Genomic DNA, 57,671 nt, shown 5'->3' with positions numbered 1-57,671 from the left:
GTCATCGGCGGCGCAGCCATTTTCGCCATCCTGTTTTCCTTCATCGGGAAGATCGCTGCGGTGATCCACGGAATCCCCACCCCGGTGATGGGGGGCGTCTGCATCTTATTGTTCGGTTTTATTGCAGCGTCCGGCCTCCGGATGATGGTGGAACGGAAAGTGGACTTTACCCAGCCCAAGAACCTGATCCTCACAGCCGTGACCATGATCAGCGGTCTTTCCGGGGCAGCGGTCCACATCGGGCCCGTCCAGCTGAAAGGCATGGGCCTGGCAACGGTGGTAGCCATCCTGACCAGCCTGGCCTTTCTGATTTTCGAAAAATTGGGCCTGTCCAACGAAAAATAATCGGATTTGGAATTGAAAGAAACGGCGATTTATAGTATACTGTTTTAAATATTACAAACTACCAAAGGGAGGCAGAGTATGGATAATTTACAGCATGAGGTTGTCCTGGTTGTTGACTTCGGCGCACAGTACAGCCAGCTGATTGCCAGACGAGTTCGTGAATGCGGTGTGTACTGCGAAATCATTCCTTACAATTATACCCTGGACAAGATCAAAGCCAAGAATCCCAAGGCCATCATCCTGTCCGGCGGTCCCAACAGTGTCTATGCGGAAAATACCCCCAGCGTGGATGAGGGCATCTTCGAAATGGGCATCCCTGTCCTGGGTATCTGCTACGGGGATCAGTTTATGACCAAGGCTCTGGGCGGCAAAGTGGCCCATGCCGGCAGCGGGGAATACGGCAAGACCGCTGTATCCCTGGACAACGAAACCCGTCTCTTCTCCGGTCTGGAAAAGAACAATGTATGCTGGATGAGCCATCAGGACTATGCGGAAAAAGCACCAGAAGGCTTTACGGTCATTGCTCAGACGGAAGAATGTCCCATCGCTGCCATGCAGAATGAGGAAAAGAAACTGTACGGCGTCCAGTTCCATCCGGAAGTGATGCACACTCCCTTTGGCAAGCAGATGTTCTCCAATTTCCTGTTCAATATCTGCAATCTGTCCGGGGATTGGACCATGTCTTCCTTTGCACAGAACAAGATCCGGGAAATCCGGGAAAAGGTAGGGGACAAGAACGTACTCTGCGCCATGAGCGGCGGGGTGGATTCCTCCGTGGCCGCCGTCCTGGTCCACAAGGCTGTGGGCAAACAGCTCACCTGCGTGTTCGTGGATCACGGTCTCCTGCGGAAGGATGAAGGAGACCAGGTGGAACAGGTCTTTAAACGGGATTTTGATATGAACCTGATCCGGGTCAACGCCCAGGACCGTTTCCTCAGCAAACTGAAAGGTGTCAGCGACCCTGAAAAGAAACGGAAGATCATCGGGGAAGAATTCATCCGGGTCTTCGAAGAAGAATCCAAAAAGATCGGTCACGTGGACTTCCTGGTCCAGGGGACCATTTATCCTGACGTGGTGGAATCCGGAGGTACCGGCACCTCTGCCACCATCAAGAGCCACCACAATGTAGGCGGCCTGCCCAAAGACATGAAACTGGGCCTCATCGAACCCCTCCGGGAACTGTTCAAGGATGAAGTCCGTGCCGTAGGCGAAGAACTGGGCATTCCCTCTGAACTGGTATGGCGCCAGCCCTTCCCGGGTCCTGGCCTGGCCATCCGTGTCCTGGGCGAAGTCACCGAAGAAAAGCTCCACATCGTCCGGGAAGCCGATGCTATTTTCCGGGAAGAAATCGCCAAAGCCGGTCTGGAACGGTCCATCTGGCAGTATTTCGCCTGTCTCCCCAACATTCGCAGTGTCGGTGTCATGGGTGACTTCCGGACCTACAGCAACACCATCGCTCTTCGTGCCGTCAACAGCACCGATGGCATGACCTCTGACTGGTCCCACATTCCCTACCACGTGCTGGACATCGTTTCCAGAAGAATCGTAAACGAAGTCCCCGGGGTAAACCGTGTGGTCTACGATATTACCAGCAAGCCGCCGGCGACCATCGAATGGGAGTAAGCGGCTAACGCATAACATCGGGGCACAATAAGGGCCCATCTGCTTTGTCAGCGGGAGATTTGGATTGCGGCATGTACGCCTATGTACTATGCCACAATCCAAATCTCTCGCTTTCGCGCATCTGGACCCTTCTTGTGTCCCGGCCGAGATTCGCGGGATATGCACCCATCTGCTTTGTCGTATTCGCGCATCTGACCTACTCTGGTGCTCAGGGAAAAAATCGAGGGAGAAAAAAGACGTCAGACACGGCCGGAGGCCTACAGATTTCGGATGTCAGCTTGTTGGCTATGGACAGGCTGGAAACTTGCATCTGCATCGGACAAAGCTGACGTCTGCCTTCTGAGAGGCCCGTGAGGGCCGGTTCTGACGTCTTTTAAGGGATTTAGGACAAAGGGCTGGATTTATGATAGAATCAAGGGGTAAATCATCTTTTCAGGGAGGACTTATCATGATCCGATTCAACAATGACTACAACCACGGGGCCCATCTCAACATCCTGGAAGCCCTGGTCCGTACCAACGATACCCAGTTCAGCGGTTATGGTACCGATGAATGGTGTGACAAGGCAGAAAAAATGATCCTGGACTTGTGCCAGTGTCCCCAGGGCAAAGTGTATTTCTTCCCAGGAGCCACCCAGGTGAACCTGGTGACCATCGCGGCCTTTCTGAGCTCATGTGACAGTGTGGTCTGCGCTTCCACCGGTCACATCAATGGCCATGAATGTGCTTCTATCGAAAATACCGGCCACAAGATCCTGGCTTTGCCCCAGAAAGACGGGAAAATCACCGCCGCCCAGATTGAACAGGAAGTCCGGTCCTATTATGATGCCGGTGAACCGGAATGGCTCACTCGGCCTTCAATGGTCTATATTTCTTTCACCACTGAATACGGCACCCTGTATTCCAAAGCGGAACTTACCGCCATTTCAGAAGTCTGCCGGAAATATGGGATGGCTCTCTTTGTAGACGGAGCCCGGCTGGCCTATGGATTGGCTGCTCCGGACAATGACCTGACCCTGCCGGATTTGGCCCAGCTTACGGACGCTTTTTACTTGGGCGGCACCAAATGCGGCGCCTTCTTTGGGGAAGCGCTGGTCCTTACTCATCCGGAAGCTGTCCGCCGGTTCAAGGCCCATATGAAACAGAGCGGAGCCGTCCTGGCCAAAGGCTGGCTTCTGGGCCTTCAGTTCTATACTCTGCTCCGGGATGGCCTGTATTTCAAACTGGCTGCCCGGGCGGATGCCTTTGCCCTTCGGATCAGGGAAGCCTTCCGGCAGAAGGGGATTCCTGAATACGTGGTCAGTCCCACCAACCAGCAGTTTGTGGTCCTCACTCCGGAACAGGCGGAAAAATTGGCCCAAAAATATGTCTTTGAAAAAGAAGGGGACCTGGAAGACGGCCGGTTGGTAGTCCGCTTCTGCACCTCCTGGAGTACGGAGGAGGGGGAGGTGGAGGCGCTTATCGCCGACATCGCCGACGCATAACCCAGGCACGGGATATGTACCCATCTACTTTGTCAGCAACGGATTTTGACTGTGGCATGTACGTCTTTGTACTATGCCCCAGCCAAAATCCGCTGCTTTCGCGTATCTGGGCACATCTCCTGTACCTTACGGCCTTTCAGAGGGATTAAAAACTAATTCAGTATTTACTAAATTAAAATAATCTGTTATATTTAAGTAAATACTAAATCAAAGAAGGCGGAATTATGGAACTTGACCGTATATTGAAGGCACTGGGAGAACCCATGCGGCTGAAGATCTATCAGGCACTTTTGGAAAGGAAGCACTGCGTCCGGTCTCTTTCCAAAAAGTTCGGGATCTCGGAATCGGCCATTTCACAGCATTTGAAGATCATGAGGGAAGCAGGTTTGGTCTATGGAGAAAAGTACGGCTATCATATGCACTATCTGCCGGACCAAGAAGCCATTGACTTCCTGGCGGAGCAGGTGGAACAGATGCGGAGGGATTCTCTGCAGGTGGACCGTGAGCAAAAAGCCTGCCAATGTGAATATCGGGGGAAAAAAGCATGAACCAGAATCAGCTCAGGGATTTGTTTTTGACTTTTGCCCAAATCGGACTGTTTACCTTTGGGGGCGGGTATGCCATGATTTCCATGATCGAGCACAGCTGTGTGGAAGAAAAGAACTGGATCACCCATGAGGAACTGATGGATATTACCGTAATTGCAGAATCTACGCCCGGTCCCATCGCCATCAACTGTGCCACCTTTATCGGATATAAGCAGGCCGGATTGGCGGGAGCTTTTGCAGCTACTTTTGGCATCGTCGTCCCTCCTTTTCTGGTCATTTTGGCCGCTTCGCTGTTCCTGTATGATTTCTTTACGTGGAAACTGCTGGCTGCCGCATTCCAGGGAATCAAAATCGCTGTGGGGCTTTTGATTTTGGAGGCAGCCATGATGATGCTGAGAAAAGGCGCCAGGACGTGGCTGTCACGGGGCATCCTCCTGGGTTCCTGTTTGGCCATGCTCTGCAGCGATATCTTTAGTCTACCGATTTCTTCCATCCGGCTGATGCTCCTGGCAGCAGGAATCAGTCTGGCAGTTTCCAGGCTGCAGGCGCCATCCCATCAAGAAGGTGGTGGCGGAAAATGATCTATCTGGATTTATTTGCAGGATTTTTGAAAGTCGGATGTTTTGCCTTCGGAGGTGCATATGGTGCGATCCCTCTGATCCGGGACGTCGTCCTGTCCTACGGCTGGCTGAATGACGACATGCTGACCTATATGATTGCCGTCAGTGAAAGTACCCCGGGACCGATTATGGTCAATCTGGCGACTTATGTAGGAAGCAGCCAGGGAGGCTTTCTGGGAGCCATCACCGCGACAGCCGCCGTTGTCCTGCCTTCGTTCCTGATCATCATTCTGGTTACGGCAATACTCCATCACCTGCTGGACAACCGATATATCCAGAGTCTTTTGCGAGGGATGAAACCCTGCGTGACGGGTATCGTGCTGGCGACTGGCCTCTATATGACCTTCCAGCATTGCCTCGGCCAAGGGAAGCAGCCCCAACAGGCGTTCCAGGCACTTTTTGTGATTCTTGGCCTGATTTTGGGAAAAAGGGGTTACCAGCGGGCTATGAAAAAGAAGCTTTCACCCGTTGGGCTGATCTTGGCTTCCGCTGTTCTGGGCGTAATAGTCTATGGAGGGTAGAAAGGAAGCAAGACGCTGTCGGAACCGGACAGATCCCTTCCAGCTATTCATCTGATCGACGGATCCATTTTCTTTCCCTTCCACTTTCCTCGCCGATATTCCCAGCCAGAAAGCAGGAAATTGGCCAGCCAGCCCAGGGAGACGACGTACCAGACGAAGGGGAGGCCGAAGCGGGGGCCAGGGCCATGGCTAGGCTGACCCGGAGTCCTAAGTTGACCAAGTTGGCGATGGTGAACATCTGCATATCGCCGGCCCCTCGGAGGACCCCATCCACAGACATCTTCATGCTGATGAAGCAGAAGAAAAAGCACATGAATAAGTTACTCTATGCAGTTGTCATGGCAACGGAATTATTTCTACTAATCTACTATACTTAGACCATCAAACAAACACCAAACAAATTGGGAGGAATGTTCCATGATTACTGTGAAGAATACTTTGGCTGACGTTGTACGGGATTATCCCCAGACCATTCCCTTTTTCAATGAACTCCACCTGGATTACTGCTGCGGCGGGGGGATCCCTCTGGAAGAAGCTGTGAAGAATACGGATCTGGATGCGGAAAAGGTGGTGGCAGACCTGAATGAATTCATTGCCGCCCACAGCGCTAAAACCGGCAGCCAGCAGGAATCCCTGGAACGGTTCAAGAACCTTTCCATCCCTGACATGCTCCAGGACCTGGAAGCCACTCACCATGTGGATGAACGGAAATACATGGCAGAAATCGAAACGGACCTGAACAAGATCCTTCTGGTCCATTTCGTCCACCACGGGGAACTGCTCACCCGCCTCCATCATCTCTACGGTACTCTGAAAACTGAACTGGAAGAACATTTTGCCCGGGAAGAACGGATGGTGTTCCCGCTGATGCGGTCCTATCCCCAGCCCAACCTGGAAGTCCTCACCCTGATCCAGAACCTGGAAAAAGATCATTCTGCCGCCGGGGACATCATCAAGGAAATCGAATCCCTCACCGATCATTTCACCGCTCCTGCTGATGCCTGTGCCACTTTCAAACGGACCTATCAGTTGCTGGAAGAATTCATCAATGACGTATTCGTCCACATCTTCAAGGAAAACTCCATTGTCTTCCCGGAATATGCGGAAAAAGCGCCCAACCAGGAAGAACTGGACCGTCAGGTGGAAGTGACCCTGGAACAGGAAGCCGGCAGCAACAGCAACACCTGCGGGTACTGTGAAAGCGAAAATGGGGAAGAAAAGAGCCCGGTGCTCTTTGAATGCGGCAACTGCGGTGCTCTGTACTGCAATGACTGCGGAGAAACCGGTTGCCCCAGCTGCGGCGCTTCCTTCAGCCACGCTCATCCTTTGGAATACTCGGGGAGCAGTTGGAATCCGAACCAGGACTAGGCAATAAAAGGGCTAACGCATAACCCCGGGGCACAATGAGAGCCCATCTGTTTTGTCAGCGGGAGATTTGGATCGCGGCATGTACGCCTATGTACTATGCCACAATCCACATCTCCCGCTTTCGTGCATCTGGGCCCTTCTTGTGCCCCGGCCAAAATTCGTAGGATATGCACCCATCTGCTTTCGCGTATCTGGGTACATCTCCCGCGCCTGGAGAGAGCTGCAGGAACGGGCGGCTCCGGCGGCATTTTGCCAGAGGCCCTGTCTCAACGTTTTTTTTAATGATCTGTATTATGATAGATGCAAAGGCTTTCAAGCAAAGGAGATAATGCTGCATGAGCACAAAACATATCCCTTCCATCCCTGACCATATAGAGGTCCGGGGGGCCAGGGTCCATAATCTGAAAAATATCGACGTGGACATCCCTCTCCACAAAATCGTGGGAATTGCCGGGGTGTCCGGGTCCGGGAAATCCTCCCTGGCCCTGGGGGTCCTGTATGCGGAAGGATCTCGGCGGTATCTGGAATCCCTTTCCACCTACACCCGGCGCCGGATGACCCAGGCGGAACGGGCGGACGTAGAGGAGATACGGTATGTACCAGCTGCCCTCGCCCTCCATCAGCGCCCGGGTGTCCCCGGCATCCGCAGTACTTTTGGGACCCTTTCTGAACTGTTGAACAGCCTGCGTCTCATGTTTTCCCGGCTGGGGAGCCACCGCTGTCCCAATGGCCATTACTGCCCGCCCTCTTTCGCTGTGGCGGCCATGCAGGAAATCACCTGTCCGGTATGCGGTGAGAAATTCTATGGTCCCGGAGCGGAGGAACTGGCCTTTAACAGTACAGGCGCCTGTCCTGCCTGCGGCGGAACAGGGATTGTCCAAAATGTAAACGAGGCGGCCCTGGTACCGGATGATTCCAAAACCATCGATGAAGGCGCAGTGGTGGTTTGGGGAACCCTTATGTGGTCACTGATGAAAGACATTGTTCGGACCATGGGGGTCCGGACAAATGTCCCTTTTCGTGATCTGACCCCGGAGGAGAAAGAAATCGTCTATCACGGCGAACTGAAGAAACATCATATCCATTATGTCAATCCCAATACTCTGGAGCCGGCAGAGATGGATTTCACCTACTACAGTGCAGTCAATTCCGTGAAAAATTCCCTGGCCAAGGTCAAAGACGAAAAGGGGATGAAACGGCTGGAAAAATATCTGGAAGAAGATGTCTGTCCGGACTGCCATGGCACCAGACTGTCAGAAGCCGCCCGTGCGCCGCGGCTCAGAGGAATCGGGCTGGATCAGGCAGCTGCCATGACCCTTTCGGAACTGATTCCCTGGGTCCAGGGGGTTCCGGCATCTTTGCCCGAAAAAATGCGCCCCATGGCTGAAAGCATCTGTGAGTCCTTCCTGGATGTTTCCAAGCGGCTGATGGACCTGGGTCTGGGATACCTTTCCCTTGACAGGGCGGGGTCCACGCTGTCCACAGGAGAACGGCAGCGGGTGCAGCTGGCCAGGGCAGTACGGAACCGTACCACAGGTGTACTCTATGTCCTTGATGAACCGTCTATCGGTCTCCATCCTTTTAACCTCAAGGGCCTTACAGGGGTCATGGACGACCTGCTGGCAGACGGAAACTCCATCGTAATTGTTGACCATGACACCCAGGTCCTGAAACACGCTGACTGGCTGATCGAGATGGGAAAAGGTGCGGGAGCAGAGGGCGGTACGGTGATTTCCCAGGGAAAGGTCGCCGATGTGGCAAAAAATCCGGAATCGGTCATAGGTCCTTTTCTTTCCGATCAATATACATCAAGAATCCGTCCAGTGACAGAAAAGGATTCTTTGTTCGCCAAAGGGACCATCCATCTGGAAACAGGAAAAATCCACACAGTACATCCTTTGCAGGTGAAGATCCCTATGGGACGGCTCACTGTTGTAACCGGTGTCTCAGGCTCCGGCAAAACCACTCTGATCCTGGAGAGCCTGATACCGGCGCTCCAGGCAAAAATCAACGGACAGAAACTGCCAGGACATATTGAAAGTATTGAGGCAGAAGGAATCACGCAGGTCAAGCTGATCGATGCGGCACCGATCGGGATCAATGTGCGTTCTACGGTGGCAACTTATGCCAATGTCCACGACGGGCTGAGAAAACTATATGCCAGGACAGCAGAGGCGAAGGAACAGTCCTGCAAAGCCGGTGATTTCTCCTATAATACAGGAAAACTCCGCTGCCCCACCTGTGATGGCACAGGGGAAATCTCGCTGGACGTCCAATTCCTGCCGGATGTAAAGATTCCCTGTCCGGACTGCAGAGGATCCCGCTACAGCCAGCAAGCTATTCACATCCGCCGCAAAGCCCGGGACGGAAACCTCTACAGCCTGCCAGAACTCATGAATATGAGCGTGGATCAGGTGCTGCAGGCACTGGGGGGATTGAAGCTCCTCCAGCAGAGGCTTCAGGTCCTCCACGACCTGGGTCTGGGGTATCTGACACTGGGAGAAGAAACACCGGGACTTTCCGGTGGGGAAGCCCAGCGGCTGAAGCTTGCCAGTGAAATGGGAAAAGGACAGAGTGATTCCGTGTTCATTTTCGATGAACCGACCATCGGCCTTCATCCCCAGGATGTAAGGACGCTTTTACATGTTTTCCAGACCCTGATCGACCATGGGGCCACGGTAGTGGTCATCGAACATGACCTTGATGTGATCAGGAATGCTGATTACATTATCGACATGGGGCCGGGCGGCGGCTGCCAGGGCGGCAGGATCGTGGCTGCCGGGACTCCGGAAGAGGTGGAGCGGTGTAAGGAGAGCCGAACCGGATTCTTTTTGCGGTCTGACGCCTGAATTCTGAAAAGGGGTGTGAAAAAATTCGCACGCCCAACCGCGGGGTGCGAGTCTCGGTGCTGATTTCTTTTCTCTGTTCGATTGTGGACTTTTATGTAAAATTCCCTTATAATATGGATAAAAGTCATCTGTTTTGTCAAATTACGGAAACAGTATGAACAATCAGGAGACAGCGGGTGATTCCATGGATATTCAAATGACAGAATTGCTTCAGAAGATGGTGGATGAAGCTCCTTTTGGCATGTATGTGCTGGATACGGAACGGAAAATCCTTTTCTGGAGTGGGGGTGCCGAGCGCATTACCGGATACAGCCGGGAGGAAATGGTGGGCCGTCACTGTTATGAAGGAGAACTGGACCACATCGACCAGGAGGGGACTCATCTGTGCCATGATTTCTGCCCCATGCTGGCCACCATCTATGATGGGCAGTCACGGCAGCAACCCGTGTTCCTGAAAGACCGGACCGGCCGGCGGATTCCGGTGATGGTCCATACAGAGCCCCTGTTCAAAGGAGACGAAACCCTGGGCGCCATTGAATACTTCTGGGTTCTCCCGGAAGGCGAATATCCTGTGCCGGAAGAACGGTGATATCCATGACAACAGAACAGACTCTGGATCTTCTCCTCCAGCAGATGCCGGACCATCTGCCGGGAGGAGTTCTGATTTACCGGGACAACAAGCGGGAAGAAATCCTCTATGCCAATCCCTGGCTTCTGTCCATGTTTGGCTGTTCTTCTTTTGATGACTTCCTGGAACTGACAGGGGGGTCTTTTGTTACCCTGGTCCATCCGGAAGACAGGGAACAGGTGGAACGGGACATTCGGCAGCAGATTGCCGGCAGCCGGAGCAAGCTGGATTTCGTCAATTACCGGGTGATCCGGAAGGATGGATCCGTCCGTCGGGTGGAGGAGTTTGGCCATCGGGTGTTCATTCCCGGAGTGGGGGCGGTTTTTTACGTCTTTTTCCTGGACAACGATACCAAATACAAAATCTACGATACGGACTCCCTTACCGGGCTTCCCGGAAAGACCCGGTTCATAAGGCATGCCTCCATGGTACTGGCTTTGGCCGCCCATGATCCCAAGGCCCCGAAAATGGCCCTGGTCTACGTGAATATCCACAACTTCAACCAGTACAACCTGCGCAACGGCAGCGAAAAGGGCAATCAGTTCCTGGTCAGGATGACCGAAGTGCTCCGGGAGAACTTTCCCAACAAGTTGATTTCCCGGTTCATGGACGACCATTTCGTGGTGCTTACCACCCTGCCTTCCCTGGAAAAACAGATTTCTGTGATTTCCAGCCAGATCCACGGTTTGTACGATTCCAGCTGGCTGGATGTGAAATTCGGCATCTATCCTGTGGAAAACGATACCATCCCGGTGGAAAGCGCCTGCGGCATGGCCCAGATGGCCTGTGACAGCATCAAGGACATCCCGGACCGCCATGTATGCTTCTATACCAAAACCATGGGAGAAGCCCGGGATCTGCGGAATTATGTAATCGACCATTTCCGGGAAGCTTTGGAAAAACATTGGATCCAGGTGTATTTCCAGCCGGTGGTCCGGACCATTTCCGGGACCCTTGCCAGTGTGGAAGCCCTGTCCCGGTGGATGGATCCGGAAAAAGGGATGATATCTCCCGGGATTTTCATCCCCATCCTGGAAGAAAGCCGGCAGATCCGGAAACTGGACCTGTACGTACTGGAAGAAATCTGCCGTTTGTACCGGTTTCAGCAGGAACAGGGAAAAGTCGTGATCCCGGCTTCCTTCAATCTTTCCCGGATGGATTTCTTCCAGGGATCCATTTTCGAAGATGTGGAAGAGATCCGGAAACGGTATCAGGTGCCCCGGAACATGCTCTACGTGGAAATCACTGAGAGCGTCTTCGTCCATGAAGGAGACGTGCTCCATCAGGAAATCCAGCGGTTCCGGCAGGCTGGATACGAAGTGTGGATGGATGATTTCGGCAGCGGCTATTCTTCTTTGAATACCCTGAAAAACTACAGCTTCGATGAAATCAAGATCGACATGGCCTTTTTGTCCCAGTTTACGGAAAAATCCCAGAACATCATCAAGGCCATTATCCGGATGGCGAAAAAAATCGGCATCCACACCCTGATGGAAGGGGTGGAGACCCGGGAACAGGCGGAATTTGCCCGGTCCATTGGCTGCGAACTGATCCAGGGATATTATTACGGACGGCCCATGTCCTTTGAAGAACTGAAGCAGATGTACCGGGAGAAACGCTGGCAGGTGGAAACTCCTGAACTGCGTCAGTACTACGGGAAACTGGGGTCCATCGACTTTCTTACAGACAGGCCCATGGCGGTGGCGGAGGTGGCCGGGAATCGGTTCCGGTATCTTTTTGCCAATGAAGAATACCGGAATACCATCCAGGCTGCGGGCATGGAAAGCCTCCGGCAAACGGAAGTGTTCGTCAATGCCCTGGCAGGCCCCATCAGCAAAAACATCCACAGTTTCCTGCACGATGTGATCCATACCAGCAGCGAAAAGACGCTGACCTATACGGTGAACGGCCGGTATATGCGGCTGGAGGCCAGTTATCTGGCTTCTCATGACAAGCATCACCTGCTACTTCTGTACCTGACCAATTTCACCATCCAGGAAGATCAGAATGCCAGCGACAGCCTGGACTGGGTCAACCGGAACCTGCTGTACCTGTACCAGAATGTATCCCTGGTGGATATGGAAAACGATACGGCCGTTCCTCTGGTCATGAATTCTCCCTACCGGAAATATTTTTACCAGAAACGGACAGGTATCCAGGATATAGTCCAGCAGTATACACGGACCATGATCCATCCGGAAGATCAGGAGCGGTTCCTGACTTTCAATGAATTGGATTCCATGATGGGACGAATCCGGAAAAGCCCGGAAGGGATGATTTCCGGCGGTTTCCGGACCCTTGGCAACGATGGGGAGTACCACTGGGACATCCATTCCATTTTTCCGGCCATCCGGAAGGGGAAGGTGTATCTGTTGTATACGGCGAGACATTTTCCCAAGGCCAACGCATAACCCGTTATCTTGCCGTCCAACTGAGAGAAATCCATAGGGGGTGTTGCACAGAATGTGCAGCGCCCTTTTTTATCGTTCATCAATGGACAATCATATAAAAAACAATTATAATAAAAAAGTATGACTGTTATTTTTGTCAATTTTACATAATAAATTGAAAAATCCGGAAGACAAAAAGTGAAACTTGGACGGGAAGTTGACAGGACCGGAAGAAGGGTGATGCCTATGATACAGGAAGAGAATTTGGATTTGATCCTCCAGCAGATTCCTGACCATCTGCCTGGAGGTGTTTTGATTTACCGGGACAATAAGCGGGAAGAAATTCTCTATGCCAATCCCGAAATGATTTCCATGCTGGGATGTTCCTCTTTTGACGAATTCCTGGAACTGACAGAAGGATCCTTTGCCACCCTGGTCCATCCTGAGGACAGGGAACGTGTGGAACGGGACATCCGGCAGCAGATTGCCGGCAGCCGGAGCAAGTTGGATTTCGTCAATTATCGGGTGTACCGGAAAGACGGTTCCATCCAAAGAGTGGAGGAATTCGGCCATCGGGTATTCATTCCCGGGGTGGGAGCGGTCTTTTATGTGTTTTTCCTGGACAATGACACCAGATACAAAATCTATGATATGGATTCTCTCACCGGACTGCCGGGAAAGAACCGGTTCATGAAGCGGGCTTCCCGGCTCATGGAGCTGGCCAGGCTGGATCCCCGGGCCCAGAAACTGGCTCTGGTGTATGTGAATGTCCACAATTTCAACCGGTACAATATGCGCAACGGAAGCGAAAAAGGCAACCGGTTCCTGGTCCAGATGGCGGATGTGCTTCGGGAAAGCTTCCCCAACAAACTGATTTCCCGGTTCATGGATGATCATTTTGTGGTGCTCACCAGTCTTCCTTCTCTGAAAAAACAGATTCCTGTGATTTCCAGCCGGGTCCGCCGATTCCATGATTCCCACCGGATGGACGTGAAATTCGGCGTTTATCCGGTGGAAGACCGCAGTGTTTCAGTGGAAAGCGCCTGTGGCATGGCCCAGCTGGCCTGCGACAGCATCAAGGAGATCCCGGACCGGCATGTGTGTTTTTACACCAAAGCCATGGGAGAAGAACGAAATCTGCGGAATTATGTGATTGACCATTTCCAGGAGGCTCTGGAAAAACGCTGGATCCAGGTATATTTCCAGCCGGTGGCCCGGACCATTTCCGGGACCATTGCCAGCGTGGAAGCCCTGTCCCGGTGGATGGATCCGGAAAAAGGGATGATATCTCCCGGGGTGTTCATTCCTCTCCTGGAAGAAAGCCGGCAGATCCGGAAACTGGACCTGTACGTACTGGAAGAAATCTGCCGCCTGTACCGGCTCCAGCTGGAAGCGGGGAGAACCGTGATCCCGGCTTCCTTCAACCTGTCCCGGATGGATTTCTTTCAGGGATCCATTTTTGAAGATGTGGAAGAAATCCGGAAGCGGTATCAGGTACCCCGGAATATGCTCTATGTGGAAATCACTGAGAGCGTCTTCGTCCATGAAGGAGACGTGCTCCATCAGGAAATCCAGCGGTTCCGGCAGGCCGGATACGAAGTATGGATGGATGATTTCGGCAGCGGGTATTCTTCTCTGAATACCTTGAAAAATTATCGCTTTGATGAAATCAAAATCGACATGGCCTTTTTGTCCCAGTTTACGGAAAAATCCCAGAACATCATCAAGGCCATTATCCGGATGGCCAAAGAAATCGGCATCCACACCCTGATGGAAGGGGTGGAGACCCGGGAGCACGCGGAATTTGCCCGGTCCATCGGCTGCGAACTGCTCCAGGGATATTATTATGGAAGACCCATGTCTTTTGGAGAATTGAGCCAGGCCTATCAGGAAAACCACTGGCAGGTGGAAACTCCTGAACTCCGCCGGTATTATGGAGCCCTGGGGCCTGTGGATTTCCAGACGGACAAGCCCATGGCCGTGGCGGAAGTGGGCCGGAACCGTTTCCGCTATCTGTTTGCCAATGAGGAATATGGGACCACCATCCAATCCGCCGGTATGGACAGCCTGCGGCAGAGTGCCGTGCTCGTCAATGCCCAGGCGGGGCCCATCAGCAAGAACATCCAGAACTTCCTGACGGATGTGGTCAGCAGCCGTACCGGAAAAGATCTGACCTATACGGTGAACGGGCAGTACATGCAGCTGAAGGCCAACCACCTGGCTTCCCATGATCAGCATCACCTGGTCCTGCTCCATCTTACCAATTTCACCATCCAAAAAGAAAAAGGCCTTGCCGGCGACCTGGACTGGGTCATCCGGAATATGATGTATTTGTATCGGCATGTTTTCCTGGTGGATACGAAAGATGATATGGTCATCCCTCTGGTGATGAATTCACCGTTCCGGAAGTATTTGTTCCAAAAACGGTCCGGTGTCCGGGAACTGGTCCAGGAGTACGTGGAGACCATGATCCATCCTTCAGACCGGGACCGATTCCTGGCCTTCAACGATTCTTACTCTTTGATGGAACGGATCCGGAAAAGCCCGGAAGGGATGATTTCCGGCGGTTTCCGGACCCTTGGCAACGACGGGGAGTACCACTGGGACATCCATTCCATTTTTCCGGCCATCCGGAAGGGGAAGGTGTATCTGTTGTATACGGCGAGACATTTTCCCAAGGCTGACGCATAGTCCCTGGGCACAGGAGGCTAACGCATAACCCAGGCGGGGGATATGCACCTTTTGCTTTGTCTGCAGCGGATTTTGCCTGTGGCATGTACGTCCCCGGCTTGCTATAATAGGGACAGACCCATAGGAAAGGAACGGACCCATATGCAGGTATCGACCAAATTTACCATTGCCATCCATATCCTGGCAGCGGCGTCCTATTTTGGAAAGGATTACAAAATCACCAGCGAGTTCCTGGCCGGCAGCATCGGCTGCAACCCGGTGATCGTCCGGAACCTTATGAAGCAGCTGAAGGAAGCCGGGCTGATCTCTGTCCGCCGGGGGCCCGGGGGTGTGGAGGTGACCCGTCCTCTGGACCAGATCACCTTCTGGGATGTGTATGACGCAGTGGAAACCAGCAAAGACCAGCTGTTCAATTTCCACGACAGTCCCAACCCCCGGTGCCCGGTGGGCCGGAACATCCACAAAGCCCTGGATGGGAAACTCCAGGACATCCAGAAACAGTTCGAACAGGACCTCCGCCGGCACAATCTGGCGGAAGTGGTAGGGGACCTGGCCAGTGCCATTCAAAAAGAATCATAAAAAAATAAAAAAAGCCTTGCATCTTTCCGGACTCTCTGCTATAATAACATTCGTTCGGTAAACACGCCCGTAGCTCAGTGGATAGAGCAACGGCCTCCGGAGCCGTGTGCGGTGGTTCGATTCCACTCGGGCGTACCATTAAAATCTACCTCATAGTTCGCGTCAGCGGGGTATGAGGTTTTTTGTTGCCCGGTTGTTTTTTCAGAAAGCTGGAAAAGACAAAACGTGGTATAATGAGAAAGCTGTCAATCCATGGCTGGTTTGTGAACAGCCGTGAGGGAGAAAAGAGGTTATGCCGTGGTTAGTATTACAGATCGAGTGCGTTTTTCAGAAACGGATCTGATGGCGGTGGTCCATCACACCAATTATCTCCGCTGGTTCGAAATGGGCCGTGTGGCCTGGTTCCGACAGGCGGGCATCGACCTGAACGGACTCCATGAGGCCGGTTTTATGGTCCCCATTGTGGAAGTCCAGTGTAAATACCGGCAGTCAGCCCGGTTTGACGATGTGTATGAGATCCAGACTACTCTCAAAGCCTGCAGCCGGGTAATGATCCAGTTCAGCTACCGGATCCTCCGGAAAGCGGACGGGGTCCTGCTGGCGGAAGGCACCTCCAAGAATGCCTTTGTGAACCTGGAGGGGAAGGTAACAAGGCTGACACCTGATTACTATGAAAAACTGCAGCAGCTGGCTGCACAAGAAAGGGAGATCCAACCATGATCAATGTGATTTTGCTGATTCTGGGGCTGTGCGTACTGGGCCTTCTGGTAATGATCGTATACGCTGCCCTGAAACCCACGGATGACACCCGTGTGGTAATGGAGGAAAAGACGCCGCTGAAGCTGGAAAGCCTGGACCACGACAAGGCCGTCCTGTCCTTTGAAGTGCCTCTGCGGAACAAGAGCGCTGAAAGCGCCGCCATCACTGACTGCTTCGTACGGCCGTACCTGCCCCAGGAACAGTTCCCTGATGCCTGGTGCGAAGGCAATGTGGAAAAAAGCGACCGGCGCCGCAGCGACCATTATTTTGAAGCCCTGGTGCTGAAGGAATGGTCTGAATGGAAACTGATCGTCACCCTGACTCTCCGGGCCCGGAACGGCAAGGACATGCGGGAAATCATCACCCGGATGGTGGATATGGATGGAGCCATTTTCGTGTGCGGCGTGGGCCGGAAAGCCCATTACGTACGGAAATTCTTCTTCACCGTATTTGCCGATGAACTGAAAAAACTGGCAGGGGGTGCCTACAATGGCTGAGAAATACGAAATCATTCCAATTCCTACCCGGATCCTCACTGTCCATGACAACATTGTGGATGCTGTCCGGGAATTCGGCGGGGACAAGATCGGTCCCCGGGACGTGGTCTGTGTGGCCGAAAGTGTGGTGGCCATTACCCAGAACCGGGCCATCCGTCCGGAAACCCTGAAGATTTCCTTTGCGGCCAAGGTGCTGAGCCAGCTGTTCCCGGGCGTCGGGAGCATCGGCAACTGGTCCGCCATGCAGAGCCTGCTCAATGAATCCGGCACCCTGAAGGTGCTGTTCGCTGTGGTGGTGGGCTTCTTCGCCAAATGCCTGGGCAAGAACGGGGTGTTCTACCAGCTGGGCGGGGAACAGGCCCGGCTCATCGACGACATCACCGGCACCATGCCTCCCTATGACAAGCACATTGTCCTGGGGCCCAAGAACCCGGTGCGGGTGTCTGAAAGCATCAAGGAAGGTCTGGGGTGCTTCGGCGCCGCCGTGGCTGATGTCAACGACCTGAAACGGTCCTGCTGCCTGGGCTGCACCAAAGGGGTGGATCCCCGTCTGGTGGAAAAAATCCTGATCAACAATCCCTTCGGCAATGACAGCCAGAAGACGCCGATTTGTGTGATCAAGAATTACATCGATTAAGCAGCATTGCTGCTTAATCGATGTAGTCAGGAGTCAGGAGTCGGAAGTCTGGAGCCCAATGATAAATTTGCGGGCAAATTTTTAAATGTGTAAACCGGAACCGTAGGGGCTGCACGCCGGGCAGCCCGCTGAATCATCGATAGTCCGTGCATAGAGCGGGCCGCCGGGCCTGCGGCCCCTACGGTTTTATACAATCAAAAGAAACTGGCCTTCAAGCCAGGTTCTGTCCTGAGGCTTCCGACTTCAGACTCCCGACTTAAAAAGCTGTTGCGCAGGCAACAGCTTTTTTTATCAAATAGAACTTTTTTCCTCTGGATTTATCCTCCCGCAACAGGTACAATAACAGTTATAGAAAAGGTAGGTGAAACGATGTTGGAAGTTGTAATCGCAACCCATAATCTGGGCAAAGTAGAGGAATTCAAGTCGTTGATGGACGAACTCGGCATCACCTTTACCTGCCTCAGCGATTATGCCCCTGTGCCCGAACCGGAAGAAACCGGACGGACTTTTGCGGCCAATGCCCGGCTGAAAGCCCGGTACTATGCCAAGGCCCTGGGCAAGGTCTGCCTGGCCGATGATTCCGGCCTGGAAGTCCTAAGCCTGAAGGGGGCTCCCGGTGTCCGTTCCGCCCGTTATGCCGGCGAAGACGCCACCGATGAAGAAAACAATGAACTGCTCCTGGCCAATATGAAAATGCAGGTCCGGCGGAACTGCCGGTTCTTCTGCGCCCTGGCCATGGCCAACCCGGAAGGGAAGATCCTGGTGGAAAGCGCCGGGATCTGTGACGGGATCCTGCTCCACGAACCTCACGGGACCAACGGCTTCGGCTATGATCCCCTGTTCTGGTCCACGGAGCTCCACAAGCCTCTGGGAGAGGCCACCATGGAAGAAAAGAATGGCATCAGCCATCGGGCCAAGGCCATTCGGAAGCTGGTAAACCAATGGAAAAAAATGAACCGATGAGGATCGGCGTAGTCAGCGATACCCACGGAGACTTCCAGGCCCTGGAACAGGTACTGGACCAGGCCGGGGAAGTGGACCTGTGGCTCCATGCCGGTGACTACAGCCAGGATGCTCCCTATATCGAGAAAATCACCGGCATTCCGGTGTATGCGGTGTGCGGCAACTGCGACAGTTATGAAGACCGGGCCCCGGCGGAACTGGTGACCCGGCAGCTGGGGTTCACCCTGGCCATGACCCATGGCCACCGGTATGTCCGGTACAATGACTGGAGCCGTCTGCTGTACTGGGGAGAAGAAAAGAAGGCGGATGTGGTGATCTTCGGCCATATCCATGTACCGGTGAACCGGGAAGAAGACGGGATCCTGCTGATCAACCCCGGCAGCCCCAGCCGTCCCCGGAACGGAGTGCCCAGTTTCGGCATTCTGACCCTGGAAAAGGGGAAAAAACCGGTATTTGAAGTGCAGGAAGTAAAAGAATAGGGAAAGGAGCCAACCAAATGGCAAATACGGAAGAATTGAACAAAGAGGCATTGGAACTCCATGCAAAAAATCATGGGAAACTGGAGGTTCGCTGCAAGGTGCCTCTGGAAAACGGCCACGATCTGTCCCTGGCCTATACCCCCGGGGTGGCTGAACCCTGCCGGAAAATCAAGGAAAACCCGGATCTGTCCTTTGAATACACATGCCGGGGCAATATGGTGGCCGTAATCAGCGACGGTACCCGGGTCCTGGGCCTGGGGGATATCGGTCCCGAAGCGGCCATGCCCGTTATGGAAGGGAAGGCCGTCCTTTACAAGAAATTCGGGGATGTGGATTCCGTGCCCATTTGCATCGACACCAAAGATCCGGAAGAATTCGTGAACATCGTGGAAAAACTCCAGCCGTCTTTTGGGGGCATCAACCTGGAAGACATCTCTTCCCCCAAATGCTATGCCATCGAAGCGGAACTGATCAAACGGTGCAAGATCCCTGTGTTCCACGATGACCAGCACGGTACCGCCATTATCGCCTGCGCCGCCATACTGGGGGCTCTCCGGTTCGTAAAAAAGGACATCGACAAGGTGAAAGTGGTGGTCAACGGCTGCGGTGCTGCCGGTTCCGCCATCGGCAAACTGCTGGTACGCCTGGGTGTGAAGAACCTGACCATGATCGACGTCCATGGAGCCGTGTATGAAGGCCGTCCGGGAGAAATGGACATGGCCACTGCCTACCTGGCCAGTGTGACCAACAAGGATCACTACAAAGGGGATCTGAAAGGGGCCGTAAAGGGCGCCGATGTTCTGCTGGGAGTGTCCGCACCCCGGCTGTTCACCAAAGAAATCATCCAGAGCATGAATGACAATGGGGTAGTCTTTGCCTTGGCCAACCCGGTGCCTGAAACCACCTACGAAGAAGCCAAGGCTGCCGGCGCTGCCGTAGCCGGTACCGGCCGCAGCGATGCTCCCAACCAGGTGAACAACGTATGTGTGTTCCCGGGAATCTTCCGGGGTGCCCTGGCCGTCCGTGCCTCCGCCATTACGGAAGAAATGAAAGTGGCTGCCGTCAAAGCCATCACTGGGCTGATCGCTGACGATGAACTGCGGGAAGACTATGTGGTTCCCGGTGCCTTCGACCGGCGGATCGTCCCGGCCATTGCTGCCGCCGTGGCCAAGACCGCCATGGAACAGGGCATCGCCCGGGTAAAGCGGGATCCCGAAGACATCCGGAAAGAAGCCGCGGAACGGGTGGAATGGAACTGGAATGCATGATTTTTCCCCGGAACGGAAAAATCGGCTGACAGCTGATAAAGCAAAAAAGGAGGAAAAAATGATGAAAAAACTGGCACTGGTATTGGCCGGGCTGCTGGCCCTGGCCGGCATCGCCGGGGGCTGCGGAAGCTCCACCGGCAGCAAACCCGCAGGGGGAGACAAAAAAGTAGTCCTGAAGGTGGGAGCTTCTCCGGTTCCCCATGCAGAGATCCTGGAACAGGTGAAACCCCTGCTGGCCAAAGAAGGGGTGGACCTGCAGGTGGTGGAATTCACCGATTACGTGAAGCCCAACCTGAGCCTTAGCGACAAGGAAATCGACGCCAACTTCTTCCAGCATCTGCCGTACCTGGAAAAATTCTGCAAAGACCGGAACCTGTCCCTGGTTTCCGTGGGCAAAGTCCACATCGAACCCATGGGCGTGTACTCCAAGAAGATCAAAGACATCAAATCCGTGCCTGACGGCGCCAAAATCGCCATCCCCAACGATCCCACCAACGGGGGCCGTGCCCTGGCCATCCTGGAAAAGGCTGGCCTGCTGAAACTGAAGGACGGGGTAGGGGTCATGGCTACCGCCAATGACATTGTGGACAACCCCAAGAACCTCCAGATCACCGAAGCCGAAGCCGCCATGCTGCCCCGGACCCTGGATGATGTGGATCTGGCGGTGATCAACTCCAACTTCGCCATGGAAGCCAAACTGAATCCCACCAAGGATGCCCTGTTCATCGAAGCCAAGGATTCTCCTTATGCCAACATCGTGGCCATACGGAAAGGCGATGAAAACCGGCCGGAAATCCAGAAGCTGATGAAAGCCCTGAACAGCCCGGAAGTGAAGAAATTCATCGAAGAAAAATACAAAGGCGCCATTATCCCGGCGTTCTGATGACAAAAGAGGTGTTGCACCAGCAACACCTCTTTTGCTATACTGGAAGAAAAACTTCGGAGGCCTTATCCATCATGTCCAACACCATTGTTTATGAAGACGGCACAGCATTCCATCCCGGTTCCTATCTGGAAGACCTTCTGGATGACTGGCAGATGACCCCGGCTCAGTTTGCCCACAAACTGGGGAAACCCCTGGAAACCGTGGACCAGCTCCTGGCCGGAGAAATCCCGGTGGACCTGGAACTGGCCAGCAAACTGGAAGAAGCCACAGAAATCAGCGCTGCCGCCTGGCTGAATCTCCAGTTCATGTTCGACGAAAAAGTGGAAGCGCACAAGAAGTAAAGGCGGGGCTGTTGCATAAGCAACAGCCCCTTTGGCCGCGAGTCTCGAGTCATGAGTCGCGGGCCACTGGATAGAACCTGTCCTTCGACCAGGTTCTTCTTATTGTGTATAACCGTAGGGGGCGCAGGCCCGGCGCCCCGCAAAATGCGCAGATCATCGATGATTTGGCGGGCTGCCCGGCGTGCAGCCCCTACGGTACCGATTTACACGTTCAAAAATTTGCCTGCAAATTTTTTTCATTTGGCTCGAGACTTGAGACTTGAGACTGAGCCGCTATGCGGCTCACGAGGCCGGGGTGTTGCACATAACGTGCAACACCCCCTCACAAACTCTCCGATCCCCGGATGGGTCCGGGTATCTTGGAGCCATACCAGATTGATGCTGGCTGCCGGCACCCCTTCCAAGGGGACGGCGGCCAGTTCTTTTTCTGTCCGGGCGAATTCTTCCGGCAGGAAGCCGGCGGCGGCTCCGGACCGGATGTAGGACAGGATGGTGAATACCTGGCTGGTCTGGTGGAGAACCTGGGGGTCGGTCTGGGCCTGGGCGAACAGCCGGCGGATGTACCGGGTCTGGCCGAAGGTGTCCGGGAACAATACCAGGGGCACCCCGGCCAGGTCCTGGAAGGAGAGAAATTTCTTCCGGGCCAGGGGATGGGTCCGGGCCACAAACAGTTCCAGCCGGCTTTTCTTGATGACCTTGCAGTGGTAGGGGGCCAGGGGCAGATGGTTGGTGACACACAGGATCAGGTCCAGTTCCTGTCGGTCCAGGAGCCCGTACAGCACGCTGACGGTGTCCTCTACAGTGCGGATCTGATAATGGGGATGCCGGGCCAGGAACTGCTGGTGGAGCTGGGGGAAAATGGTGTTCCCGCACATGGGCACCACCCCGATCCGCAGGATCTGCCGGCCGGTTTTCAGGGAAGTCCCCAGTTTTTCCAGCTCCTCGCTTTCTTTCAGCCAGCGCTGGCAGCCTTCCCACAGCTTCCGGCCCTCCGGGGTGAGCGAAATGGTGCTGTGCTGCCGTTCAAACAGGGCTACGCCGCAGTCCTGTTCCAGTTCCTTGATGGCCTTGGAAACTGCCGGCTGGGAAATGTGGAGCTTTTCCGCCGCCCGGGAAAAGGTGCCCCACCGGCACACAGCGGCAAAGGTGGGAATATAGGACAAACGCATGGGAACTCTCCTTATCCATAACTGATGGTTGGGTGAACCAACGAATTGGTATTTCACAAAGTTATCTTAAAAGAGTATAACAGAAGCATCAGGAAAAGGAAAGGGAACGTGGTATAATGGAACTGTCACTAACGGAATTTTTTGACTTATTTTGGGAGATCCATTATGAACCATACCATAGATCCTGCTGCTTTGTGGGACACCCTCCAGGGAGCTTTGCTCATGCCGGACTTCTGCCGGGCCCTGGGGCTGACCGCCGACCAGATGGAACGGCAGCTCCGGTCCTGGGGGCTCCAGGAGGCCTGTCCGCTTCTTTCCGGGGCGGCTGAGGAAAACGGCCGCTTTGCCGCCGGCTCCGTGCTGGAAATCCTCCGGGGATTCCTGCCCCCTTTGGCGGACGAGCCGTCCCAGGGCTGGCTTACCGACTGCTACCAGTACCTGCTCCGGCAGATTTTCCCGGAACCCACCCAGCCGGAACCTGCTGCTGATGCCGTCTGCTATGAAGCCGGCCGGCGGCTGTTCCTCCAGGTGCTCCGGGGACTGTACCATTATGAATACATCCACTGCCCCTTCGACCCCTGCCGGAACCTGGTGCTGCTCCCGGCCGGAGAAGTCCGGAAGGAACAGTACACCCGGGAATATCCCCGGTTCCGTACCCTGGTCCGGGACCGGTATCTCTACGAATTCATGCGCCTGGGCACGGAAGTGACCCCTTTCAACACCCTGGGGCACATTGGTGGGGTCACCTATGTGGCCCTGTTCATGGCCCGGCAGCTCCACCGTCGGCAGGTGCCTGTGGACGTGGCTCTTATCGCCGGAGCTGCCGCCCTTCACGACATAGGCAAATACGGCTGCAAAAAAGGGGAGGAGCGGCGGGTTCCCTACCTCCATTACTACTATACGGACCTGTTCTGCGAACGGGAAGGGCTGCCCCAGATGGGCCACATTGCCGCCAACCATTCCGTATGGGACCTGGAACTGGAAAACCTGTCCGTGGAATCCCTGCTGCTGATCTATGCGGATTTCCGGGTGAAAAGCTACCGGGACAAGGAGGGGAAAGAAATCATCCATTTCTACACCCTCCAGGAAGCCTTTGACGTAATCCTCAGCAAACTGGACGATGTGGACGGGGCCAAGCGCCGGCGGTACCAGAAGGTTTACCGGAAACTGGCGGATTTCGAAGCCTACATGGCCGAACTGGGGGTCACCCTGGACCTGCCGGAGGACTTCGCCCAGGAGCCTCTCCGGGAACAGGTCCGGCCCCACCGGGAAATGGTGCTTATGGAAGGGGAGGAAGTGGTCCGGCAGCTGAAATACACCGCCATTGCCCACAACATCCGGCTCATGAGCATTTTCCGCAGTGAACGGGACTTCGGCAACCTCATCGAAGCCGCCCGCAGCGAACCCAACTGGAAGAACCTCCGGGCTTATATCAGCATCTTCGAGGAATATTCCACCTACATGACGGAACGGCAGAAGCTGATGACCCTCCAGTTCCTCTACGAACTCCTGAGCCACCGGGAAGAGGACATCCGGGTCCAGGCGGCGGAACTGATGGGCCGGATCGTGGCCAATTTCAACGAGCGCTACACCAAGGAACTGCCCAAAGGGGTGCTGCTGCCCCGGAAAAAGGTCACCAACCGGACACTGTTCCGCCAGTACGTGGAGCAGATCATCGATCCGGGGCTCCGGTACACCCAGCAGCACAAAAACCGGATCGGGGCCTGTCTGGGGCCCTTCCTCCGGTCGGTGCTGGCCACCCGGTACCAGCGGCTGGGCACGGCCCTGGCCAATATTGCGGAAGAAGAGCATCCTACGGCCCTGTATCTGGAAATCCTCCAGCCCTGGTACGAAAGGCCCGCCGCCACTCCGGAACAGCAGATGATCCTCCTCCAGGCCCTGCTGTTCCTCCGTCCGGAAGATCTGACCGATTCCTTCCGCCAGGCGGTGGAAAAAGCCCTCCGGACCGCAGGACGGGACCCCAGTTCCATTGTGCGGATCGGGGCCCTGTACGGGCACCATCACCTGTTCGGGGGCCAGGACGGGGAAGACATATTCATACCCCGGCTGCTCCGGACCATGGACCTGCCGGAAGAACCGGCGGCCTTTGGGGAAAAGGAAAGCAGCCTGTTCCTGGAAGACCTGAAAAGCGGCATCCACTGGCTGATCAAAATCGCCAACATCCATCTCATGTGCCACGACCTGCTCCGGCAGAAGGAACGGGGGAATGTGATGCACCTGGGGATGCACCTGTGCAACCTGGTGAAGGTCAGCGAGCACCTGGCAGTGCGCCAGGCAGCCGGGGAGGCCCTGCTGAAGATCGCCGACACCATGACCTGGGCCCAGCGGAACGAAATGGCGGTGGAACTGTTCAACGGTCTGGAAATCGGAGACCTCCAGATCACCAAATATGTGCCGGAATACCTGGGAAAGCTGATCCTGAAGCTACTGCCGGAGGAACTGGACGAATTCCTCAGTTCCCTCCGGGCGGAAATCGATTCCACCAACTTCCAGCTGGCCGGGGCGGCGGTGAACACCATGGGGGTGGTGCTGGAAAACTTTCAGGACTTTGCGGACCGGTTCCCCCAGGAAACGAAACGGAACCAGGGGCGGCAGCTCCAGCTGCTTTACGCCATCCTCCGGGCCTATGCCCACTACAACCGGGAACTGAGCCGGGACGCCTTCCGGGCCCTGGCCGCCTATGTGTTCGGCAGCGGGAAGATGCCGGAAAACCGGAAGGACTTCCTGTTCCTCCACAGCGCCAAGAAAATCTGGGTGCTGCTCAACGAAAACTCCGAAGCCATGCTGGATTTCTACACCAACGCGGCGGTACTGAACCACCTGTACCGGTATGTGGGCCGGGCGGAAACGGACCGGGGCGGGTTCGCCTTCCCGCCGGAGCAGAAGGTGTGCTTCTATCCCGGCACCTTCGACCCTTTCAGCAGCGGCCACAAGGCAGTGGCCCGGCGGATCCGGGACATGGGCTTTACGGTGTACCTGGCCCTGGACGAATTTTCCTGGTCCAAGCACACCCAGCCCCGGCTCATGCGCAGGAAGATCATGAACATGTCCGTGGCGGATATGGAAAACATCTATCCTTTTTCCGAAAATCTGTCGGTGAACATTGCCAATCCGGAAGACATCCGGAAACTAAAGGCCATTTTCGCCCACAAGGACCTGTATCTGGCGGTGGGCTCCGATGTGGTGGAAAATGCCTCCGCCTACCGGCTGGAGCCCACGGAAGATTCCATACATGCGGTGAACCACATTGTCTTTGAACGGGAGACCCGGGAAAACGCCAACTGGTACACCGACGCCCCCGGGGGAAAAGTGAAGGAAAAAATCGCCGAACAGAAGATCCGGGGAAAGATCCTCCATCTCCGGCTGGACAAATTCTTCGAGGACGTGAGTTCCACCCGGATCCGGGAGAACATCGACCAGAACCGGGACATTTCCGCCCTCATCGACCCGGTGGCCCAGAACTTCATCTACGCCAACAATCTGTATCTCCGGGAACCGGCCTACAAACACGTGCTGGAAGCCCGGGAAATCGGCATCGGGGATTTCCGGCCCCGGACCTGGAACCAGCTGCCCCATCTCCCGGCTCTGGCCCGGCAGGTGGGGGCCAATCCCGTCCTGCTCCAGAAGTACCTGGCCTGGGAGGCGGAGGACGGCCGGCCCAGAGTCTTCACCCAGTATGTGGATACCGGGGAAGGAGGGGAACGGCTGGCGGCTTTCGGAGCCGTGCACCAGGTGCCCATGCAGAGCCTGCTCCTGGAATTCCAGGATCCCCGGGTGGCGGAACACATCCGGGAGGAAGCCTCCGGGCGCATCGCCTCTCTGGGCTGGTTCTCCGTCAGTGAGGAAAGCCCCATTTCCCATCCGGGACAGATCCTTTTGACGGAAATCATGACGGAACTGCTGAACCGGGACTTCACCTACGTGGTCTACCATCCGGTGGATCCTTCCGGCTACAGCGAAAAGGCCGTGGGAGTCCTGGTCCGCCAGGGGTTCGTGGATATCGCCCCGGAAGGGTCACCCCATCCTCTCTATGCAGCCCACATCAAATCCCCGGTGGTGCTGTTCCGGGACGTGGAAACCACCATCAAGAATCCCTTCAACAAGAACCTCCGGGTCCAGAAGGCCCTGGACAAGGCCCACAACAACCTGCTGTCCGTACTCCGGCGGCTGTATCCCGGCCGGCTGATCCTGTCCTTCAACACCAGCGCCATGCACTACCGGATCATCCAGAAGGTGGCCCGGCTCAACGGGGTATCCACCCTGGAAGACCCCAAGAAGCGCCGGGGACCCTACATGTCCGTGCCTTTCGGCAAGGCCCTCAGCGATGTGCTGGTGCCCAACACGGTGACCAAGGCCCTCCACATCGAAAAGTACTTCAACCGGTCCGTCAAGGGGTTCACTCTGGCGGAAGCCCATCACTACGCCACTGTGGACAACCAGGTGAAGACCATCCGGTCCTTCCGCCGGCCGGTGATCCTTATTGACGACCTGCTGGAAAAAGGCCACCGGATGCGGATGCTCACCCCCTACCTGAAAAAGAACAATGTGGAAGTCCAGGAGGTGCTGGTGGGGGTCATGACCGGCTACGCCATGGATCTTATGGCCCAGCAGGGATACCGGTGCCAGTGCGCCTATTTCCTGCCCTCCCTGGAGCTGTGGCTCAACGAGCGGGACTGCTACCCCTTCATCGGCGGGGACAGCATCGACAATGCCAACAACTACAGCGGCTATGACAGGAATCCTTCGGTGAACCTGATCCTGCCCTATGTGAAGCCGGAATTCATCCGCCAGGGAGATGCGGACGCGGCCTATCTGTATTCCCTTACCTGTCTCCAGAACGCCAAGCTGATCATGGAGACCCTCCAGGACGAATACCAGGCCCTGTACGAAAAACGGCTGACCCTGAAACGGCTGGGAGAAGTGATCTCCGTCCTCCGGATCCCGGATATGGACATCGGGGTGAAGTTCGACCCCAACATGGATCCCACCCGGTTCATCGAAAACGACATCGAACGGCTGGTCCGGCTGCGCTGGGGTGAATCCGGCACCGGACTGTATGACAGGAACCGGGGCGGCGAATGAGCTGCCTTTGGTGAAAGGAGTGCTGCAAATGGAAAACAACTGGCTTCACATCAGCGATCTGCCCAAAGAGGCGGGAATCACCCAGCCCCTGTCCCTGCTGGGGCGTCCGGCTCTCAGGGAAAAGAACCGGGTCCACATCCTGGCCCTGGGGGACGTGGGACGGACCATGCTCATCGGGCTCCGGCTCCTGGGGTCCGACAAGATCGCCTCCATAGGCCTCTGCGACCTGAACGAAAAGAACCTCCAGCGGCTGGAAATCGAAATCAATCAGATCCGGTATCCTTTCCCGGAAGGGGACCAGGTGCTGCCGGCCGTGGATATCGTCACTGAAGACAGGCTCTTTGACTGCGACGTGTTCATTTTCTGCGCCACCAAAGGGACTCCTCCCATCGGGGCCAAAGGGGATATGCGGATGATCCAGCTGGCGGCCAACAGCGAACTGGTCCGGCACTTCGGGGACCTGGCCCGGAAGGCAGGGTACCAGGGCCTGGCCTGCATCGTTTCCGACCCGGTGGACAACCTGTGCCGGGCCTTCCTGGAAAGTTCCGGCCTGGCGCCCTGGCAGGTCCAGGGATACGGGTTGGGAGTCATGAACGCCCGGGCCTGTTACTATGCGGAAAAAGATCCCCGGCTCACCCATTATCTGAAAGAAGGACGGGCCTTTGGTCCTCACGGCCAGGATCTGGTGATCGCCGACAGCCTGGAACACTACAATGATGAGCTTTCCCGGGAACTGACCCGGAAAACCGTCACCTGCAACCTGGCAGTCCGGGAACTGGGGTACAAGCCCTACATTGCTCCGGCCCTGTCCAGTGCGGCCATTTCCATCCTGCTGACCCTCCGGGGTGCCTGGCACTACGGATCCCTGTACCTGGGGGACGGGAAAGAGGGGGCCTTCCTGGGCATGAAGAACCGGCTGACGGAACAGGGATTTGAATATGAAGACGCGGCTCTGTGCCCGGAACTGTACGCCCGGATCCGCCACGCCTATCTGAATCTGTGCCGGATGAAATAACCGGCGGGGAAACAGGAAGGGATTTCTATGTTCTATGTGATCAAAATGGGATGGCACGAAGAGGAAACCACCTGCCGGGTGGACGGGGCCCTGAAAAGGGCTCTGGCAGGCCATCCCCATGTGGTTGTGGACCGGCTGTCGGATTTTGCCAGGATGTTTCCGGAAACCGGCCCACGGGAACCCGGTCCGCACAAGCTGCTCTTTGCGGTGAACCTGGGAGTGGGAGGCATGAGCCTGGGATTTGCCCGGATCATCGCCTACATTTCCCTCCATCCCCGCTGCCTGGAAAACTGCACCGGCAGCGTGGTGGTGGACGGGGAGGACGAACTGTTCACCAAAAAGGCCGGAAGGGAAATGATCTTCATGGCCAACCGGTCCGGCTGCGCCTTTCCCGGGGCGCCCCTGGTGGAAGCCACCGGGTCCCTGTACAACTTCAATATCCGGGCCAGGATCCAGGGCATCGGCAACCAGGAGGCCTACGAAAACGCCGTGGCCCAGCTGGTGGACAAGCTCCTGGTCTTTGACGGGGTTCCGGCGCCGGAAGGGGGACGGCACAAAATCGCTCTGTTCCACGCCAGCAGCCGGAAGACCTCCAATACCCTGCTGCTCTGGAGCCTTGTCCGGAAGCAGCTGGAACCAGCGGCCCAGATCCGGGAAGTGAGCCTCCGGAACGGCACCGTGGTGGACTGCCGGGGCTGCAGCTACGAAGCCTGTCTCCATTTCGGGGAGCAGGGGGACTGTTTCTACGGAGGGGTCATGGTGGAAGAAGGGTACCCGGCCATCCGGGAAAGCGACACCCTGGTCTTTGCCTGTCCCAATTACAACGATGCAGTAAGCGCCAACATCATGGCCTTCTTCAACCGGATGACCGCCCTGTTCCGGACGGACTACCGGGAATTTGCCAAAAAGCGGATCTTCGCCCTGGTGGTCAGCGGCTACAGCGGGGGAGACATTGTGGCGGAACAGGTGATCGACGCCCTGAACTGCAACAAGCACTTCATCCTGCCTCCGCATTTTGCCCTGATGGAAACCGCCAATGACCCGGGGAGCATCCTGCAGAACCAGGGGCTGGAGCAAAGAGTGAAGGAGATGGCCCGGCGGATTGCAGGGTAGAGAGTTTCCCTCTTTTTAAAACAATTTAAATGATGTACAATAAGAAGCTGTAACCGGCTGTTGCGGAACGGCTTCTTTTTGTCTATCTGGCAACGGCCCCTATCCAAGAAAGAAGGCTGACAATGTGACCCTGTTCAAAAAATGGCAACAACTGATTTTCTGCGGGTTCCTGGGCGCCCTGTCCTTCCTGGTGCCTCCTCCGGGAGACCTGGCCCCGGCCGGCTGGCATGTGTTCGGCGTCTTTGCCGCCACCATTGTGGGGCTGATCCTGAAACCTCTGCCCATGGGCGTCATGGCTCTTTTGGGCATGGTGAGCCTTTGTCTCACCCGGGCCCTTACCCTGAAAGAAGCTCTCAGTGGATTCAGCATCCCTACCATCTGGCTGGTGGTAGTGGCCTTCTTTATTTCCCGGGGCATCGTAAAGACCGGGCTGGGGGAACGGATTGCCTATCTGTTTGTGGAACGGTTCGGCAAAAAGCCCCTGTTCCTGGCCTATTCCCTGGTGGCCAGCGACCTGGTGATTGCCCCGGCCATGCCCAGCAACACCGCCCGGGCCGGAGGCATCCTGGCTCCCATTGTCCAGTCCCTGAACGTGACCTTTGGTTCCGACCCCAAAGAAGGGACCCAGAACAAACTGGGGAATTTCCTGGTGCCGGTGGTGTTCCAGTGCGACGTGGTGATTTCCGCCGTGTTCCTTACCTCCATGGCCGCCAACCCCATGGCCGTCAGTTTCGCCAGCGATCTGTTGGGGGTGAACATGACCTGGGGCGGCTGGCTGGCGGCTTCCTGTGTGCCGGCAGTGATTTCCCTGGTGCTGTTCCCGCTGGTGATCTATAAAATGAACCCGCCGGAACTGAAGGAGACTCCGGAGGCTCCGGCTCTGGCCCGGCAGAAGCTGGATGCCATGGGTCCCCTGAAACGGGAAGAAAAAGCCATGGCCGTGATCTTTCTTCTGCTCATCGGTCTCTGGGCCGGGGGCCGGTACATCGGTCTCAGTGAAACTCTCACCGCCCTTTTTGGCCTGTGCCTGCTGCTGTTAGCCAACGTGCTTACCTGGGATGACATCAAAAGTGAAAAAGCCGCCTGGGATACTCTGGTCTGGTTCGCCATCCTGGTGATGATGGCCGGATTTTTGAACACCAAAGGGATGATCCCCTGGTTCAGCAAAGAAATGAGCGCCCTGGTGGCCGGGGACAACGGACTGGTGGCCATGGCCATCCTGGCAGTGGTGTACTTTTATTCCCATTACCTGTTCGCCAGCAGCACCGCCCATGTAAGCGCCATGTACGCCGCCTTCCTCAGCGTCATGGCCAGCGCCGGGGCACCGTCCACCATGGCCGCCTATGTGCTGGCCTGGTTCAGCAGCCTGTTCGGATGTCTCACCCATTACGGCTCCGGCCCGGCTCCCATCTTTTTTGGCGCCGGATATGTGACCCAGAACCGGTGGTGGCAGATCGGCTTCGTCCTGAGCCTGCTGTCCATCCTGATCTGGGGCGGCATCGGCTGTCTGTGGGGGAAGGTCCTGGGAATGTGGTAAAAATTTAATTTTCCGAAAACGGCCAAACTGTGGTACAATGGGTAACAAATACTGTACCTGGAAAGGCGGAGACCCATGAAACAATTTGATGCAAGAAATCTGTCCATGATGTTTGACCTCTATGAAATGACCATGGCCAACGGGTATTTTGAAGACAAGAAACGGGACAGGGACGACTACGTGTCCTTTGATGTATTTTATCGGAACAATCCGGACGGAGGCGGTTTCGCCATTTTTGCCGGTCTGGAACAGGTGCTGGATTACCTGGAAAACATGCACTTTTCCACCGAAGACATTTCCTATCTCCGAAGCCTCCATGTATTCAGCGAACCCTTCCTCCAGTGGCTGGAAACCTACCAGTTCCGGGGAAATGTATATGCCATGCCCGAAGGCAGTGTGATTTATCCTGATGAACCCCTGCTGACGGTGTACGCTCCTCTGGTGGATGCCCAGCTGGTGGAAACCGCTATCCTGTGCGAGATTAACCACCAGTCCCTGATCGCCACCAAGGCCCAGCGGATCGTGAAAGCCGCCCAGGGCCGGGGGGTGTCCGACTTTGGCGCCCGCCGGGCCCACAACATGGACGCCGCCGTATACGGGGCCCGGGCCGCCTATATCGGCGGAGCTGACAGCACGGCCACCGTCCTGGCCGGCCAGATGTTCAACATCCCGGTAAGCGGCACCATGGCCCACAGCTGGGTCATGTACTACGACGACGAATACACCGCTTTCAAGCGGTTCGCGGAAATCTACCCGGACAACGCCATCCTGCTGGTGGATACCTACGATGTACTGGATTCCGGGGTGCCCAACGCCATCCGGGTGGCCAAGGAAGTACTGGAACCCATGGGCAAACGGCTGAAAGGGATCCGGATCGACTCCGGGGACCTGGCCTACCTGTCCAAAAAGGCCCGGAAGATGCTGGACGATGCCGGGCTCACCGATGCCATCATCGTCATGAGCAACTCCCTGGATGAATACACCATCAGCTCCATCCTGGAACAGGGCGGCTGTGTGGATTCCTTCGGGGTGGGGGAACGGCTGATTACCGCCAAGAGCGACCCGGTCTTCGGGGCCGTGTACAAGCTGGTGGCTGTACACAAGGACAAAGCCATCATCCCCAAGATCAAGATCTCCGAAACCTTTGAAAAGATCACCAACCCGGGCCGGAAACGGGCCTGGAGAGTGTATGACAAAACCGGTCATGCCATTGCGGATCTCCTGACCCTCCATGACGAAGATCCCCGGGAAAGTGCCGAATTCCCCTTTGTGGATACCCAGCGGCCCTGGAAGAAGATGGCCTTCAAAGACTGTACCTTCCGGGAACTCCAGGAACTGGTGCTGGAAAAAGGCAAGCGCCTCCACCCGTCCCCGTCCCTGGAAGAAATCCGCCGGTACGTGCGGAAGCAGCTGGACCACGAAATCTGGCCCGAAGAACAGCGCTTCAGCAACCCCCACATGCATTTCCTGGACATGAGTCCCCGGTACTACGCCATGAAGATGGCCCTGCTGGAAGATGTGAAGAAGGGGAAATAAGACGGTCAAAGGAGAATACCATGTCCCATCCCTGGGAATCGTACCAGGCGGTTTATGTGCACATCCCTTTTTGTGTCCATAAATGTGCCTACTGTGATTTTGCTTCGTATCAGATTTACAATGACCATATCATGAACGACTGCGCCCGGCGTCTGGTGGAGGAAATCTCCGCCTGTACGCCGGCTTTGCCGGTTTCGCCCAGGGCTACGGTGTATTTCGGCGGGGGCACCCCCAGTGTGCTGCCTTTGGATGATCTGGCTGCCATTGTTTCCGCCCTGAAGGAACGGGGCTTCTGGCAGCAGCCGGCGGAAGCCACCCTGGAGGCCAATCCGGGGACGGTGGACCTGGAACGGCTCCGGTTTTACCGGTTTTTGGGGTTCGACCGGCTGAGCCTGGGAATCCAGTCCTTCCAGCAGTCTGAACTGGTGTCCATGGGCCGGATCCATACGGCGGAGCAGGCGGAAGAAGCCATTGCCCTGGCCCGGCAGGCCGGGTTCCGGCGGATCAGCGGGGATTTGATCTACGGTTACCCTGGCCAGACAGTGGAATCTGTCCGGGATTCCCTGGAACGGCTGCTGCAAACCGGGGTGGACCATGTGTCCGTCTACGGTCTTACGGTGGAAGAGGGGACCCTTCTGGCCAAACAGATCCGGGAAGGGCAGCTGGCCCTGCCTTCGGAAGAGGAAACCGGTACCATGTACGACCTGCTCATGGAAGAACTGCCCAAAGCCGGGTACCAAAGGTACGAAATCTCCAATTTTGCCCGGCCCGGCCAGGAATCCCGGCACAACCAGGTGTACTGGCACTACGATCCCTATCTGGCCTTCGGCCCTGCTGCCTGCGGGTTCGACGGAAAGAAACGGGAGACCAATCCCTGGAATCTGATGGCCTATCTCCGGGGAGAAGCCCCGGAACAGGAAGAACTGACTCCCACGGAACGGCGGGAAGAGCTGGTGTTCATGAACCTGCGCACCGCCAAGGGACTGTCCCTGGAAGAATTCCGACTGCGGACGGGAGAAGATTTCTTCCATATATATAAAGAAGGGTTCGCCCATTGCCAGAACCGGGGCTGGATCACCCGGGAAGGGGACCGTATCCGCCTTACGGAACAGGGGATGCGGTACGGAAATCTGGCCTTTGAAGAATTTTTGCAAAAAGGCAAATATTTTTAGGGAAAGTATTGACAATTTGACTAAAGAGGTGTATCTTTACACTTAGATGTTAGCACTCCAATTATTAGAGTGCTAACAATCCAGAAGAGAGATGATTACAGTGCTGAGTGACCGCAAGAAAAAAATTCTTCAACTGATCATTGAAGACTATATCGAAACGGCGGAGCCTGTAGGATCTCGCAGCATCGCCAGGAAGTACAATCTGGGGATCAGCCCGGCAACCATCCGGAACGAAATGTCCGACCTGGAACTGCTGGGTTATCTGGAGCAGCCCCATACTTCGGCGGGCCGTGTCCCGTCGGCGGCTGCCTATCGGTACTATGTGGATTCCATTGCCAAACCCGATGCCCTGGCGCCCAACGATGTGGCGCTGATCAACAGCTGGTTCCGGGAACGGGTCCACAGCATCGACGATATCTTCCAGTCCACCGCCAAGATCCTGTCACGGATGAGCAAGAACGTGTCCGTGGTGCTGGCCAACAAGGACAGCGAAAGCGTATTTTCCTATCTTCGCTTCCTGCCCCTGAACGAGCACCAGGCCATCCTGTGCATTGTGGCCAACGACGGGCGGATGGACAACAGTGTGATCCAGATCCCGGCGGGCATGAGCCGCCTGGAAATGGACACCCTGGCCCAGAGAGTCACCAACAAGCTCCATGGGATGAAGCTGAACGATATCACAGACCAGATCCTGAAAGACGTCCGGGATGCCCTGGCTGGGGACAAAGCCCTGTATGCTTCTCTGATCCAGGTGGTCAGACAGATGCGGAGCGGCCAGTCGGAGAACAAGATGTACCTGGGCGGCACCAAACAGCTGCTCAGCCAGCCGGAATTCAAGGATCCGGAACGGATCCGGGAGCTGCTGAGCGTGCTGGAGGAAGAGCAGATGCTGAAAGACATGCTGATGGCCGACAAGGACTCCGGTCTCAAGGTAACCATCGGCAGCGAGAACAAATTTTCCGGCATCCAGGACTGCAGCATGATCCAGGCCACCTACCGTCTCAACGGACAGGTGGTGGGGACCCTGGCGGTCCTGGGACCGACCCGTATGGAATACCGGAAGGTGATTTCCGTCATGGATTACCTTCACAACTACCTGCGGGTGGTCATGAATAAAATGGATGAAAAGTAGGGGAGGACCAATGGAAAAGGACCAGCAGAAGAACCCGGAAACCGTGAAGGCAGAGGGTGCGGAAGCGGCCCAGGCCCAGACTGCGGCGGAAGAAACCGCAGAACAGGCCAAGGCAGCGGAAGCAGCCCAGGCTGACACCAAAGATGAAAAAGCAGCAGAACCCGATCCCAGGGACGAAAAGATCGCCCAACAGGAACAGCAGATCGCTGACCTGCAGAACCGGCTCCTGCGGCTCCAGGCAGATTTTGACAACTTCCGGAAACGGAACAACGAAGAACGGGAACGTCTGGGCCGGTATGTAACCGGACAGGTGGCCCGGGAATTTTTGAAGGTGCTGGACAATTTCGAACGGGCGGAAGCCAGTCTGGAAACCAGCAAAGACGGAGCGGCCATCCAAAAAGGCATGGAAATGATCCACAAGCAGTTTGAAAAGGCACTCCAGACCCTGCACATCGAAGAGATCCCGGCGGAAGGCAAGCCTTTCGACCCTCAGATCCATGAAGCCGTGATGCAGGGCAGCAACCCGGATCTGCCGGATGAAAGCATCGACCTGGTCCTGGAAAAGGGCTACAAGATCGGTGACGACGTAATCCGTCATTCCAAGGTGCGGGTTGTCCGCAACGATTGAAAACAACGTTTTGAACGATTGATAATTCCAGAGTGTACAGGAGGAATTCATTATGTCTAAGATTATTGGTATTGACTTAGGGACCACCAACTCCGTAGTCGCTGTGATGGAAGGCGGCGAACCTACGGTTATTACCACCCAGGAAGGCGGCCGGCTGACTCCTTCCGTGGTTGGCTTTACGAAAAACGGGGAAAGACTGGTAGGCCAGCTGGCCAAACGCCAGGCTGTATCCAACCCGGAACGGACTATCAGCTCCATCAAACGGCACATGGGCACCAAATACACGGTGACCATTGACGACAAGGATTATACTCCGGAACAGATTTCCGCCATGATCCTGGAAAAGATGAAGGGCGATGCAGAACGGTATCTGGGTGAAAAAGTCACCGAAGCCGTCATCACCGTACCGGCTTACTTCAACGACAGCCAGCGTCAAGCCACCAAGGATGCAGGCCGGATCGCCGGGCTGGATGTAAAACGGATCATCAACGAACCCACGGCTGCAGCTCTGGCTTACGGCATCGATAAATCCGACGACCACACCATCCTGGTTTACGACCTGGGCGGCGGCACCTTCGATGTGTCCATCCTGGAACTGGGCGACGGGGTGTTCGAAGTGAAATCCACCAACGGGGATACCCATCTGGGCGGCGATGACTTCGATAAACGGATCATGGACTGGATGTGCGATGAATTCAAGAAACAGAACGGCATCGATCTGACCGGGGACAAGATGGCCATGCAGCGGATCCGTGAAGCTGCTGAAAAAGCCAAGATCGAACTGTCCAACATGCTGACCACCAATATCAACCTGCCGTTCATTTCCGCAGGCCCCAACGGCCCTGTGCATATGGACATGGATCTGACCCGGGCCAAATTCGATGAAATGACCAGCGACCTGGTTGACCGGACCCTCGTGTGCGTCAACAAGGCCCTCAGCGATGCCAACATGACCCCGAAAGACATCAACAAGGTCCTGCTGGTAGGCGGCTCTTCCCGTATCCCTGCGGTGCAGGAAGCCATTAAACGGACCATGGGCCAGGAACCGGCTCACGGGGTGAACCCGGATGAATGTGTGGCCATGGGTGCTGCCATCCAGGCCGGCGTGCTGGCAGGGGATGTGAAAGACGTCCTGCTGCTGGATGTAACGCCTCTGTCCCTGGGTATCGAAACCATGGGCGGCGTAATGACCAAGATCATTGACCGGAACACCACCATTCCTACTTCCAAGAAACAGATTTTCTCCACGGCCACCGACAACCAGCCCTCTGTGGATATCCACGTACTCCAGGGCGAACGGGAAATGGCTGCGGACAACAAGACCCTGGGCCGTTTTGAACTGTCCGGCATTCCGGCAGCTCCCCGGGGAGTGCCTCAGATCGAAGTGGCCTTCGATATCGATGCCAACGGTATCGTAAACGTAAGCGCCAAGGATCTGGGTACCGGCAAGGAACAGAAGATCACCATTACCTCTTCCGGCAGCCTGAGCAAGGAAGAAGTGGACAAGATGGTGAAGGAAGCCCAGGCCAACGAAGCCGCCGACAAGAAGCGGAAGGAAGCCGTAGAAGCCAAGAACCAGGCAGATACCCTGATCTACCAGGCTGAAAAGACCGTGAAGGACATGAACGGCAAAGGCCATGACGACCTGATCAAGAAGGTCCAGGACGCCATCGCCGCCCTGAAAGAAACCATGAAAGGCGACGATACCGACAAGATCAAAGCCGATACCGAAGCCCTGCAGAAACCTCTGTATGAACTGAGCGCTGAACTGTACAAGCAGAACCAGGGCGCTGCCCAGGGTGCTGCCGGTGCCAATGCCAACACCAACGCCGGTGCAGGCGCCAACGGAGGGACCGAAAGCAAGAAAGCCGACGACGATGTAGTGGATGCGGAAGTCGTTGACGACGACAAGAAATAAGCTTTCCTAGAGGGAGATACGGATGGCAGAGAAGAGAGACTACTATGAAGTGCTGGGCGTTTCCAAAAACGCCACAGCCGATGAGCTGAAAAAGGCCTACCACAAACTGGCCCGGAAGTATCACCCCGACCTGAACAAAGACAATCCGGAAGCAGCGGACAAATTCAAAGAGGCCAACGAAGCCTACAGTGTCCTCAGCGACCCCCAGAAGAGAGCGGCCTATGACCAGTACGGCCATGCCGCTTTCCAGAACGGAGGAGGACCCGGCGCTGGTGCCGGCAACCCCTTCGGCGGCGGGTTCCAGGGCTTTGGAGGTTTCGGCGGCGGAGAAGGCATGGACGACATCTTCAACATGTTCTTTGGAGGTGCCGGACGGGGCGGTTCCGGCCGGCGGGCCGACAATGGCCCCCGGCAGGGGTCCGACCTGCGGATGGACCTGCAGATCACCTTTGAAGAGGCCGCTTTTGGCACGGAGAAGAAAATCCGCCTGAACCGGGAAGAGGAATGTGAAACCTGTCACGGTTCCGGGGCGGCTCCCGGCAGCACGCCGGAAACCTGTCCGGACTGCCATGGTACAGGGGAGATCCGGGTTACCCAGAATTCTCTCTTTGGCCAGGTGGTCAACGTCCGGACCTGTCCCAAATGTCATGGTACCGGGAAGATTGTCACCAATCCCTGCAAGGACTGCCATGGCACAGGCCGGGTGAAGAAGAAACGGATGCTGACGGTGAAGATCCCTGCCGGCGTGGACAATGGTTCCCGCCTGCGGGTGGCCGGCGAAGGGGAAGCCGGGCTCCGGGGCGGACGTCCCGGGGACCTGTACGTATACCTGTACGTGAAGCCCCACAAGTTCTTTGAACGGGACGGCACCACCGTAACCTGCGAAGTGCCCATCAACATCGTCCAGGCTACCCTGGGGGCGGAGATCGAGGTGCCCACCCTGTACGGCCAGGTGAAGGTGAAGATCCCGGAAGGGACCCAGCCCAACAAGATCCTGCGTCTCAAAGGGAAAGGGATCGTATCCCTGCGGTCGGGTCAGAAGGGCGACCAGATGGTCCGGATCAAAGTGGTGATCCCCACCGGGCTCAGCGAGGCCCAGAAAGAGGCCCTGCGGAAGTTCGGCGATGCCAGCGGAAGCACCATCAATCCGGAAGAAAAAAGTTTCCTGAACAAAATCAAAGATCTGTTCAAGTAAAGAAAAAATGGCTGCTGTACGTGTCAATACACGTACAGCAGCCATTTTTTTTCATGTATGGACTCTTCTCTGGAATGATAAACCAAATAAAAAACTTAATAAAGACTATGGATATACAAAATATCACGCCGGACAGACCCATCCCCATTCCGGAAGGGAAGGGGACGGTGGACGAACCTTCCATCCGGGAATTCAGAGGGGCGGAAGACCATGATAACGGCGGCCGGACCTGGTACCGGGAAAAGAAATCCATCCCCTTCTTTAAAGTGCTGGACGGTAAGGTGACCAACTACGGCACCTTCGACGTGGAAAGCATGCCGGAGAAGGTGGAAATCACTCCCAGCGGCATGCGGTTGCCGGAACCGGATCAAGAAATGACCCAGCACCGGGAATACACCACCACCCTGACCCTGCCGGGTGGGGAAGGGACCTACCGGCTGGTGTATAACGGAGTTTCCTTCAACATCCACGCTGTGGATGCAGCGGCCTGTCAGCGGTCAATGGTCAATGGTCAGCGGCCGAAGGAAAAAATTTGCAGGCAAATTTTTTTGAAGGAGGACGCAGCCGGAGGCTGCTAACCCACCACCATTGCGCAAGCGCAACGGTCCCCAGCTACGGCATAAGCGATCTCGCAATCCGCTGAAGCGGATGCTCCCTGCTTACGCCCTTGCAAAGGGCGGATAAAAACGCGGGGCGCAAGGCCCCTTGTTTTGAAACATAGAACCCGTACAGAAACTTTCTATTCTGATGTAAAAACGCAATGGGCGTCAGCCCGAGCGTATATCCGCCCTTTGCAAGGGCGGGGGTATCCATGCGCAGCATGGGTGGTGGGTTAGCAGCCCCATGGGCTGCGTTTCCCTTCAGAGGAACCCGCTGCAGCGGGTTCCTTCCACAACGATGAACGATGAACAATGCTCCGGAGAGGCGGCCCCGTGATCACCTACCTCCCTAATCACTTACCCACCTACCCACCTACCCACCTAACCACTTACCCACTTTTTCTCCCCCTCACAATATGGTATAATAATACGATATCTGTACAAAGGAGCGTTACATATGGAATCTTGGCTGCAAGTTAGCATAAAAGTTACCCATGAGGCTGTGGAAGCTGTGGCGGATCTGCTCCGGGAGGTGGGGGCCCGGAACGGGGTGGAAATCGAAGACCCTCTGCTGCTGAACCAGCTGCGGGAAAGTGCCACCTGGGAACTGTGTGATATTCCCCATCAGGAAAATACGGAAGTGGTCACTGTTTCCGCCTACTACCCGGAAAACGACCAGCTCCAGCAGAAACTGGACGCCATTGAACAGGGCCTCCAGGCCATCGAAGGCCGGATCGGGAAGTTCCGGTTCGGGCCCACCCTGTTCCGGCAGATCAGCGAAAAGGACTGGGCCAATACCTGGAAGCAGTATTTCCACACCACCAAGGTGGGGAAGAAAATCGTGATCAAACCGTCTTGGGAAACCTACGCCCCCCAGGGGGAGGAGAAGGTCATCGCCCTGGATCCGGGAATGGCCTTCGGCACCGGCACCCACGCCACCACCAGCATGTGCATCCAGCGGCTGGAAGAACTGGTGACTCCGGACTGTGAAGTCTTCGACGTGGGCACTGGCAGCGGCATTCTGGCCATGGCGGCGGCTCTTCTGGGGGCCAAGACCATCCATGCGGTGGACATCGACGAAAAGGCCGTGGAAGTGGCCAAAGAGAACATTGCCCAGAACGGCCTCAGCAGCCGGATCACCGTAAACCAGGGGAACCTGCTGGACGGCACCCCGGGTCAGGCGGATCTGATCATTGCCAACATCATTGCGGACATCATCATCCTGGTACTGCCGGAAGTGGCGGTGAAGCTGCGGCAGAACGGCCGGTTCCTGGCCAGCGGCATCATCGAGGAACGGCTGCCGGATGTGGAGAAAGCGGCCGGAGAAAACGGCTTCACCTTCCTGGATGTGAAACGGAAGGCGGGCTGGTGTGCCGTGACCATGGGAAAGGAAGGCTGACGTGTACCGGTTCTTTGTACCCCGGGATTTCGGGGAAACCATGTCCATCGACGGCCAGGACGCCCATCACATCACCCATGTGCTGCGGATGAAGCTGGGGGAACAGCTCCAGATCGTAAGCCTGGACCAGGTGGCGGCGGTGATGAAGATCACCGGCTTCGGGGAAAACCGGGTGGACCTGGCTCTGGTGGAAACCCTGGAAAAAAGCCACGAACCTTCGGTGAAAGTGACCCTGATCCAGGGGCTGCCCAAACAGGACAAAATGGAATGGGTGATCCAGAAGGCCATCGAACTGGGGGTCACGGAGATCCGCCCGGCCATCATGGACCATTCGGTGGTGAAGGTGGACCCGGCCAAGGCGGCCAAAAAGCAGGAACGGTGGCAGAAAATCGCCGAAGCGGCGGCCAAGCAGAGCAAACGGGACATCATTCCCCAGGTGGCCCTGCCGGCCAGGTTCCGGGACATTGTGACCCAGTGTCCGGCGGAACTGAAGATCGTGGCCTATGAAGTGGAAGACACCCGGGGCATCCGGGAGGTGCTGGCGGCCCATAAGGAAGCAGCCTCTATCGCCTTTTTGATCGGTCCGGAAGGGGGCATCTCCAAGGACGAATTCGCCCTGACCCAGGAACTGGGCTGGCATTCGGTAAGCCTGGGGCCCCGGATCATGCGGACGGAAACGGCGGCTCTGGCCACCCTTACGGCCATTATGTACGAAACAGGGAATTTGGGAGGATAAGAAAAACACAGCATGAAGAAAATCGCTTTTTATACACTGGGATGCAAGGTGAACCAGTCGGATACCGCTTCCATGGAGAAACTGTTCCGGGATGCGGGCTATGAGATCGTGGATTTCGAGGAGCCGGCGGACATCTGTCTCATCAACACCTGCGTGGTGACCAACATGGGCCAGAGCAAGAGCAGGAAAATCATCCACCGGGCGGCCCGGCGGGATCCCAAGCCTCTGATTGTGGTCACCGGCTGCTATCCCCAGACTTCTCCTGACGAAGTGGTTCACATCGACGGGGTGGACCTGATCATCGGGAACCAGGACCGGAGCAAGGTGGTGGAACTGGTCCGGGAACGGCTGGGAGAAAGCCCGGAAGAAGCCCCCATCAACGCGGTCCACGACCTGCCGGTGGGACGGGAATTCGAAGAACTGGATGCGGCAGTGGACGCCAGCCGGAACCGGGCCTTCCTGAAGATCCAGGAAGGGTGCGACCAGTACTGCGCCTACTGCATCATCCCCTACGCCCGGGGCCATCTCCGCTCCCGGTCCCTGGAAAACATCCGGGAAGAAGTGGCCAAGCTGACGGCGGAACAGTACAAGGAAATCGTCCTGATCGGCATCCATCTGGGCTGCTATGGGAAGGAAATCCCCGGGGGACCCCATCTGTCCGACGCGGTGAAGGCGGCTCTTTCTGCACAGCCCCAGGTGCCCCGGCTGCGGCTGGGGAGCCTGGAAAGCGTGGAAGTGGAAGACGCCCTGCTGGAACTGATGGCCCAAGAGCCCCGGCTGTGCGCCCATCTCCATCTGCCCCTCCAGGCAGGCTGCGACAGCACCCTGAAACGGATGCACCGGCCCTATGACACGGCCAAATTCGCCCAGCTGCTGGAGAAGATCCGGAGCCTGGTGCCCAATGTGGCCATTACCACCGACGTGATCGTGGGCTTCCCCGGCGAAACGGAAGAGGATTTCCAGGCCTCCCTGGATTTTATCCGCCAGTGCCGGTTCAGCAAGATCCACATCTTCCCCTATTCCCAGCGGAAGGGGACCCCGGCGGCGGTGATGCCGGACCAGATCTCCAACCAGGAAAAACAGGAACGGGTCCACCGGCTGGAAGAAGTGGACCGGGAAGGGAACCTGGCTTACCGGCAGGAACAGATCGGCCGGGAAAGCACCGTGCTCTGGGAGCGCCGGAACAAAAAGAACGGCCTGTGGGAAGGGCTCACTCCCGGGTATGTACGGGTGTATGCGGACAGCCCGGAAAACATGAAGGGAAAAATTTCTTCCGTTCGCCTGGAAAAGCTCTTTGAGGACGGGCTGAAGGGTGATATAATATAAGATATTCCATGAACAGGGGGTGAGACTGTGACTGACTGCGTATTCTGCAAAATCGTTTCCGGGGAGATCCCCAGCAAACGGGTTTACGAAGATGACCAGGTGATCGTAATCAACGATCTGAATCCCGGGGCGCCGGTCCATGTGCTGGTGATTCCCAAGGAACATACGGAGAATATCCTCACCGCATCCCCTGAGATCCTGGTCCATGTGAAGAAGGTACTGCCTGAGATCGTTAAGAAACTGGGCATTGCCGAAAAAGGCTTCCGGATTGTGGTGAACACCGGCGTGGAAGGGGGACAGACTGTCCCGCACCTCCATTTCCACATTCTGGGCGGCAAGGAACTGGGATGGCCTCCCTGCTGAGAAAAGGCAGATTTTCTGTTGACAGAGACTGCATTTTTACGGTATAATGGCTAGGTGTTAATGTTAAATTACACTTCCCGAAAGAGATCGTGGAGGGAGGGATATAGATGACTGAGATCAGAGTTGGCAAAACCGAATCTTTGGACAGCGCTCTGCGCCGTTTCAAACGGGCTACGCAGAAAGCGGGCGTCCTGTCCGAAGTAAGAAAACGCGAACACTATGAAAAACCCAGCGTAAGACGGAAAAAGAAGTCTGAAGCTGCTAGAAAACGCAAATCCAGATAATCTTCATTGACTTGATTTGATTTGGGGGCGTGGAAGATGTCTTTACGAGAGATTCTGCAAACCGATATGAAACAGGCCATGAAAGACCGGGAAAACGGCAAGCTTCGGCTGGCCGTTTTGCGTATGGTATGGGCTGCCATTCGGAACAAGGAAATTGACGAAAAGACAGAACTGAAGGATGACGCTGTACTGGCTGTCATCATGAAGGAAGTCAAACAGAGAGAAGATACCATCAAAGAGGTCAAGGACGCCAACCGTCCTGATGTGGTGGAGAAAAATCAGCAGGAAATCGAAGTGCTGAAGAAGTATCTGCCCCAGCAGCTGAGCGATGACGAACTGAAGGCCATTGTGGCGGAAGCCATTGAAAAGACCGGAGCCAAATCCATGAAGGATATGGGCAAGGTCATGGGCACCGTCATGGCACGGACCAAAGGCCAGGCAACCGGCCAGCGGGTGAATGCCATGGTAAAGGCTTTGTTGGGCTGAGAAGAGGAAAGGGACTGTTGCTTGCGCAACGGTCCCTTTTTTTATGCTATAATAATACCAACTCTACACAGAAACACAGGTGATCTTATGGTAAACGAGAAAATGTATGAACTGGGTTCGAAAAAATCCACCATTCGGACCATTTTTGAATACGGCCAGAAACGGGCCAAAGAAGTGGGAGCGGAGAACATCTGCGACTTCAGCCTGGGGAACCCCAATGTGCCGGCCCCTGACTACATCAAGGAAGCGGTCATCGACATCATGAACGAACTGCCGCCCCAGGCCATCCACAGCTACACCGTGGCCCCCGGGAAACCGGAAGTCCGGGAAACCCTGGCCCAGGACATCAACCGCCGGTTCGGCACCCATTTCACCGGGGCCAACCTGTTCATGGTAGGGGGCGCTGCTGCGGCCATTACCATCTGCTTCAAGGCCCTGGCGGAAGAGGGGGATGAATTCATCGCTTTTGCCCCGTTCTTCCCGGAATACCGGTGCTTTGTGGAATCCACCGGGGCCAGCCTGAAAGTGGTGCCCGCCCGGACGGAAGATTTCCAGATCGATTTCGCCGCCTTTGAAAAACTGGTGACGCCTCACACCAAAGGGGTCATCGTCAACTCTCCCAACAACCCCAGCGGTGTGGTGTATTCGGAAGAGACCATCAGGAACCTGGCAGCGGTGCTGGAAAAGAAGGAAAAGGAATACGGCCATCCCATTTTCATCATCGCCGACGAACCCTACCGGGAAATCGTCTACGGGGATATCCAGGTGCCTTACATCCCTCTGTACTACAAGAACACCCTGGTGTGCTATTCCTACAGCAAATCCTTCTCCCTGCCCGGGGAACGGATCGGCTATATTGTGGTGCCCGGTGAAGTGGCGGATTTTGCCAAAATGTTCGGAGCCATTGCCGGGGCAGCCCGGGTGGAATGCCATGTGAACGCCCCTTCCCTGTGGCAGCTGGTGGTGGCCCGGTGCGCCGGGAAGCCGTCCAATATCGCTCCCTATGAACGGAACGGACAGCTGCTGTATCAGGGCCTGAAAGAAGCCGGGTTCACAGTGCTGAAGCCCCAGGGGGCCTTCTACCTGTTCCCCAAATGCCTGGAAGAGGACGACTACGCCTTCTGCGAACGGGCCAAAAAGTACGACCTGCTCCTGGTGCCGGGTACGGATTTCGGCTGCCCGGGGTATTTCCGGGCCAGCTACTGCATCAGCTATGACACCATCAAAAAGTCCCTGCCCCTGTTCAAGAAGCTGGCGGAGGAATATAAATAAAATCGTTTACGCATAACGGACCGGTTTAAGGCGGGTTTCCCGGCGTGGAACCCCTACGGAGCCGATGAACGCAGTCAGGAGCCTGACGGCTTCCACGAACCCGTAGGGGCCGCATGCCGGGCGGCCCGCTTCTGTATGTGAAGAGGAGGGAGCACGGTGAGCGCCCTTTTGATGATCGTTTCTTTCTTTGTGAACTACCTGCTCCTGTCTTTGTGGAGCCCGTTTTTCCTGCTTCTGGCGGCTTTCTTCCTGCCGCCGGAGACCCTCCGGACCCTGGATGCCAGCCCCGGCTGGCAGCAGTGGCTGATGACGGTACTGATCCTGGTGCCGGGGCTTTTGATGCAGCTGCCCTTTTTTCAGCGGGTGATGATTTTCACCAGCGGGTGGAAATCCGCCCAGGGCCCTTACCGGCAGGTGCTGGAACAGGCTCTGGAGCCGGTGATCCGCCGGGGCGGACTGGAAGGGGAGACCTTCCATCTGTACGTGAATCCGGAAAAATCCTTCAACGCCTGTGCCCTGGGTGACAACAACATCATCGTCAATGAGCCCATGTTCCAGTATTTCACCGTGGAGGAGCTGTCCGGGATCCTGGCCCACGAAATGGGCCACCTGCAGAAGGGACACACCTGGAAACTGCTGCTGCTCTGGGGCATGTCCACGGCCAACCGGGCCTGTTTCCGGATTTACAGCCTGTTCCTGGCTCTTTTGACGGTGCTCCAGTTCATCCCTGTGCTGGGGTTCATCCTGGTGTTCTTCTGCATCGTGATGAACTTCATCCTCCGGCTGGGGAACTGGCTGCTGGGGTGGCCTCTCACCCTGTTCAACCGGTACTGTTCCCGGCAGGATGAATATGCCGCCGACGCCTACGCCTGTCAGCTGGGCCTGGGGCCGGAACTGTACAGCGGCCTGGCCAAGCTGGATACCATGTACCACAATCCCCAACTGGGATTCTTTGGAAGGATGCTCTCTGACCACCCGGCCACCGATGACCGGCTGGAGCGGATCCGGGAGGAGAGCGGGATGTGAGAGGCAGAAGGGGCGCATCTGGCTTCCTTCGGCCAGGTTCTTCTTATTGTGTATAACCGTAGGGGGCGCAGGCCTGGCGCCCCGCAAAATGCGCAGATAATCGATGATTTGGTGGGCTGCCCGGCGTGCAGCCCCTACGGTACCGATTTACACGTTCAAAAATTTGCCTGCAAATTTTTTTCATTCGGCTCGAGACTCGAGACCGAGCCGCTATGCGGCTCATAAGGCCGGGGTGTTGCACATAACGTGCAACACCCCCTTTTTCTCAAAAAACCGTTGACATCACCATAAGATAAGTGTTATAATCTAAAAATTTGACTTCTTGCAACATCCGTGCTACAATAAATACAGTTGTTGGTATTGTATCTACTCTGTACGTAAGGAGGTAGCAGAATGTTTACAGTGGGCGATAAAGTGCTGTACCCCATGCATGGGGCGGCTGTGATAAAGAATGTGGAGCAGAAACAGATTGACGGTCATCCGGTCAACTATTTTGTGCTGAAGATGCTGCTCAGCGATATGAAGGTGCTGATCCCGGAAGTCAATGTGGATAAAATCGGGCTCCGTCCCATTGTGAACAAGGCCATCCTTCCCAAGGTGGAAGACGTGCTGAAGGCCCGGCCGGAAAACAAGATGAAGCGGATCACCTGGAACCGCCGGTACAACATGTACGTGGATAAAATGAAGACCGGGGACATCTTCGAAGTGGCGGACGTGGTCCGGACCCTGGCAGTACAGGAAACGGAAAAGAAGCTGTCCGCCGGGGAACGCAGGCTCCTGACCACCGCCAAGCAGATCCTCCTCAGTGAGTTCATGCTGGTGGAAAGCGTGGATGAAGAAAAAAGTGAAAAATGGCTGGATCAGTTTGTGTGATTTTCTGGCTTGGAAATTTGCCTGCAAATTTCATCATGAGGCCATTGACCATTAACAATTGACCATTGACGGGAGGTGTGAAATAATTTTTCACACCTCCTTTTTTACACTTTATTCCAATTTCTGTTGCAATCTCTTTTCTTTATTTTCGTATTATTGTACAATAAACTTTGAAATGTTGCGCAAGGAGGTGAAACTATGGTTGAGAAAATCATCAAATTTGTCGTTATCCTGGTCTTTGCTGCCCTGGGGGTTTTCCTGATGGAAATCGCCACGCCTCTTCTCAGTGAATTCGTTTTTTCGGATTACCTGAAACTGGGGTTTCTGGGGGTGACGCCTCTGAACCTGATTCTGGGGGTGGTCGGGGCCCTGATCTTTGGGTACATCGGCAAGGCTGCCGCCACGCCCCTGATCCATTCCACCCTCCATTATTCGGAGATCCTGGCATCCTATCTGGCGGATCTGCCCACCGGGGACATTTTTGTCCTGTCCATCGGGGTGATCACCGGACTGGTGGTAGCCACCCTTTTGGGGACGGCCTTTTCCCGTCTGCCCATTGTGGGGCCGTACATCTCCCTGATCTTCAGCATCATGGGGGCCATCATCGGGGCCAAGGTGGCGTTGAACAAACGTGAGGATATCCTTTTATTCTTTAACCGAGTCTGGTTTGCCCGGAACAAGGACAATGCCCGGAAAGCCAGTGCCCGTAATGCTTCCCGCACTTATAAACTGTTGGATACCAGCGTTCTGATCGACGGCCGCATCCTGGATGTGATCCGGCTGGGGTTCCTGGAAGGGATCATCGTGATCCCCAAATTCGTCCTGGAAGAGCTCCAGAAGATCGCCGATTCCGGGGATACCCTGAAACGGAACCGGGGCCGGAGAGGGCTGGACATTGTCCGGGCCATCCAGGGGGACAAAAACGCGGTGGTGGAAATCGCCGACAAGGATTATGACGACATTACAGAAGTGGATACCAAGCTGGTCCGTCTGGCCAAAGAGCGGGGCGGCATGGTGGCCACCAATGACTTCAACCTGAGCAAGGTGGCGGAGATCCAGGGGGTCCGGGTGCTGAACATCAACGACCTGGCCAATGCCCTGAAGCAGTCCGTACTGCCGGGAGAAGAGCTCCAGATCTATCTGGCCAAGGAAGGCAAGGAACCGGGCCAGGCCATCGGCTACCTGGATGACGGTACCATGGTGGTGGTGGAAGGGGGCAAGCGCTGCGTGAACTTCACCGTGCCGGTGACGGTCACCTCCGTGCTCCAGACTTCTGCCGGACGGATGATCTTTGCCAAACTGAAATAAGATAAGGAATGATGGGATGGAAAAGGAATTGGTTTGCATCATTGCCGCCGCAGGTATGGGAAAACGGCTGGGTTTGGGGTATAATAAAAATTATGCCTCTGTCCGGGGAATCCCCATCCTGGTCCGGAACCTGCATCAGCTGAGCCAGGTGCCCGGCCTGACCCTGGCCCTGGTCACTGTGGCCAAAGGGGAAGAAACGGGAGCCCGGCAGCTGCTCCAGGAGTGGCAGGACCGGCAGTTCCCCGGCCTTGCCTGGCAGGTGGTCACCGGCGGGAAAGAGCGGCAGGATTCTGTGGCCCATGCCCTGGCGGCTCTGCCTGAGGATGCCTCCTGGGTGGCGGTCCACGACGGGGCCCGTCCCTTTGCCGGGCCGGAACTGTTCCAGCGGGTGTGGGACAAAGCCCGGGAAACCGGGGCGGCCATTGCTGCAGTGCCCTGCAAGGATACCATCAAAGTGGATGACTGCGCCGGTTCTGTGGACCACACCCTGGACCGGAGCCGTCTCTGGGCGGTCCAGACTCCTCAGATCTTCCGGCCGGAGCTGCTCCGGGAAGGATTCGCCCTGGCCCGGGAACGCCGGCTGGATGTGACCGACGATGCCAGCCTGGTGGAAGCCCTGGGCGGTCAGGTGGCCCTCATCATGGGGGACTATGACAACCGGAAGATCACTACGCCGGAAGACCTGGCCTGGGCTCAGGATCTGGCAGAACGCAGGGAGGGAAAGCCTATGGAATTCCGGATCGGATCCGGGTATGACGTGCACCGGCTGGTGGAAGGCCGGCCTCTGATCCTCTGCGGGGTCACTGTGCCCTGGGATAAAGGACTGGACGGCCATTCTGACGCGGATGTGGCTCTCCATGCCCTGATGGACGCCCTGCTGGGGGCGGCGGGCCTGGGAGACATCGGCCGGCTGTTCCCGGATACGGACGACGCCTATCTGGGGGCGGACAGCCGGAAACTGCTGGCGGCGGTGCTGGAGAAGCTCCGGGCAGCCGGCTGGCAGGTGAACAACGTGGATGTGACCATCATCGCCCAGCGTCCCAAGCTGGCTCCCTATGAGCCGGCCATGCTGGAGAATCTCATCGCGGACCTGGGGCTGCCCCGGGACGCGGTGAACGTAAAGGCCACCACCACGGAAAAACTGGGCTTTACAGGCCGTGGAGAAGGCATTGCTGCCGAAGCCGTGGCCAGTCTTACAAGATAAAAAACCTTTGGGAGGAAGATACAATGGAAAAGAAACTGAAAGTACGTTTTGCACCCAGCCCTACCGGGCCGTTCCACATCGGAGGCGCCCGGTCTGCGCTGTTCAACTGGCTGCTGGCCCGGAAGGAAAACGGGGTCATGCTGCTGCGGATCGAAGACACCGACCAGGACCGGTCCAAACCGGAATGGGAAGCCAACATCAAAGCGGCCCTGAAATGGCTGGGCATCGACTGGGATGAAGGGGTGGATGTGGGAGGCCCCAACGGCCCCTACCGGCAGATGGAACGGCTGGACATCTACAAGAAATACACCGACAAGCTGCTGGCAGAAGGCAAGGCTTATTACTGCTACTGCACCCCGGAAGAACTGGAAGCGGAACGGGAAGCCCTGACCGCCCAGGGGAAGACGCCCCGGTACATGGGAAAATGCCGGAACCTGACTCCGGAGCAGCGGGCCGCCTACGAAGCGGAAGGCCGGAAACCCACCATCCGGTTCCGGGTGCCGGAAGACCAGGATATTGTGGTCCACGATGAAGTCCGTGGGGATGTGCATTTCGATTCCAACGGCATCGGGGACTTTGTCATCGTGAAAAGCGACGGGATCCCCACCTACAACTACGCCGTGGTCATCGACGACGCCCTGATGGGGGTCAACTGTGTGATCCGGGCGGAAGAACATCTGTCCAACACGCCCCGGCAGCTGCTTCTGTACGATGCCCTGGGATTCGAAAAACCCACTTTCGGCCATATTTCCCTGATCCTGGGACCGGACCACAAGAAGATGAGCAAACGGCATGGGGCCACCTCCGTGGACCAGTACCGGCAGATGGGCTACCTGCCTGACGCCATTGTGAACTTCCTGGCTCTCCTGGGCTGGGCTCCCAATTCCGACCAGGAAATCTTCTCCCGGGAAGAACTGATCCAGCAGTTCTCTCTGGACCATGTGGCCAAGAATCCGGCTGTGTTCGACATCAAGAAACTGAACTGGCTGAACGCCCACTACATGCGCCAGCTGTCCGACGAAGACTATGTGGCTTTTGCCGTACCCTTCATGAAGGAAGCAGGGTACATGACCGGGGAAGAAACCGGGGACAAGCTGGAATGGCTGAAGAAAGTCATCCTGACCGCCCGGGACCAGGCGGAATTCGGGAAGGAAATCCCGGAAAAAGTGGCCTTGTACTTCACTGATGAATTCGATTTTGAAACCCCTGAAGCAGAAGCCGTACTGAAGGAAGAAACGGTGCCCCAGGTAATGGGCCTGTTCCTGGACAAACTGGCGGCTGCAGAAAATCTGGACCATGCCAGCACCAAGGCCCTGTTCAAAGCCGTCCAGAAGGAAACCAAACTGGGGGGCAAGAAAGTGTTCATGCCCGTACGGGTGGCCCTCACCGGGAACCAGCACGGACCGGAACTGGCGGAAATGATTCCCCTCCTGGGCAAAGACCGTGCGGCCGCCCGGATCCGGGGCAGCCTGGCCAAAGCCGGCGTGAACCTGTAAGGAAAGGAGCTTTCTATGAGCATCCGTGTATATAATGACATGACCCGGCAGAAAGAGGAGTTCGTGCCTCTCCATCCCGGGAAGGTGGGAATCTATGTGTGCGGGGTCACTCCCTACAACCATCCCCATATCGGCAACGCCCGGCCCTTTGTGGTGTGGGATACCATCCGCCGGTTTTTGGACCATGAAGGGTACGATGTGACCTATGTCCAGAACTTCACCGACGTGGACGACAAGATCATCCGGGCTGCCAATGAAGAAGGGGTCACCTGGGACGTGATCGCCAACCGGTACATCAAAGCCTATTTCGAAGTGATGGACAAGCTCCATGTGAAGCGGGCCCATATCTATCCCCGGGTTTCCGAACACATCCCTGACATCATCCACACGGTCCAGCAGCTGATCGACCATGGCTACGGCTATGTGGTGGATGGGGACGTGTACTACCGGGTGGAAAAGTTCGCCCATTATGGGGAACTGTCCGGCCGGAAGCTGGAAGACATGATGGCCGGCGCCCGGGTGGACGTGGACGAACGGAAAGAGAACCCCATGGATTTCGCCCTGTGGAAATCCGCCAAACCGGGAGAACCCTCCTGGGACAGCCCCTGGGGCAAAGGCCGGCCGGGCTGGCACATTGAATGCTCCACCATGAGCACCAAGTACCTGGGTAACACCCTGGACTTCCATGGGGGCGGCAGCGACCTGATCTTCCCTCACCACGAAAATGAAATTGCCCAGAGCGAAGGAGCCACCGGGGTCCATCCCTTCGTCCGGTACTGGGTCCACAACGGATTCATCACCATCAACGAAGAAAAGATGTCCAAATCCCTGGGCAACTTCAAGACCGTGTATGATCTGCTGAAAGAATACGAACCGGAAACCATCCGGTATTTCATCCTGAACACCCACTACCGGAGTCCTCTGGACTTCAGCCAGGAACGGCTGGCGGAAGCGGGACGGAGCCTGGAACGGCTGCGCACGGCCCAGAACAACCTGCGGGAGATCCAGCAGGTGATCACCGTGGGACCGGACGCCGAAAGCCTGGCTCTCCGGGACAAAGTGGCGGAACTGCGCCAGGGGTTCTTCGACGCCATGAGCGACGACTTCAACACCTCTCTGGCCATCAGCTATCTGTTCGCCCTGGCCAAGGAGATCAACGTGTACCACAACGCCATCCTCAGCGGCGCCAAGAAGCCTGACGGCAAACTGGTGGAACAGATGGACAAGGCCTGGAAGGAAATGACCGGGGTCATCGGGATCCTGGAAAGTGAACCGGCCGCCAACAGCGAAGGGGGCGCGGTGAGCAACGAGGAAGCGGAAATTGCCGCCAAGATCGAAGAACGGCAGGCTGCCCGGAAAGCCCGGGATTTTGCCAAAGCCGATGCCATCCGTGACGAACTGGCCGCCAAGGGGATCATCCTGGAAGACACGCCCCAGGGCGTACGGTGGAAGAGAAAGTGAGATACGAACAGTATCAGCGGCTCCTGGACCATGTGCTGCATACCTGCGGTACCCCGCAGACCCTGCCGGAACCCCGGCTGATCCACCCGGTGGAACTGGCCTATATCGGGGATGCGGTGTTTTCCCTGTATGTGAGGATGCGGCTGCTGCCTGTAAGCAGCCATGTGCAGGTGCTCCACGACCTGGCCAGCCGGATGGTATCCGCGGTGATGCAGGCCAAAGCCATGGATGACATGGAAGAAGCCGGGATCCTGACGGAAGAGGAAGCCCAGATCGCCCGGCGGGGCCGGAACACCAAAAGCACGGTGCCCAAAAGTGCCAGTGTCCGGGAATACCGCCAGGGCACGGCTTTCGAGGCTCTTATGGGCTACCTGTACCTGACGGACCGGAAGGACCGGCTCCAGGAACTGATGGACCGGTCCTTTGAGTTGATCCGCCAGGCCATGGAGGACGAAAGGAAACAGAAAAAGAAATGATGCATGTAAAACTGCTCCGCTATACTCCCGAACCGGACCGGACCGTGGCCATGAGCGCCCGGCTCTGCTATTCTCCCATCGGGGCGGCGGAACTGGAAACCAAGATGACCGACCAGGAAGTGGCCAGCCTGGTGCGCCGGCTGGGCCAGATGGGGCACACTTCTACCTTTGAGCATGTAAGCTTCACCTTTGCCATCGAAGGGGTGTCCCGGGTGCTGACCCATCAGCTGGTGCGCCACCGGATCGCTTCCTACAGCCAGCAGAGCCAGCGGTATGTGAAGGAACACGATTTCGAGACCATCCTGCCGCCTACCCTGGCAGCCCGGCCGGAATGCAAGAAGGAATTTGAGGACCTGTGCAGCCGGATCCAGGACCTGTACAACAAATGGACGGAGGCAGGGGTGCCGGCGGAAGATGCCCGGTACATCCTGCCCAACGCGGCGGAAACCAAGATCGTGGTCACCATGAACGCCCGGAGCCTGCTCCATTTCTTCCAGCTCCGGTGCTGCGCCAGGGCCCAGTGGGAGATCCGGGCCCTGGCCTGGGAAATGCTCCGGCAGGTGAAGGAAGTGGCTCCCATCCTCTTTGAAAAGGCCGGCCCCACCTGTGAAAGCGACCGGGTCTGCCACGAAGGGAAAATGAGCTGCGGCCGGCTGGAAAAACTCCTGGCCCAGGACGCCGCCAGAGCTGCTGAAAAGAAGGCGTAACCGGCCATGGGGTACAAACCGATTGAAGAGATCCAGCAGGAGACCCGTCAGTGGGATTTCATCAAAGGGCTGCCGGACCAGGTGGGGAAGTTCACCAAGAAACTGGTGGACACCATCGACGGCCAGGTGCTCACCATCTGCCGGTATGAAGCTCCGGAACTCCGGGCCAAGCTGGATATCATCTACACTTCCGAGACCTTCGACTATATCGTGGTCCACACCATGGGGATGAATTCCTACCGGGACATCCGGTTCATCTACAAGGACAAGGATGTGTTCGCCAAAAACGTCCAGGCCTACCTGCCCGGGATCCTCCACAGCATGGAAGCCCCCACCAGCGTGAACCTGGGAGAGCAGGTGGCGGAACACGGAATCCTTGCCTGGGACTACGGGAACCATCTGCCGGAAAAGATCGGCCCCTTTGAACTGTACATCAAACCCGCCAACGCCATCGAGCACATCAACGGGTCCATCATCATGATCGACTATTCCAACTTCGACCGGATGGACCAGCTGATCATCATGTACAACCGGCTGCGGGACCAGTTCTTCGGGGAAGTGAAGATCAACTCCGTATTCCACGCCTCCATGGATTTTGACAGCAAAAATCTCAAGGAGCTGGAAGGCAAACTGAAAGAACACCTGGAAGAAACCCTGAAAAAGGTGGACCAGGCGGATCATACCATTTGACCGGAGAAGGAGAAAAAAGTCCTTGACTTTTTTCTCCTTCTCTCGTATACTATACAAGTCGGCGCTTGAAGAAGACGCCGCAACGGCCCAGTAGTTCAGTTGGTTAGAATGCCGCCCTGTCACGGCGGAGATCGTCGGTTCGAGTCCGTCCTGGGTCGCCAATGCCTCGGTAGCTCAGTTGGTAGAGCAAAGGACTGAAAATCCTTGTGTCCGCAGTTCGATTCTGCGCTGAGGCACCATTTCTTCAAGCGGAAGTAGCTCAGTGGTAGAGCATCACCTTGCCAAGGTGGGGGTCGCGAGTTCGAATCTCGTTTTCCGCTCCAATTTTTTATGGCGACGTAGCCAAGCGGTAAGGCAGAGGTCTGCAAAACCTTTATCCCCAGTTCGATTCTGGGCGTCGCCTCCAAATGAAGTAAAAGGAGCTGTTGCATGCGCAACAGCTCCTTTTTTACAGAAAGGAATCCCCATGCACTTCGAACGCCATTATGACCGTACCTATGCCCGGCTGACCCGGCCTTTCCGGGGCCGGCCCTGGGCTGTCCGGGGGCTTTTTCTTCTGAACGGGGCTCTGGTGGTGCTGATGTACATCGCCTATCCTCTGCTCCTGTGGCAGCTCTATACCCAGGGGGGAATGGCCAGCCCCGGCCTCCGGAAGGCCTTCTGGATCCCGGCCATTTCTTTCCTGCTCCTTACCCTGGTCCGCAGCAGGATCAACCGGCCCCGGCCCTATGAGGCCTGGCCCATTACCCCCCTGATCCCTCGGAACAAACAGGGGGAATCCTTCCCCAGCCGCCATGTGTTTTCCTCCACCATCATCGCCATGACGTATCTGTACTTTCACCCGCCGGTGGGGGCAGCTTTCCTCCTGGTGAGCCTTATCAGTGCCCTGGTGCGGGTGCTGGCCGGGGTGCACTATCCCACTGATGTGGGGGCGGGGATGGTGGTGGGGGTTATAGCTGGATTGGCTTTGTGGGGCTGACGCATAACCCCTGGGCGCCATAGCGGGCCATCTGCTTTGTCAGGCGGAATTTGGAAGCCGGGCATGTACCACTTTGTACTATGCCCAACTTCCAAATTCCGCCTTTCGCGCATCTGACCCACTCTGACGCCCAGGGAAAAGGTCGAAAGGTGGGGTGTTTTCGCGCATCTGGGGCCTTCTTGTGTGCAGGGAAGAAGTCGGGGACAACGCATCTGGACCCATCTCGTGCGCCTGGAGGAAATCTAGAATGCGCATCTGGGGCCTTCTTGTGTGCAGGGAAGGGGGTTGCCCGGAGGGCCGCCGACCGTTGACACATACCCGGTTTCATCGGGCTTGTTGCCATTTTCCCCGTGGGGTGCTATAATAAATAAGAAAACTGAGGCAGACCTTAGAGAGTGGGTATTCGATACCCGCTCTTTCGTTTACTAGGAAGAAAAAAGCAGAGGTGCCTGAATGGACAAAAAGAAAATCACCGAACGGGTGACGGAACTGGTCTCTCCCATTGTGGAGGCGGCCGGTCTGGAACTGGTGGATGTGGAGTACGTGCGGGAACGGGACTGGTTCCTGCGGGTCTTCATCGACAAAGAGGGCGGCATCGACATCGATGACTGCTCGGCGGTCAGCAATGCTCTGGCCAAGAAGCTGGACGAGGAGGACTTCATCAAGGAGAAGTATTACCTGGAAGTCTCTTCTCCGGGGATCGACCGGCCCCTGAAAAAGGACAAGGACCTGGAAGCCCACTATGGCAAGAAAGTGGACCTGGCCTTCTTTGCTCCTTATGAAGGGAAGAAGCAGCTGACGGCGGTGCTGAAAAGCCACGACGCCGAAAAGCTGGTGCTGGAAGACGCCAAAAAGAAAGAACTGGCCATCGACCGGAAGCTGATCGCTTCGGTCCGGCCCCATATCGATTTTTAAAGGATACAACTGTTAAGGAGGAATTTTGAAGTGAATGCGGATTTCGTGAAAGCCATTGCGCTCCTGGCCAAGGAGAAAAGCATTTCTCCCGACGTACTGTACAGTGCAGTGGAGGAAGCCCTGATTACCGCTTACAAGAAAAACTACGGTTCTGCCCAGAATGTACGGGTTTCCATGCATAAAGAAACCGGGGAGATCCATGTCTATGCCCGGAAGAACATTGTGGAGGAAGTCACGGATCCCACTACGGAAATCAGCCTGGAAGACGCCCAGAAGCTGAATCCCCACTACCAGGCCGGGGATATCCTGGAAACGGAAGTGACCCCCAAGAACTTCGGCCGGATCGCCGCCCAGAACGCCAAGCAGGTGATCGTCCAGCGGATCCGGGAAGCGGAACGGGGGATGGTGTACGAACGGTATTCTGACCGGGAAAACGACATTGTCACCGGTACCGTCCAGCGGATCGAAGGCCACAATGTGTTCATCGACCTGGGCACGGCGGAAGGCCTGCTGCTGCCCAACGAACAGATCCCTCATGAAACCTACGACTACCATCAGCGGCTGAAATGCTATGTGGTGGAAGTGAAGAAGACCACCAAGGGTCCCCAGATCATCCTGTCCCGGACCCATCCCGGCCTCCTGAAGCGGCTGTTCGAACTGGAAGTGTCCGAAATCCAGGATGGCACCGTGGTCATCGACAGTGTGGCCCGGGAACCGGGGATGCGCAGCAAGATCGCCGTCCACAGCACCAATCCCAGCGTGGATCCGGTAGGGGCCTGTGTGGGACCCAAGGGCATGCGGGTACGGGCCATTGTGGACGAACTCCGGGGAGAAAAGATCGACATTGTGAAATACAGTGAAGATCCGGAAGAATATGTGGCCAACGCCCTGTCCCCCTCCAAGGTGGTTTCCGCCCGGGCGGACAAGGACGAAAAGATCTGCCGGGTGGTGGTCCCTGACTACCAGCTGTCCCTGGCCATCGGCAAGGAAGGGCAGAACGCCCGTCTGGCCGCCAAACTCACCGGCTGGAAGATCGACATCAAGAGCGAATCCCAGGCGGCTGCTGCAGAAGCTGCCC

Annotated in this window: 51 protein-coding genes and 5 tRNA genes (2 of these 56 cut by a window edge); 55 read left to right on the top strand and 1 reads right to left on the bottom strand. The window is 56.2% G+C overall.

The genetic code is table 11. The features are described 5' to 3' along the window. The 21 genes from uraA to ACZOF8_RS00425 all read left to right on the top strand — a co-directional run. A protein-coding gene (uraA, locus tag ACZOF8_RS00525; protein ID WP_154487920.1) for a uracil permease crosses the window boundary here: on the top strand, positions 1-345 show its end. 924 nt of this gene lie to the left of the window's left edge; only the last 345 of its 1,269 coding nucleotides appear in the window; the start codon falls outside the window, past its left edge; the stop codon is at positions 343-345. A 78-nt stretch (positions 346-423) separates the two neighbouring features. After that, positions 424-1,968, top strand: a complete 1,545-nt coding sequence (guaA, locus tag ACZOF8_RS00520; RefSeq protein WP_487426455.1) for a glutamine-hydrolyzing GMP synthase — start codon at positions 424-426, stop codon at positions 1,966-1,968. A gap of 448 nt (positions 1,969-2,416) precedes the next feature. Continuing rightward, positions 2,417-3,451, top strand: coding sequence for a threonine aldolase family protein (locus ACZOF8_RS00515; RefSeq protein WP_487426453.1), 1,035 nt, complete (start codon positions 2,417-2,419; stop codon positions 3,449-3,451). A 224-nt stretch (positions 3,452-3,675) separates the two neighbouring features. Then, on the top strand, positions 3,676-3,999 hold the full coding sequence (locus tag ACZOF8_RS00510) for an ArsR/SmtB family transcription factor (RefSeq protein ID WP_022487074.1): 324 nt from the start codon (positions 3,676-3,678) through the stop codon (positions 3,997-3,999). Beyond that, positions 3,996-4,580, top strand: coding sequence for a chromate transporter (locus ACZOF8_RS00505; protein ID WP_154487917.1), 585 nt, complete (start codon positions 3,996-3,998; stop codon positions 4,578-4,580). The genes ACZOF8_RS00510 and ACZOF8_RS00505 overlap by 4 nt, the downstream gene beginning before the upstream one ends. After that, complete coding sequence (locus ACZOF8_RS00500) at positions 4,577-5,140, top strand: chromate transporter (RefSeq protein ID WP_022487076.1); 564 nt, start codon at positions 4,577-4,579, stop codon at positions 5,138-5,140. The genes ACZOF8_RS00505 and ACZOF8_RS00500 overlap by 4 nt, the downstream gene beginning before the upstream one ends. Before the next feature lie 417 nt (positions 5,141-5,557). Continuing rightward, a complete protein-coding gene (locus ACZOF8_RS00495; RefSeq protein ID WP_487426450.1) occupies positions 5,558-6,508 on the top strand; it encodes a DUF542 domain-containing protein in 951 nt (316 codons plus the stop codon). 335 nt (positions 6,509-6,843) lie between these two features. Then, positions 6,844-9,357 (top strand): excinuclease ABC subunit UvrA, encoded by a 2,514-nt coding sequence (locus tag ACZOF8_RS00490; RefSeq protein WP_487426448.1) that lies wholly within the window; start codon positions 6,844-6,846, stop codon positions 9,355-9,357. A gap of 196 nt (positions 9,358-9,553) precedes the next feature. After that, positions 9,554-9,946: a PAS domain S-box protein gene (locus tag ACZOF8_RS00485; protein ID WP_154487914.1), complete on the top strand. Its 393-nt coding sequence runs from the start codon at positions 9,554-9,556 to the stop codon at positions 9,944-9,946. 5 nt (positions 9,947-9,951) lie between these two features. Further along, positions 9,952-12,396: an EAL domain-containing protein gene (locus tag ACZOF8_RS00480; RefSeq protein WP_487426446.1), complete on the top strand. Its 2,445-nt coding sequence runs from the start codon at positions 9,952-9,954 to the stop codon at positions 12,394-12,396. A 225-nt stretch (positions 12,397-12,621) separates the two neighbouring features. Beyond that, complete coding sequence (locus tag ACZOF8_RS00475; RefSeq protein ID WP_195839610.1) at positions 12,622-15,066, top strand: EAL domain-containing protein; 2,445 nt, start codon at positions 12,622-12,624, stop codon at positions 15,064-15,066. Positions 15,067-15,207: 141 nt separating this feature from the next. Further along, complete coding sequence (locus tag ACZOF8_RS00470) at positions 15,208-15,645, top strand: Rrf2 family transcriptional regulator (protein ID WP_154487911.1); 438 nt, start codon at positions 15,208-15,210, stop codon at positions 15,643-15,645. Between the two features lie 63 nt (positions 15,646-15,708). Continuing rightward, positions 15,709-15,783: transfer RNA gene (locus ACZOF8_RS00465), tRNA-Arg, on the top strand. 159 nt (positions 15,784-15,942) lie between these two features. After that, on the top strand, positions 15,943-16,365 hold the full coding sequence (locus ACZOF8_RS00460; protein ID WP_022487082.1) for an acyl-CoA thioesterase: 423 nt from the start codon (positions 15,943-15,945) through the stop codon (positions 16,363-16,365). Continuing rightward, positions 16,362-16,901 (top strand): hypothetical protein, encoded by a 540-nt coding sequence (locus ACZOF8_RS00455; RefSeq protein ID WP_022487083.1) that lies wholly within the window; start codon positions 16,362-16,364, stop codon positions 16,899-16,901. The genes ACZOF8_RS00460 and ACZOF8_RS00455 overlap by 4 nt, the downstream gene beginning before the upstream one ends. Further along, positions 16,894-17,538, top strand: coding sequence for a coenzyme F420-0:L-glutamate ligase (locus ACZOF8_RS00450; protein ID WP_022487084.1), 645 nt, complete (start codon positions 16,894-16,896; stop codon positions 17,536-17,538). Before ACZOF8_RS00455 ends, ACZOF8_RS00450 begins: the two co-directional genes overlap by 8 nt. A 369-nt stretch (positions 17,539-17,907) precedes the next feature. Beyond that, positions 17,908-18,501, top strand: a complete 594-nt coding sequence (gene rdgB / locus ACZOF8_RS00445) for an RdgB/HAM1 family non-canonical purine NTP pyrophosphatase (RefSeq protein ID WP_022487085.1) — start codon at positions 17,908-17,910, stop codon at positions 18,499-18,501. Then, positions 18,480-18,980: a metallophosphoesterase gene (locus ACZOF8_RS00440; protein ID WP_229778433.1), complete on the top strand. Its 501-nt coding sequence runs from the start codon at positions 18,480-18,482 to the stop codon at positions 18,978-18,980. Before rdgB ends, ACZOF8_RS00440 begins: the two co-directional genes overlap by 22 nt. A 17-nt stretch (positions 18,981-18,997) precedes the next feature. Beyond that, positions 18,998-20,248, top strand: a complete 1,251-nt coding sequence (locus tag ACZOF8_RS00435; RefSeq protein ID WP_487426441.1) for an NAD(P)-dependent malic enzyme — start codon at positions 18,998-19,000, stop codon at positions 20,246-20,248. Positions 20,249-20,309: 61 nt separating this feature from the next. Then, positions 20,310-21,131 (top strand): MetQ/NlpA family ABC transporter substrate-binding protein, encoded by an 822-nt coding sequence (locus ACZOF8_RS00430; protein WP_487426439.1) that lies wholly within the window; start codon positions 20,310-20,312, stop codon positions 21,129-21,131. Between the two features lie 74 nt (positions 21,132-21,205). Then, entirely contained in the window at positions 21,206-21,475 is a 270-nt protein-coding gene (locus ACZOF8_RS00425) for a helix-turn-helix transcriptional regulator (RefSeq protein WP_022487089.1), read from the top strand. A 236-nt stretch (positions 21,476-21,711) separates the two neighbouring features. Here the strand turns inward: ACZOF8_RS00425 and ACZOF8_RS00420 are convergent, their stop codons facing one another. Next, positions 21,712-22,644 carry a LysR family transcriptional regulator gene (locus tag ACZOF8_RS00420; protein ID WP_487426437.1) on the bottom strand — a complete coding sequence of 311 codons (933 nt, stop codon included), beginning with the start codon at positions 22,642-22,644 and terminating at the stop codon, positions 21,712-21,714. Positions 22,645-22,809: 165 nt separating this feature from the next. On the opposite strand from ACZOF8_RS00420, the gene ACZOF8_RS00415 reads away from it, so the two are divergent. From ACZOF8_RS00415 to nusA, 34 genes are all read left to right on the top strand, one after another. Continuing rightward, a complete protein-coding gene (locus ACZOF8_RS00415) occupies positions 22,810-27,747 on the top strand; it encodes a phosphohydrolase (protein WP_487426435.1) in 4,938 nt (1,645 codons plus the stop codon). A 28-nt stretch (positions 27,748-27,775) separates the two neighbouring features. Continuing rightward, entirely contained in the window at positions 27,776-28,762 is a 987-nt protein-coding gene (locus tag ACZOF8_RS00410) for a Rossmann-fold NAD(P)-binding domain-containing protein (protein ID WP_022487532.1), read from the top strand. Between the two features lie 27 nt (positions 28,763-28,789). Beyond that, positions 28,790-29,875 carry a flavodoxin family protein gene (locus ACZOF8_RS00405; RefSeq protein ID WP_022487531.1) on the top strand — a complete coding sequence of 362 codons (1,086 nt, stop codon included), beginning with the start codon at positions 28,790-28,792 and terminating at the stop codon, positions 29,873-29,875. Between the two features lie 124 nt (positions 29,876-29,999). Then, the gene (locus ACZOF8_RS00400; protein WP_308664103.1) at positions 30,000-31,412 is read left to right on the top strand and encodes an anion permease; all 1,413 of its coding nucleotides are present in this window, start codon (positions 30,000-30,002) and stop codon (positions 31,410-31,412) included. Between the two features lie 75 nt (positions 31,413-31,487). Beyond that, positions 31,488-32,948, top strand: coding sequence for a nicotinate phosphoribosyltransferase (locus ACZOF8_RS00395; protein ID WP_022487529.1), 1,461 nt, complete (start codon positions 31,488-31,490; stop codon positions 32,946-32,948). 20 nt (positions 32,949-32,968) lie between these two features. Continuing rightward, entirely contained in the window at positions 32,969-34,120 is a 1,152-nt protein-coding gene (hemW, locus tag ACZOF8_RS00390) for a radical SAM family heme chaperone HemW (protein WP_487426432.1), read from the top strand. Positions 34,121-34,211: 91 nt separating this feature from the next. Then, the gene (gene hrcA, locus ACZOF8_RS00385; RefSeq protein ID WP_012938084.1) at positions 34,212-35,252 is read left to right on the top strand and encodes a heat-inducible transcriptional repressor HrcA; all 1,041 of its coding nucleotides are present in this window, start codon (positions 34,212-34,214) and stop codon (positions 35,250-35,252) included. Between the two features lie 10 nt (positions 35,253-35,262). Next, positions 35,263-35,880, top strand: coding sequence for a nucleotide exchange factor GrpE (grpE, locus tag ACZOF8_RS00380; protein ID WP_022487527.1), 618 nt, complete (start codon positions 35,263-35,265; stop codon positions 35,878-35,880). Between the two features lie 52 nt (positions 35,881-35,932). After that, positions 35,933-37,798: a molecular chaperone DnaK gene (dnaK, locus tag ACZOF8_RS00375; protein ID WP_487426429.1), complete on the top strand. Its 1,866-nt coding sequence runs from the start codon at positions 35,933-35,935 to the stop codon at positions 37,796-37,798. A 22-nt stretch (positions 37,799-37,820) separates the two neighbouring features. Continuing rightward, positions 37,821-38,993 carry a molecular chaperone DnaJ gene (dnaJ, locus tag ACZOF8_RS00370; protein ID WP_303226321.1) on the top strand — a complete coding sequence of 391 codons (1,173 nt, stop codon included), beginning with the start codon at positions 37,821-37,823 and terminating at the stop codon, positions 38,991-38,993. 107 nt (positions 38,994-39,100) lie between these two features. Next, positions 39,101-39,571, top strand: coding sequence for a hypothetical protein (locus ACZOF8_RS00365; RefSeq protein ID WP_288311625.1), 471 nt, complete (start codon positions 39,101-39,103; stop codon positions 39,569-39,571). Positions 39,572-40,049: 478 nt separating this feature from the next. Next, a complete protein-coding gene (prmA, locus tag ACZOF8_RS00360) occupies positions 40,050-40,991 on the top strand; it encodes a 50S ribosomal protein L11 methyltransferase (RefSeq protein ID WP_481143617.1) in 942 nt (313 codons plus the stop codon). A gap of 1 nt (position 40,992) precedes the next feature. Next, entirely contained in the window at positions 40,993-41,727 is a 735-nt protein-coding gene (locus ACZOF8_RS00355; RefSeq protein WP_487426427.1) for a 16S rRNA (uracil(1498)-N(3))-methyltransferase, read from the top strand. Positions 41,728-41,739: 12 nt separating this feature from the next. Continuing rightward, on the top strand, positions 41,740-43,053 hold the full coding sequence (gene mtaB, locus ACZOF8_RS00350; RefSeq protein ID WP_487426425.1) for a tRNA (N(6)-L-threonylcarbamoyladenosine(37)-C(2))-methylthiotransferase MtaB: 1,314 nt from the start codon (positions 41,740-41,742) through the stop codon (positions 43,051-43,053). Positions 43,054-43,080: 27 nt separating this feature from the next. Then, on the top strand, positions 43,081-43,416 hold the full coding sequence (locus tag ACZOF8_RS00345) for a histidine triad nucleotide-binding protein (RefSeq protein ID WP_022487445.1): 336 nt from the start codon (positions 43,081-43,083) through the stop codon (positions 43,414-43,416). A gap of 107 nt (positions 43,417-43,523) precedes the next feature. Continuing rightward, positions 43,524-43,700 carry a 30S ribosomal protein S21 gene (rpsU, locus tag ACZOF8_RS00340; RefSeq protein WP_012938095.1) on the top strand — a complete coding sequence of 59 codons (177 nt, stop codon included), beginning with the start codon at positions 43,524-43,526 and terminating at the stop codon, positions 43,698-43,700. A gap of 36 nt (positions 43,701-43,736) precedes the next feature. Continuing rightward, a complete protein-coding gene (locus ACZOF8_RS00335; protein ID WP_022487444.1) occupies positions 43,737-44,186 on the top strand; it encodes a GatB/YqeY domain-containing protein in 450 nt (149 codons plus the stop codon). An 87-nt stretch (positions 44,187-44,273) separates the two neighbouring features. Further along, positions 44,274-45,458, top strand: coding sequence for a pyridoxal phosphate-dependent aminotransferase (locus tag ACZOF8_RS00330; RefSeq protein ID WP_487426422.1), 1,185 nt, complete (start codon positions 44,274-44,276; stop codon positions 45,456-45,458). 156 nt (positions 45,459-45,614) lie between these two features. Continuing rightward, positions 45,615-46,484, top strand: coding sequence for a M48 family metalloprotease (locus ACZOF8_RS00325; RefSeq protein WP_022487442.1), 870 nt, complete (start codon positions 45,615-45,617; stop codon positions 46,482-46,484). A gap of 393 nt (positions 46,485-46,877) precedes the next feature. Beyond that, a complete protein-coding gene (locus tag ACZOF8_RS00320; protein WP_012938099.1) occupies positions 46,878-47,357 on the top strand; it encodes a CarD family transcriptional regulator in 480 nt (159 codons plus the stop codon). Between the two features lie 198 nt (positions 47,358-47,555). Continuing rightward, positions 47,556-48,665 carry a PIN/TRAM domain-containing protein gene (locus ACZOF8_RS00315; RefSeq protein WP_487426419.1) on the top strand — a complete coding sequence of 370 codons (1,110 nt, stop codon included), beginning with the start codon at positions 47,556-47,558 and terminating at the stop codon, positions 48,663-48,665. A 16-nt stretch (positions 48,666-48,681) separates the two neighbouring features. Further along, positions 48,682-49,869 carry a 2-C-methyl-D-erythritol 4-phosphate cytidylyltransferase gene (gene ispD / locus ACZOF8_RS00310; RefSeq protein ID WP_022487006.1) on the top strand — a complete coding sequence of 396 codons (1,188 nt, stop codon included), beginning with the start codon at positions 48,682-48,684 and terminating at the stop codon, positions 49,867-49,869. Between the two features lie 23 nt (positions 49,870-49,892). Continuing rightward, positions 49,893-51,365 carry a glutamate--tRNA ligase gene (gene gltX / locus ACZOF8_RS00305; protein ID WP_308664094.1) on the top strand — a complete coding sequence of 491 codons (1,473 nt, stop codon included), beginning with the start codon at positions 49,893-49,895 and terminating at the stop codon, positions 51,363-51,365. Positions 51,366-51,380: 15 nt separating this feature from the next. After that, a complete protein-coding gene (cysS, locus tag ACZOF8_RS00300; protein ID WP_022487008.1) occupies positions 51,381-52,826 on the top strand; it encodes a cysteine--tRNA ligase in 1,446 nt (481 codons plus the stop codon). After that, positions 52,823-53,302 (top strand): Mini-ribonuclease 3, encoded by a 480-nt coding sequence (locus tag ACZOF8_RS00295; RefSeq protein ID WP_441373876.1) that lies wholly within the window; start codon positions 52,823-52,825, stop codon positions 53,300-53,302. Before cysS ends, ACZOF8_RS00295 begins: the two co-directional genes overlap by 4 nt. After that, entirely contained in the window at positions 53,302-54,009 is a 708-nt protein-coding gene (thyX, locus tag ACZOF8_RS00290) for an FAD-dependent thymidylate synthase (RefSeq protein WP_487426475.1), read from the top strand. Before ACZOF8_RS00295 ends, thyX begins: the two co-directional genes overlap by 1 nt. A 6-nt stretch (positions 54,010-54,015) precedes the next feature. Further along, positions 54,016-54,699 (top strand): hypothetical protein, encoded by a 684-nt coding sequence (locus tag ACZOF8_RS00285; protein WP_487426416.1) that lies wholly within the window; start codon positions 54,016-54,018, stop codon positions 54,697-54,699. A gap of 84 nt (positions 54,700-54,783) precedes the next feature. Further along, positions 54,784-54,860 (top strand) — tRNA-Asp (locus ACZOF8_RS00280). A 2-nt stretch (positions 54,861-54,862) separates the two neighbouring features. Beyond that, positions 54,863-54,938: transfer RNA gene (locus ACZOF8_RS00275), tRNA-Phe, on the top strand. Between the two features lie 9 nt (positions 54,939-54,947). Beyond that, positions 54,948-55,022 (top strand) — tRNA-Gly (locus ACZOF8_RS00270). Between the two features lie 9 nt (positions 55,023-55,031). Further along, positions 55,032-55,105: transfer RNA gene (locus tag ACZOF8_RS00265), tRNA-Cys, on the top strand. Positions 55,106-55,165: 60 nt separating this feature from the next. Next, a complete protein-coding gene (locus tag ACZOF8_RS00260) occupies positions 55,166-55,678 on the top strand; it encodes a phosphatase PAP2 family protein (RefSeq protein WP_441373877.1) in 513 nt (170 codons plus the stop codon). Positions 55,679-56,131: 453 nt separating this feature from the next. After that, complete coding sequence (gene rimP, locus ACZOF8_RS00255) at positions 56,132-56,593, top strand: ribosome maturation factor RimP (protein WP_022487820.1); 462 nt, start codon at positions 56,132-56,134, stop codon at positions 56,591-56,593. A gap of 30 nt (positions 56,594-56,623) precedes the next feature. Continuing rightward, positions 56,624-57,671, top strand: the 5' portion of a protein-coding gene (gene nusA / locus ACZOF8_RS00250) for a transcription termination factor NusA (RefSeq protein ID WP_279127009.1). 41 nt of this gene lie beyond the right edge of the window; 1,048 of the gene's 1,089 nt are visible here — the first part of the coding sequence; it begins with the start codon at positions 56,624-56,626; the stop codon falls past the right edge of the window.

It is taken from the genome of Acidaminococcus sp. (assembly GCF_057597765.1).
Note: the sequence above shows the minus strand (reverse complement) of the source record. Positions and strands in the feature narration are given on the sequence as shown.

Excerpts from the sequence above, each read along its gene's own strand:
- dnaJ (WP_303226321.1), top strand. The coding sequence starts at position 37,821 with ATGGCAGAGAAGAGAGACTACTATGAAGTGCTGGGCGTTTCCAAAAAC.
- guaA (WP_487426455.1), top strand. The coding sequence starts at position 424 with ATGGATAATTTACAGCATGAGGTTGTCCTGGTTGTTGACTTCGGCGCA.
- ACZOF8_RS00485 (WP_154487914.1), top strand. The coding sequence starts at position 9,554 with ATGACAGAATTGCTTCAGAAGATGGTGGATGAAGCTCCTTTTGGCATG.
- prmA (WP_481143617.1), top strand. The coding sequence starts at position 40,050 with ATGGAATCTTGGCTGCAAGTTAGCATAAAAGTTACCCATGAGGCTGTG.
- ACZOF8_RS00410 (WP_022487532.1), top strand. The coding sequence starts at position 27,776 with ATGGAAAACAACTGGCTTCACATCAGCGATCTGCCCAAAGAGGCGGGA.
- ACZOF8_RS00395 (WP_022487529.1), top strand. The coding sequence starts at position 31,488 with ATGAAACAATTTGATGCAAGAAATCTGTCCATGATGTTTGACCTCTAT.
- hrcA (WP_012938084.1), top strand. The coding sequence starts at position 34,212 with ATGATTACAGTGCTGAGTGACCGCAAGAAAAAAATTCTTCAACTGATC.
- ACZOF8_RS00420 (WP_487426437.1), bottom strand. The coding sequence starts at position 22,644 with ATGCGTTTGTCCTATATTCCCACCTTTGCCGCTGTGTGCCGGTGGGGC.
- ACZOF8_RS00510 (WP_022487074.1), top strand. The coding sequence starts at position 3,676 with ATGGAACTTGACCGTATATTGAAGGCACTGGGAGAACCCATGCGGCTG.
- rimP (WP_022487820.1), top strand. The coding sequence starts at position 56,132 with ATGGACAAAAAGAAAATCACCGAACGGGTGACGGAACTGGTCTCTCCC.
- ACZOF8_RS00475 (WP_195839610.1), top strand. The coding sequence starts at position 12,622 with ATGATACAGGAAGAGAATTTGGATTTGATCCTCCAGCAGATTCCTGAC.
- ACZOF8_RS00455 (WP_022487083.1), top strand. The coding sequence starts at position 16,362 with ATGATCAATGTGATTTTGCTGATTCTGGGGCTGTGCGTACTGGGCCTT.
- ACZOF8_RS00415 (WP_487426435.1), top strand. The coding sequence starts at position 22,810 with ATGAACCATACCATAGATCCTGCTGCTTTGTGGGACACCCTCCAGGGA.
- ACZOF8_RS00500 (WP_022487076.1), top strand. The coding sequence starts at position 4,577 with ATGATCTATCTGGATTTATTTGCAGGATTTTTGAAAGTCGGATGTTTT.
- ACZOF8_RS00495 (WP_487426450.1), top strand. The coding sequence starts at position 5,558 with ATGATTACTGTGAAGAATACTTTGGCTGACGTTGTACGGGATTATCCC.
- ACZOF8_RS00515 (WP_487426453.1), top strand. The coding sequence starts at position 2,417 with ATGATCCGATTCAACAATGACTACAACCACGGGGCCCATCTCAACATC.
- gltX (WP_308664094.1), top strand. The coding sequence starts at position 49,893 with ATGGAAAAGAAACTGAAAGTACGTTTTGCACCCAGCCCTACCGGGCCG.
- ACZOF8_RS00430 (WP_487426439.1), top strand. The coding sequence starts at position 20,310 with ATGAAAAAACTGGCACTGGTATTGGCCGGGCTGCTGGCCCTGGCCGGC.
- thyX (WP_487426475.1), top strand. The coding sequence starts at position 53,302 with ATGCATGTAAAACTGCTCCGCTATACTCCCGAACCGGACCGGACCGTG.
- ACZOF8_RS00440 (WP_229778433.1), top strand. The coding sequence starts at position 18,480 with ATGGAAAAAAATGAACCGATGAGGATCGGCGTAGTCAGCGATACCCAC.
- ACZOF8_RS00480 (WP_487426446.1), top strand. The coding sequence starts at position 9,952 with ATGACAACAGAACAGACTCTGGATCTTCTCCTCCAGCAGATGCCGGAC.
- ispD (WP_022487006.1), top strand. The coding sequence starts at position 48,682 with ATGGAAAAGGAATTGGTTTGCATCATTGCCGCCGCAGGTATGGGAAAA.
- ACZOF8_RS00335 (WP_022487444.1), top strand. The coding sequence starts at position 43,737 with ATGTCTTTACGAGAGATTCTGCAAACCGATATGAAACAGGCCATGAAA.
- ACZOF8_RS00260 (WP_441373877.1), top strand. The coding sequence starts at position 55,166 with ATGCACTTCGAACGCCATTATGACCGTACCTATGCCCGGCTGACCCGG.
- ACZOF8_RS00425 (WP_022487089.1), top strand. The coding sequence starts at position 21,206 with ATGTCCAACACCATTGTTTATGAAGACGGCACAGCATTCCATCCCGGT.
- ACZOF8_RS00470 (WP_154487911.1), top strand. The coding sequence starts at position 15,208 with ATGCAGGTATCGACCAAATTTACCATTGCCATCCATATCCTGGCAGCG.
- rpsU (WP_012938095.1), top strand. The coding sequence starts at position 43,524 with ATGACTGAGATCAGAGTTGGCAAAACCGAATCTTTGGACAGCGCTCTG.
- hemW (WP_487426432.1), top strand. The coding sequence starts at position 32,969 with ATGTCCCATCCCTGGGAATCGTACCAGGCGGTTTATGTGCACATCCCT.
- mtaB (WP_487426425.1), top strand. The coding sequence starts at position 41,740 with ATGAAGAAAATCGCTTTTTATACACTGGGATGCAAGGTGAACCAGTCG.
- rdgB (WP_022487085.1), top strand. The coding sequence starts at position 17,908 with ATGTTGGAAGTTGTAATCGCAACCCATAATCTGGGCAAAGTAGAGGAA.
- grpE (WP_022487527.1), top strand. The coding sequence starts at position 35,263 with ATGGAAAAGGACCAGCAGAAGAACCCGGAAACCGTGAAGGCAGAGGGT.
- ACZOF8_RS00320 (WP_012938099.1), top strand. The coding sequence starts at position 46,878 with ATGTTTACAGTGGGCGATAAAGTGCTGTACCCCATGCATGGGGCGGCT.
- ACZOF8_RS00450 (WP_022487084.1), top strand. The coding sequence starts at position 16,894 with ATGGCTGAGAAATACGAAATCATTCCAATTCCTACCCGGATCCTCACT.
- ACZOF8_RS00505 (WP_154487917.1), top strand. The coding sequence starts at position 3,996 with ATGAACCAGAATCAGCTCAGGGATTTGTTTTTGACTTTTGCCCAAATC.
- ACZOF8_RS00435 (WP_487426441.1), top strand. The coding sequence starts at position 18,998 with ATGGCAAATACGGAAGAATTGAACAAAGAGGCATTGGAACTCCATGCA.
- ACZOF8_RS00330 (WP_487426422.1), top strand. The coding sequence starts at position 44,274 with ATGGTAAACGAGAAAATGTATGAACTGGGTTCGAAAAAATCCACCATT.
- ACZOF8_RS00490 (WP_487426448.1), top strand. The coding sequence starts at position 6,844 with ATGAGCACAAAACATATCCCTTCCATCCCTGACCATATAGAGGTCCGG.
- dnaK (WP_487426429.1), top strand. The coding sequence starts at position 35,933 with ATGTCTAAGATTATTGGTATTGACTTAGGGACCACCAACTCCGTAGTC.
- ACZOF8_RS00365 (WP_288311625.1), top strand. The coding sequence starts at position 39,101 with ATGGATATACAAAATATCACGCCGGACAGACCCATCCCCATTCCGGAA.
- cysS (WP_022487008.1), top strand. The coding sequence starts at position 51,381 with ATGAGCATCCGTGTATATAATGACATGACCCGGCAGAAAGAGGAGTTC.
- ACZOF8_RS00405 (WP_022487531.1), top strand. The coding sequence starts at position 28,790 with ATGTTCTATGTGATCAAAATGGGATGGCACGAAGAGGAAACCACCTGC.
- ACZOF8_RS00285 (WP_487426416.1), top strand. The coding sequence starts at position 54,016 with ATGGGGTACAAACCGATTGAAGAGATCCAGCAGGAGACCCGTCAGTGG.
- ACZOF8_RS00315 (WP_487426419.1), top strand. The coding sequence starts at position 47,556 with ATGGTTGAGAAAATCATCAAATTTGTCGTTATCCTGGTCTTTGCTGCC.